Here is a 57671-nt window from a genome sequence, read left to right as displayed (position 1 = left end):
AATTGCTTTTCTCTGGGTATAAGCGTGAGGCAAGCTGCCACACATGAAGCAAACCATGCGCCTGCGTATCAACGACAACAGGCTTAAAGCCAGCCTTGGTTAATGCCTCTGCTCGGCTATCGACCACTTCTTTACGAGTAGCATAAACCTGATAACTGCTCGTCGAACCTTTACCAAATCGTTTGTCTTCCAGCTTCACAAAATCTAAACTCAGCTCCTCGATGGGAAAAGGAGATTGATGGGCGAAGGTTTGATAAATCGAAAACTCTTTCTCTCTGTCTTCGAGTTCACTCTCAATTTGCAGTACCTTACTGATCACCGTGTTATCAGGTACCGAAATGGCGACATTACGACAGCCGAAAGGCAGCCCTTTCCTAAGTTCTTTGAGTTTCTTAACAGTTTTCTGATACTCCAAAGTATGGTTAGCTGTAAAAATGTCGTCCGAAACCGGCAGCTCTTTGTATCCCACTAGGGCATACAATTCCCCCACGGGTTTTAGCACCACAGCTTTGATGCTGTGGTGATTTATATCTATACCTGTAATTAATGATGAACCCATGTGACCTAGCTCCTGAAGTGCCAAGCATTTCGTTGATTATCTAGGGGTTGTGATTATTAGTTAAATAAGCGTTAATAAACGAAAGCTAATTTTTTAGCCTAGAGTACAAGGGTTTGCTGCTTATCAGCCTTAACTAATCAGGGATTATCCGGTGAAGTTCATAAAGCGATTATTCATATTTACATTGATTTGCATTATTCTTGGAGTCAGTACAATTTTTGGGTTTTATTACTACGTAAAACCAGAGTTGCCTGATGTTGCCACTTTGCGCGACGTAGAACTCCAAACTCCAATGCAGATCTTCAGCCAAGACGGTAAGTTGATCTCCCAATTTGGTGAAAAACGTCGTATTCCAGTGACTTATGACGAGATCCCTCGCCACTTAGTTGAGGCTTTGATTGCTACCGAGGATAGCCGTTTCTACGAACACCCTGGTATTGACCCAATCGGCATTACTCGTGCAGCTATCGTAGTAGCGATGTCAGGTTCGGCAAAACAAGGTGCAAGTACCATTACTCAGCAGCTTGCGCGTAACTTCTTCTTATCTAATGAGAAAAAGATCATGCGTAAGATTAAAGAGATCTTCATTGCGATCCATATTGAGCAACTGCTTAGCAAAGAAGAGATCATGGAGCTTTACGTCAACAAGATCTTCCTTGGTCACCGTTCGTATGGTTTTGGCGCAGCAGCACGCGTTTACTTTGGTAAAGATCTTCCGGACCTTACATTGAGTGAAATCGCGACTCTGGCTGGTATGCCGAAAGCACCATCAACCATGAACCCTATCTACTCTATTGAACGTGCGACTAACCGTCGTAATGTTGTATTGCGTCGTATGCTCGACGAGAAATACATCACTCAAGCCGAGTTTGATGAAGCAAGCAATGAACAGCTTGTATCAAAGTACCACGGTGCAGAGATCGAACTGAGCGCACCATACGTAGCAGAAGTAGCTCGTGCTTGGATGGTTGAACGCTACGGTGAAGACGCATATACCTCTGGTATGAAGGTCTACACAACCGTTGATTCGAAGCTGCAAAAAGCGGCAAACCAAGCTGCGATTAAGAACCTACTTAGCTACGATGAGCGTCACGGTTACCGTGGTGCTGAAAAAGTACTATGGCAAACTGCTCAATCGGCTTGGGACCACGACAAGATCGTTAAACACCTTAAGTCTCAACCAACTTATGGTGACCTAGTTCCAGCAGTCGTGACTGCTGTTGATTCGAAAAGCGCTAAAGTATGGGTGAAGAACCAAGGCGAAGGCACTATTGAATGGCAAGGTATGAATTGGGCGCGTAAGTTCCTAACAGACGATCGCCAAGGTCCTGCACCTTCTCAAGCAAAAGAGATTCTTGCCGTTGGTGAACAAGTTTGGGTTCGCCATGAAGCGATCACAGGTGACGAAGTATCTGAAGAAGCGACAGAAGAGTCAGTAACAGCAGAATCTGACACTCCAGTAGTTTGGCGCCTAAGCCAAGTACCAAATGCTAACACTGCATTTGTGGCAATGAATCCGAACAACGGCGCTGTATTGTCGATGGTTGGTGGATTTAACTTCGTACACAACAAATTCAACCGTGCGACGCAATCTATTCGTCAAGTGGGTTCTGGTATCAAGCCTTTCATTTACTCAGCTGCAATTGAAAAAGGTTTAACGCTAGCTTCTCTTATCAACGATGCGCCAATCAACCAATGGGATAAGAGCCAAGGTACGGCATGGCGACCAAAGAACTCGCCACCAACTTACGTCGGCCCTACTCGTTTACGTATTGGCTTAGCTCAATCGAAAAACGTAATGGCGGTACGTGTACTGCGTGAAGTTGGCTTAGATGACACTCGTAACTACCTAACTCGCTTTGGTTTTGATATCGATGAAGTGCCTCGTTCTGAAACTATTGCACTAGGTGCTGGTAGCTTAACGCCAATGAAAGTAGCGCAAGGTTACTCAGTATTCGCTAACGGTGGTTACTACGTTGAACCTTTCTACATCAGCCGCGTTGAGACTCCATTTGGCGAGACTGAGTTTGAAGCAACACCAAAAGTTGTCTGTAAAGAAGATTGCAAACAGACCATCACGACCGATCCAATGGCGGATGAGTTTGCCGAGCAAGATGTGGATGCGAAAGTTCAATACGCTCCTCAAGTTATCTCTGAGCAGAACGCATTCCTAGTTCGTGAAATGATGTACAGCAACATCTGGGGCGGCGGTGATTGGAGTGCGGGTACCGGTTGGAACGGTACAGGTTGGCGTGCTCAACCACTGAAACGTCGTGATATTGGCGGAAAAACAGGTACAACTAACGACTCGAAAGATACTTGGTACAGCGGCTATGGCCCAGGCATGGTTGCAACGGTATGGGTCGGTTTTGATAACCACAACCGTAACTTAGGTCGTACTAAAGCGAACTCTAACCTTGGTAAAAACCAGATTACTGGTGCGGAAGCTGGTGCTAAGACAGCAGAGCCTGCATGGGTAGACTTCATGGGTACGGCATTGGCAGGCGTTCCAGCACAACGCAAAGAGATTCCAGAAAACATCGTTCGTGTTCGTATTGACCGTGATACCGGCTTACTGACCAACAAGTACGATAGCTCATCAATGTTTGAGTACTTCGAGAAAGGCACAGAGCCTACTGAGTACATCACTGAACGTTTCAATGATGACATCTACTCCACCTCTTCAGGTGAAACGGTAGAAGAACTGTTCTAAGCAGTTCTTTAAACCTAGCAACATAAGCAAATAAAAAGGGTTGATATGAATTCATATCAACCCTTTTTTAATATCTGCTATGCGAAGGTTAAGCTAAACGACCTTTTCCAACTGAGTGCGAATCGTCTCCGCCAGTTGCTCAAAGCGCCCTTTCAATGGAGAGCCCGGACGGTACGCAACCACAATACGACGTGAAGGCGTTGGGTTTACCGCAGGCACGTAGCACACACCATCTTTCTGCTTTTCTTTTGGTACTGATAATTGAGGTAGCAAGGTAATCCCCGCGCCTGCCGCAACCATGTTACGCAGCGTCTCTAAGCTGGTCGCTTTAAAACGCTCATCATCTTTTGCTCCCGCAGCAAAACAGAATCCTAGAGCTTGGTCTCTTAAACAGTGACCGTCACCAAGTGCTAAGACTGTCTGCCCATTGAGTTGAAGCATATCTACTGTGTCCTGCTGAGCCCACTCATGGTCACATGGAACCGCGACACTCAATGGCTCGTCATACACATCAATCTCTTTGAACACCGCCGTTTCATCAACCGCTGCCAGTACCAAGCAGTCCAGCTTGCCATCTTCCAATTGGCTCACTAATTGATGAGTTTGCGCTTCATGCAGGTACAGCTCTAACTCGGGAAAGCTCTCTTTCAGATGAGGAACAATTTTAGGCAGAATATAGGGCCCCACGGTTGGAATGAAACCAATGTGCATTGGTCCGGTCATCGCTTCACCGTGACCACTCGCCATATCCTTAAAAGTCTTCACTTCGTTGAGAATACGCTTGGCTTGTTCAACAAGTTGTAACCCTGATTCTGTAAATATGACCTTCCTTGGACTACGCTCGGTTAACTGAAGTCCGATTTCATCTTCTAGTTTGCGTATTTGACCGCTTAGTGTTGGCTGACTGACAAAGCACGCTTCTGCTGCTTTACGGAAGTGTTTGTGCTCTGCGAGCGCCACCAAGTATTCAAAGTCACGAATGTTCATGATCAGTCTCTTACCTCAGGTTTAATAAGAACAAGGGTTTTCATAGCAACATTTAAAAGAAAAATGCTCTTGATAGAATTTACCTATCAAAACCATAACATCAAACGATTAGAGCTATCAAAGAATTTATCTAATAATGGGCTCAACAAAACGAAACAGAGCAGCGAAAAGCGTTAAGCTCTAATAGAACAAAATTAAAATATCATTTAAGGAAATCAATATGTTTGCATCTAAAGAAGGTCAATCAATCCCTCAAGTAACATTCCCAACTCGCCAAGGTGATGCATGGGTTAACGTAACGACTGAAGAGCTATTCAAAGACAAAACAGTTATCGTATTCAGCCTACCAGGCGCGTTTACGCCAACTTGTTCGTCAAGCCACCTTCCTCGTTACAACGAACTACATTCAGTGTTCAAAGAGAACGGTGTTGATGACATCCTTTGTGTTTCTGTAAACGATACGTTCGTAATGAACGCATGGAAAGCAGACCAAGAAGCAGAAAACATCTCATTCATCCCAGATGGTAACGGTGATTTCACAGACGGCATGGGTATGCTAGTTGAGAAAAACGACATCGGCTTCGGCAAACGTTCATGGCGCTACAGCATGCTAGTTAAAAACGGCGTGGTAGAGAAAATGTTCATCGAAGAAGACGTACCAGGCGACCCGTTCAAGGTTTCTGATGCAGACACTATGCTGAACTACATTGCTCCAGAGCACAAAGAGCAAGAGTCAATCACAGTATTCACTAAGCCAGGCTGTCCTTTCTGTATGAAAGCGAAACAGAACCTAATCGACAAAGGCCTAAACTACGAAGAAGTAGTGCTAGGTAAAGACGCTACTACTGTAAGCCTACGTGCAATCTCTGGTCGCACAACGGTTCCTCAAGTATTCATCGGTGGTAAACACATTGGTGGTAGCGAAGAGTTAGAAGCTTTCCTAGGCTAATCACTGCCAAAAGGCTAACCCACTAACTTGTGGGTTAGCTAACCCTATCGGGTTGAATCAAGCTTGTGGCTCGCATTAACCACAGTCACAAGCTAAACCTAATAAAACAGAACCACAAAACTGACCCGCTATCCTGACTCACTAAAAACATCACATGAGTTGGAGGGGTTCGTTCAAACTAAATTTAGCCATTGCGAGAAAATTATTATGAAACAAGTCAATGTAGATGTAGCAGTTATCGGGGGCGGTACGGCAGGTCTAGGATCATACCGCGCTGCAAAAGCACACACTGACAGTGTCGTGATGATTGAAGGCGGCCCTTACGGTACAACCTGTGCTCGTGTTGGTTGTATGCCATCTAAACTGCTTATTGCAGCTGCGGAAAGCGTACACCAAATCGAGAAAGCTCCGGCTTTTGGCGTTCACCCACAAGGCGATATCGTAATTAACGGTCGTGAAGTCATGGACCGAGTGAAGTTTGAACGTGACCGTTTTGTTGGTTTTGTTTTAGAAGGCGTCGATGAAATCCCAGAGCAAGATAAAATCTCTGGCTACGCAAAATTCTTAGACGACAACACACTTCAAGTTGATGACCACACAATAATCAAAGCAAAGCGTATTGTTATCGCAACCGGCTCTCGCCCTGCATATCCTGCCGTTTGGAATGAACTTGGCGACCGCCTAATCATCAACGATGACGTGTTCAGCTGGGATGATTTACCAGAATCTGTTGCCGTATTTGGCCCAGGTGTAATTGGTTTAGAGCTTGGTCAGTCGCTACACCGCTTAGGTGTGAAGACAAAACTGTTCGGTTTGGGTGGTCAAGTTGGCCCAGTAACTGACCCAGAGATCATGGCTTACGCAAATAAAGCCTTCAACGAAGAGTTCTATCTCGATGCCGACGTAAAAATCGAAAGCATGAAGCGTATTACCACAGAAGCGGGTGAGCCACGTGTCGAAATTCAGTTCATCAATAAACAAGGTGAGCTAGAAACCAACATCGTTGAATACGTATTGGCAGCGACAGGCCGTCGCCCTAATACAGATAAACTTGGTCTAGAGAATACCTCTCTAGAGCTTGATGAGCGTGGTGTTCCAATCGCTGACCACTACACACTACAAACATCGCTTCCATCAGTATTCATTGCGGGTGATGCAAGCAACCAACTGCCTCTGTTACATGAAGCAGCAGACCAAGCTCGTATTGCGGGTGATAACGCAGGTCGCTTCCCTGAGATTCGTGCGGGCCTTCGCCGCTCTAAAATCTCAGCGGTTTTCTCTGACCCGCAAATCGCGATGGTTGGTGAAACGTACAAAGAGATCACTACCCGCTTAGGCACATGTGGTTGCTTCGCAACGGGTGAAGTGTCTTTCGAGAACCAAGGCCGCTCACGAGTGATGCTACGCAACAAAGGTATTCTGCATGTTTACGGCGAGCAAGGTACAGGTCGCTTCCTTGGAGCTGAAATGATGGGACCAAACGCAGAACACTTAGCGCACTTGTTAGCATGGGCACACCAAAACAAGATGACGGTTTCTGAAATGCTAGATATGCCGTTCTATCACCCAGTAATCGAAGAAGGTGTACGAACTGCACTACGTGACCTGAATGCGAAACTGCACCTAGGTCCAGAGATGGTGAAACACTGTCTAGACTGTGGTCCAGGTTGTTAATCTCGGTCGATTGAGACAGAACGCATAGATTAGATATTAAAAAGGAAAGCCATTGGCTTTCCTTTTTGTTTTTTGGCAACGAGCAAATAACAGATTCCCGATTACGCTCCTTCGTCACTATCGGGAATGACGTGATTTAGTTAAGCTACTAAGCCTAAACTTAATCCGTCATTCCAGAACTAAGGGACGAAGTATCTAGAGTCTCTGTCACACATAAACAGAGATTCCCGACTACGCTCCTTCGTCACTATCGGGAATGACGTTGATTTAATTAAGCAACTAAACCAACACTTAATCCGTCATTCCAGAACTGAGGGGCGAAGTATCTGGAATCTCTTAAACCCGTTACTTATCGCTAAATGCGAGAAAATTACTTCTCAGCTGCAATCACAGAGATCTCAACAAGTAGTGCTTCACGAGCCATGTCGCCAGTCACACATGCGCGAGCAGGAGCGTGACCTTCTGGAACCCATGCATCCCATACTGCGTTCATTTCTTGGAAGTCTTTCATGTCTTTCAAGTAAATCGTTGCTGACAGCATGTGCTCTTTGTCACTGCCAGCTTGCTCAAGTAACGCTTCTACTTTATCTAGCATCGTCTGTGTTTGCTCTGTAATGCCTTTTGTTGCATCCGCACAAACTTGGCCACATAGGTAGATAGTACCGTTGTGTTTAACAATACGGCTCATGCGTTGCTTGGTTTCTTGGCGCTCAATCATCGATCTTCTCTCTCTATGTCACCGTGATCCAATATCTTGTGACGTGTTATTATCAGGGCAATAAGCATAACGCGAATCAAGCCCAAGATGACATGTCTTCATTGCAATAAAAATGAAAAAATCTTCAACAAACTCGGTCGTTGCCAGCGTTGTATGAATCAACTCACGGTGTTGTCGATATTGAGTTGGGGAGTATGGTGGCTGTTTTTCAGGGAAGACCCAAAAACCATCAACGCCATCGCTTTGATGATGGCAGCGTTCGCATTCAGTGGTTTATTGTCGCTGCATTGGATAATGAAGTTCTTGGTACTGCCTTTGAGAAGCAAAAAGCGTTAGCTGAGGTATTTGTAGGACAGGCGATCATCTCAATTATCGAGCTCTCACCTTTCGCCAAAGGCAGATAGAAAAAAGCCCCAAAACCAATCGGTTTTGGGGCTTTCTTAGAAAATTCTAAGAAAAAGCAGTGGTACTTTAATAGACCGGGCTTTTCTTAGTTTGTTCCCAAAAAAGATCAGATTTTTGATCTTTTTTTTAGGGCCCATAAAATCAAGGTGTTATGCAACGTTAACCTTAGCAATTATCTGCTCGACTAAGTTCACTTCCAACGCGACTTCATCACATGCATGTTGGCGAGGACACTGGTCACAATCTTTCAGTACCTTCTCAGGCAGCAGAGATTTCGATGTTGGTAAGAAGTCATGCTTCATAAAGAACTCAGGCGTACGAGTCAGTACAAACACTTTCTTAATTGCCATTTGGCGTGCTTTCTCTACCAAGTGCTGAACAATCGCAGTGCCCTGCCCTTGACCTTGCCAGCCAGCTTCGACACCCAGTGAACGGATTTCCGCTAAACCAGAGTCATAGACATAGAGCGATGCACAACCGGTCACTTCGCCATGATGTTCTGCGACGGCGAATGAGCCAATATCACGCACCAGCTCATTACGAGAACGAGGTAGGTTTTCACCCATATTCGCCCAGTAAGCGACCATGCCTTCCAACGCTTCAATGTCAGTCAAACGAGCAGGACGAACCTTAACGATAGAGGTATCACGCTGCGCTAAACGCTTCTCAGCTTGGTCAACCGCGTAAGCCACTTGCTTCGGTGATACACCACCTAGCGCACTACGTTTTTCAAGACACGATTCAATGGTCAGGATGTCGTACACATCCTCTTCTATCACCTCAGAGAACTCTTTCATCTCTGCAATGGTTAACTCTTCTAGAGCGCAGCCTTTCGCAATCGCCGCAACGACGGTTACGCCTACGATATGGTGAGCTTCACGGAAAGGAATGCCTTTCGCTACTAGGTAATCAGCTAGCTCCGTAGAGTTTGCATAACCTTGCTTCGCTGCTTCAAGTGTACGCTCGCCGTTCACTTTGATGCCGTCAAAACACAGCGCCGCCATTTCCATACAGTCATTCCAAGTGTCTAAAGCGTCGAACAGACCTTCTTTATCTTCTTGCATGTCTTTGTTGTAAGCCAAAGGCAGTGCTTTTACTGTCATCATCATGCCAGCAAGTGAACCGTATACACGGCCTGTTTTACCACGGATAAGCTCTAATGCATCCGGGTTTTTCTTCTGTGGCATCAGAGATGAACCTGATGTCACGGTATCCGCTAACTCGATGAAGTTTGATTCACCTGAGTTGTAGAAAATCATATCTTCCGCAAGACGCGAAAGGTGAAGCATAGAGATAGAAGCGATAGACATCAGCTCCATCACATGGTCACGGTCAGATACTGAATCTAGAGAGTTGCGCGTTGCACGACGGAAACCTAAGTTGTGAGCTAACTCTTCACGGTCCATCGGATAAGCGGTTCCAGCAAGGGCACCAGAACCCAGCGGACATGTATCTAGACGCTTAATCGCATCATTCAAACGCGAGTAATCACGCTCAAACATTTCAACGTAAGCCAAACACCAGTGAGCAAACGTTACTGGCTGAGCACGTTGTAAGTGAGTGTAGCCAGGAAGCACAGTACCTTGATGCTGAGAAGCAACATTAACCATTTGGCTCTGCAGGCGATCAAGTGCTAGCAGCAGTTGGTTACCTTGTTGACGACACCATAATTTCAGGTCTGTCGCCACTTGGTCATTACGAGAACGGCCAGTGTGAAGCTTTTTACCCAAATCACCGACTTTGCCGATAAGTTGTTGTTCAACCCAGCTGTGAATGTCTTCTGCATCAGAACGTAGAATCTGTTCAGGGTCTTCCATTACCTCAAGTTTTAGCTCATTCAGCGCTAACTCAAGCTTCTGCTGCTCTTCTTCTGTTAATACGTTGACCGACAGTAGAGCTTTAGACCAGGCAATTGAGCCCACAATGTCTTGCTCAGCCAATCGGTAGTCAAAACGAAGAGAATCGTTAAAATCTTTAAACCGCGTGTCTGCTGCTTGGGTAAATCTACCGCCCCATAATGCCATTGTGTATCTCCTAATTGCACAGTGCTCACTGTTTTTGCAAATGATAATTCTGATTAAGATTCAGTATTTTTCTGATGGTTTAAACTTACGGCAATTCAAAATGAAAATAAAGTATTAATTCATTTTTTTAACATATTTATTCACCAAAAGATTCATCCATTGATTCTTTACAGCGTAGAGCGCGAATTATATGCCATCCGATAGTAAAAACCGAAGCTGATTTATTAAGCGATTAGAAAGTAAAAAGCCCACTCACTAATCAATAGTGAGTGGGCTTTGCATAATCATGTCTGTTTGCTGGCCTTCAATACTTCAGTGAAGGCTAGCTTACTAACTCATTGTTAGCATTACTTTTGGCTATTCAGAGCACGGATACGGCTTGATAGCGAGTAAAGACGGATGAAGCCTTCAGCATGGCTTTGGTCGTAAACTTCATCTTCACCAAAGGTTGCAAACTCTTCTGAGTATAAGCTGTTGTCAGAACGCTTCTGAGTTACCGTTGCATGGCCTTTGTAAAGCTTAACAACTACCTCACCGTTAACGTCTTGCGCTAGCTCTTCTGTCGCAGCAAGAATTGACTTACATAGTGGAGTGAACCAACGACCATCGTATACAAGGTGAGAAGCTTTAACGCCTAGCTCTTCACGGAATTCAAATGCTGCTTTATCAAGAACCAGTTGCTCTACTGCACGCAGCGCTTCCATCATGATGGTGCCACCCGGAGTTTCGTAACAACCACGCGACTTCATACCAACAAGACGGTTCTCTACGATATCGATACGACCAACACCGTGCTTAGCACCTTTCTCGTTCAGGTAAACCAGTGCGTTGTATGGCGTCATTGTTTCACCGTCAACGGCAACCACTTCGCCTTTTTCTACTTTAAGCGTTACTGTTTCAGATTCGTTTGGCGCTTGCTCAGGATCCACCGTCCATGCCCAGCAATCTCCGTTTGGCGCGTTCCATGTATCTTCTAGTACGCCACCTTCTGTAGAGATGTGCCATGCGTTTGCGTCACGAGAGTAGATCTTAGTCAGAGAAGCAGTACAAGGGATGTTACGCTCAGCTAGGTAGTCCAAACACTCTTCACGGCTCACTAGATCCCACTCACGCCATGGTGCAATTACGTGTAGGTCTGGTGCTAGTGCAGCAAATGCACCTTCAAAACGAACTTGGTCATTACCTTTACCCGTACAACCGTGACACAGTGCGTCTGCACCTACTTTACGCGCAACTTCAACCTGTGCCTTAGCAATGATTGGACGAGCCATTGAAGTACCTAGTAGGTATTTGCCTTCGTAGTAAGCACCGGTTTTTAGCGTTGGGAAGATGTAATCAGCAACCATCTCTTCTTTAAGGTCAGCGATGTAACACTCAGAAGCACCCGAAGCTTTTGCTTTCTCTTCAATGCCTTCTAGTTCTTCAGCGCCTTGACCAACATCCGCGACAAACGCCACAACTTCACAATCATAGTTCTCTTTCAACCATGGAATGATTACTGATGTATCAAGACCGCCAGAGTAGGCTACTACAACTTTCTTTACGTTAACTTTGCTCATTTTCTTTCTCCTAGTTTCCATACTGCACATGGCGGTCAGCGTTGGAAATGACTTCATAATTATATGTTTATTTAATTTGTCTAAATTCTTTAAGTAGTGACTCGCAGTGAGACCTACTGAGGTAAAAACTGTGTTCCTATGCTTTTACCTGAAAACAGTTGTGTTAGCTTTTCTGGGTATCGCCACGTAGCGACTTCGATTGGTCGTCCAAGGTCGTTAGCTGCTTCTAGTGCGGCTTGAACCTTAACGATCATGCCGTCAGTAATCACTTTCCCTTCGATAAGGTCATCAGCTTGCTGCTGGTTGAGGCTTGGAATTAGGTGACCTTTGCCATCTAGTACTCCACTGACATCAGAAAGCAGTACCAGCTCAGCATCAAGTGCACCAGCAACGGCTACCGCTGCTTGGTCTGCATTCACATTCATCAGTTGTCCTTGCTCAGTAAGACCAATTGAACTAATGATTGGCAGCGCGCCCGCATTCAGAATGGCTTGTAGAACAGTTGAATCACCTGGCTCAGCTTTGCCAACTGCGCCCAGTTCAGCGTTCAATTCGCTCACTTTGCATAAACCACCATCAGCTAGGCTCAAACCAACGGCATTAATACCGTCTTTAATCGCCTGACCTTGCAGTAATTTGTTCGCCGTGCCCGCTAGCGCGCCAGCAATAACAGGAATCTGATCATAAGGAGTAACGCGCAAACCTTCTTTCTTAACAGTCTCAAGGTTCAACTTATTCATCAAATCATCGACAAGGTAACCACCGCCGTGAACAATCACGATAGGTCGTTGTGCTTGTTGTTGGTAAGCAGAGATAGCTCCAAATAACTTGCTAAGTGTTTCACCACAAGATAGCGCAGCGCCACCTAACTTTATGATTAATGGTTGATTATTAAGGCTCATATCTAGATTCCTTTACACTAACGCAGTTAATGGCGCAAAACCATAACGTAAATTTAAACACTGCATCGCTTGGCTAGATGCACCCTTCAATAAGTTATCAATCGCTGAAACAACGATGATGTGTTGACCTTGTACCTTCCAACCTAAATCGCAGAAAGGTGTCTGTTCTACATCTTGAATTCTTGGCAATGTCTCTTCGAGCAACCTTACGGCTGGCTTGCCTTGGTAAGCTTGCTCAAAGGCATCTTGTGCCTGTTGTTCTGTCACGCCCTGAGCCAGCTTCATAGTAACGGTCGCTAAAATGCCGCGCTTAAAGTTTCCTAGGTGCGGAGTGAAAATCACATCACACCCTAAATGTGCAGCCATTTCAGGTTGATGACGGTGGTTGAATACACCATAAGCTTGCAGGCTCACTTCGCAGAAGCTGTTGACCATAGTCGCCTTGCGCCCTGCCCCGCTAACGCCACTGGTCGCGTTAATCACTGGCCACTGGTTCTCATCCAGTAACTTAGCTTCCACTAGAGGCTTAATCGCCAGTTGCGATGCCGTTGGGTAACAGCCTGCGACTGCAACAAGCTGAGCTTCTTTTATTTCTTGTTCGTTCCATTCAGCTAAGCCGTAAGCCGCTTTATCTAGCCACTGTTCGTGTTGGTGTTCAAAGCCGTAAAACTCTTGGTAGAAGTTTTCACCTTTAACTCTAAAAGCACCCGATAGGTCGAATACTTGGCAATCATTCTCTAGAAAGATTGGAGCTAGGTCATGACTCACTTCATGTGCTGTCGCTAGGAAAATTACATCAGACTGTTTTGCCACTTCTTCTGGATTAGTCAGCGGCTGAACTGGCATATCAATCAAGCCCGCTAGCTTACCGTGTAGCGATGCAATAGGTTTACCTGCGTCTACACTATTGGCTGAGACATACAAACCTGATAGCGTGAGCTCAGGGTGTCTGTCTATCATTAGAGCCAGTTCTGCTCCTGTGTAGCCGCTTGCGCCAATGACCGTGGTTTTCAACATCTCAACACATCCATTTCTGAGGTAAGTTACATTTCAAAATTTGACTATTCATACTTAATTTTTAGCTTTATTTGGTTTCTTATGCATTAAATGTGATTTAATATGTGTTTTACCGACTTATGATTTTCCTGTCAATAGTAGAAGTGAAGATATTATGCAATTACCGAGTTTCCTTGAGGTCTATAAAGGCCTAATTTCCACCGACTCTATTAGTTCTACTGATCCAAGCTGGGATCATGGCAACGAGAAAGTGATCGAAAAAATGGCTCAATGGTTTAAAGACCTTGGCTTTAGCGTAGAAGTCGTGGAAGTTGAGCCTGGCAAGCATAATATGATCGCAAAAATGGGCTCGGGTGAAGGCGGCTTATTATTGGCTGGACACAGCGATACCGTGCCATTTGATGAAGGACGTTGGAATTTCGACCCTCACGCACTGACAGAACACAACAATCGCTTCTACGGATTAGGTACTGCTGACATGAAAGGCTTTTTCGCCTTTATCTATGAAGCAGTAAGAAAGATGGATTGGAGTAAACAGGCGAAGCCACTTTATGTATTGGCAACCTGTGATGAAGAGACCACCATGCTAGGTGCACGTCATTTCACTGAAAACGCACCGTTTAAACCGGATTACTGCATCATTGGTGAACCGACCAGCCTAGTACCGATTCGCGGGCACAAAGGTCACGTGGCGAATGCAGTGCGAGTAACCGGTAAATCAGGTCACTCTTCAGATCCAGCATTAGGCGTTAATGCTATCGAAATCATGCATGAAGTGCTGTTTGCTTTGATGCAGCTGCGCGACAAATTAATTAAAGAGTACCACCACCCAGGGTTCGCTATTCCAAGCCCGACACTAAACCTAGGTCATATTCATGGTGGTGACAGCGCTAACCGTATCTGTGGCTGTTGTGAGCTGCACTACGACGTACGTCCTCTGCCAGGTATCAGCTTAGACGGTTTAGATAACATGCTGCGCAGTGCGCTAAAAGAAGTAGAAGCGAAATGGCCGGGCAGAATTGAAATTACCCCCCTACATGAACCTATCCCGGGGTACGAGTGTCAGCACGACCATCCGTTTATCGGCGGCATGGAGTCAGTGTGTGAAGTTGAATCGCAAACCGTCAACTACTGTACTGAAGCGCCTTTCCTACAAGAGCTATGTCCAACCTTGGTATTAGGTCCAGGTTCGATTGACCAAGCCCACCAGCCGGATGAATTCTTAAGCTTCGATTTCATCGACCCAACGATTGATATTTTAGGTAAATCAATCCGTAAATATTGTTTCTAGTTATTGCTACCTCTACGATACTTTTTTACAAAAGCCACCTCAAAAGGTGGCTTTTATTCTGTTATCCCTGCCAAAGCCTGATCTTGTAATTAAATTTCACTTTATTCCGAAGTATTAAAAAATTTACTTCTCCCGCATTTCGAAAACTAATAATTGCAAACTTAGAATGCTTTATTTGACTAGATACAGCAGTTTTCGCTAGATTGTGTACTTAACAAGGAACAATGGATGTAATTTTTTTACGAGGCAGGATGACAATGAACGAGAAATACGCCGCTCTCAAGAGTAACGTAAACATGCTGGGACGCTTGCTAGGTAACACAATCCAAGATGCACACGGTGACGTTATCTTAGAGAAAGTGGAAACTATCCGTAAACTTTCCAAATCCGCCCGCGCAGGCAACCAAGCTGACCGTGACAGCTTAGTTGAAGAAATCAAAAACCTGCCAAACGAACAACTGACCCCTGTTGCTCGTGCATTTAACCAATTTCTCAACCTCACTAACATGGCAGAGCAATACCACACTATCTCTCGCCACTGTGAAGAGCATGTTTGTGAACCAGACGTGCTGCAATCTCTATTTTCCAAATTAAGCCAAAACGACATCAGCAAGCTAGATGCGGCTCAAGCCGTTCGCGACCTGAACATTGAGCTCGTTTTGACTGCACACCCAACAGAAATCACTCGTCGCACCATGATCAACAAGTTGGTAAAAATCAACGAGTGTCTGTCTAAATTAGAATTAAGCGACCTATCACACAAAGAGCGCGCAAAGACCGAGCGTCGCCTAGAGCAACTTATCGCTCAAGGTTGGCATTCTGATGTGATTCGTCAGCAACGCCCTACGCCACTTGATGAAGCGAAATGGGGCTTTGCAGTAGTAGAAAACTCACTATGGGAAGCCGTTCCTGACTTCCTACGCGAAATGGATGGTCGACTAAAAGGCTACCTTGGCGAAGGCCTGCCAATTGATGCTCGCCCTGTACACTTCTCATCTTGGATGGGCGGTGACCGCGACGGTAACCCATTCGTAACGCACACTATTACCAAAGAAGTACTGCGTCTATCTCGCTGGAAAGCTGCAGACCTTTACCTGGGTGACATCAACGAGCTGATTACCGAACTATCGATGACTAAGTGCAATGATACCGTTCGTGAACTAGCTGGTGATGAGCACGAAGCTTACCGTGCCATTCTGAAGAACCTACGTACTCTGCTGAACAACACACTAGAAGTACTAGATGCAAAACTGCATGACACTGAAGTTCCGAAGAAAGAAACACTACAGAACATCGACCAACTTTGGACTCCGCTTTACGCGTGTTACCAATCGCTGCACAAGTGTGGCATGGGCGTAATCGCAGACGGTTCTCTGCTTGATACCTTGCGTCGCCTAAAAGCGTTCGGTGTACATCTAGTTCGTCTCGATGTTCGTCAAGAAAGTACCCGTCACTCAGATGTACTGTCTGAACTGACTCGCTACTTAGGCATTGGTGATTACGACCAATGGAGCGAGCAAGACAAGATTGCTTTCTTAACCAATGAATTAAGCTCTAAGCGCCCGCTGCTTCCTCGCGATTGGGAGCCATCTGAACAGGTTAAAGAGGTTTTAGACACCTGTAAGGTCATTGCTGCTCAACCTCGTGAAGCCTTCGGTGCTTACGTGATTTCTATGGCGCGTACAGCATCAGATGTACTGGCTGTTCACTTGCTACTGCAAGAATGTGGCTGCCCATACCGCATGGACGTGTGTCCACTGTTCGAAACACTGGACGACTTGAACAACTCAGAAGCGGTAATGAAGCAGCTGATGAGTATCGACTTGTACCGTGGCTTCATCCAAAACCACCAAATGGTAATGATCGGCTACTCAGACTCAGCGAAAGATGCGGGCGTAATGTCTGCAGGTTGGGCTCAATACGATGCAATGGATAAGCTAGTTAAGGTTTGTGATGAAGAAGGCATTGAACTGACTCTATTCCACGGTCGTGGCGGTACGGTTGGTCGTGGTGGTGCGCCAGCGCACGCAGCTCTGCTTTCTCAGCCACCTAAGAGCTTGAAAGGCGGTTTACGTGTAACTGAGCAAGGCGAAATGATCCGCTTTAAGCTTGGCTTGCCAGATGTTGCTGTAAACAGCTTCAACCTTTACGCAAGTGCGATTCTAGAAGCGAACCTTCTGCCACCACCAGAGCCAAAACAAGAGTGGCGCGACCTAATGGAAGTGCTGTCTCAAGTCTCTTGTGAGGCTTACCGTAACGTGGTTCGTGGTGAAGAGAAATTTGTTCCGTACTTCCGTCAAGCAACACCAGAACTAGAGCTAGGTAAACTGCCTCTAGGTTCTCGCCCTGCGAAACGTAACCCGAACGGTGGTGTAGAAAGCCTACGTGCAATTCCATGGATCTTCTCTTGGAGCCAAAACCGCTTGGTACTTCCTGCATGGTTAGGCGCTGGTGAAGCGATTCAATACTCAGTAGACCAAGGCCACCAAGCCCTACTGGAAGAAATGTGTCGCGAGTGGCCATTCTTCTCTACTCGCCTGGGTATGTTGGAAATGGTGTACTCGAAGTGCAACATGGAGATCGCTAAGTACTACGACCAACGTCTTGTTGACGAAGAGCTATTGCCTCTGGGTGAATTACTGCGTGAACAGCTGCAAAAAGACATCAAAACCGTGCTAAATGTAGAGAACAACGAGAACCTGATGCAGAGCGACCCTTGGGGGCTTGAGTCAATTCGCCTACGTAACATCTACGTAGAGCCATTGAACATGCTTCAAGCTGAGCTGCTGTACCGTACTCGTAAGAGCGAAACACCACCAGCAGAGTTAGAAGAAGCGCTAATGGTGACCATTGCAGGCATTGCTGCAGGCATGCGAAACACCGGTTAATTAGTGATTCATACTACAAAACAGACAAAAGGTCGCCTAGTGCGACCTTTTTATTTCAAGAAAATAAACATAATGAGTTTTTTGTCAGTTTTTTGGGTTATTTTATCCATGTATTCTACTTTATGCTTATTATTTAGATATACTACTGCTCCACTGCGGAAACACTCAATAATCATAATCTGCAGTACTTTGACCAATAAACTGGTCGACCTAGGTGATAAACGGCTTTGTAAGGTGACATAACCAACCCATGAGTTGGTACAACTTAAACATAACCAATATAACGTGCCACTAGAAGCACACTTGATGTTTAAGTATTTGTTTACTGTTTACCATTTGGATTTCAGACATGTCATTACCACACGTAATTTTAACCGTTCTAAGTACACGCGACGCTACTGGTTACGATATCACAAAAGAATTCTCTGCAAGCATCGGTTACTTCTGGAAAGCTAGCCATCAACAAGTTTACCGCGAGCTAAATAAAATGGCTCAGAACGAACAGGTAACTTGCGTGCTTGAACCCCAAGAAGGCAAACCTGATCGTAAAGTTTACTCTATCACCGATGCTGGCCGTAGTGCTCTGGGTGAATGGTTTGAACAGCCGACTGCACACCCAACTGTTCGTGACGAGTTCTCAGCTAAGCTAATGGCTTGTGCTGTACAACCTTCTGACGCGTACCGTGTACAACTTTCTGAACTTGTAGAAGAGTCTCGCAAACTGGTTTCTCACTACAAAGAAATCGAAGCAGCTTACTACGCAACGCCATCAACTCTAGACAAGCAAGCTCGCCTTGAGCGCCTAACACTTCGTCGTAACCTACTTATCCGTGAAGCATGGATTGTATGGGCTGAAGAAGTACTGCTTGAACTTGGTGCTATCGCTTAAGCAGAAGCTAGAAGCTAGAAGCTAGAAGCTAGAAAAGTAAAAGGCTTGAACTCTTAGAGTCCAAGCCTTTTTTGTATCTGTAGGATTTGAATTTACAGCGATCTTTCTACTAGGGCTCAGGCTTTACTTAAAGCGCAGCAACCTGTGGACGTACACCTAACGTATGGCACAGTGCATAAGTCATTTCTGCACGGTTTAGGGTGTAGAAGTGGAAGTCTTTTACCCCTTCACGGCTCAGAGTGCGAACCATATCAATAGCTTGGCTAGCACCAACTAACTGGCGAGTCGTTGGGTCATCATCCAAACCTTCAAATTGTTTCGCCATCCAACCCGGTACTTTCACGTTGTTCATAGCTGCAAAGCGAGACGCTTGCTTAAAGTTAGAAACAGGTAAGATGCCCGGTACAATCTCAACATCAACGCCAGCCGCTACACAACGGTCACGGAAACGCAGGTAGCTTTCTACATCAAAGAAGAACTGGGTGATAGCTCGGTTAGCACCCGCATCGACTTTACGTTTTAGGTTGATAAGATCAGACTGAGCGCTTTTTGCTTCAGGGTGAACTTCAGGGAATGCCGCGACTGAGATATCAAAGTCATGGCGAGATTTCAGTAGCTCAACTAAGTCAGATGCGTACATTTCTGGTGCACCACCGCCTGGGGGAATATCACCACGCAGCGCAACGATGCTCTCAATACCATTTGCCCAGTAATCGTCAGCAATTTGGATTAGCTCTTCACGGCTCGCATCAATACACGTTAGGTGCGGTGCTGCGACAAGGCCGGTTTGGTTTTTGATCTCTTTAATGATTGAGTGGGTACGGTCACGCTCACCCGAGTTTGCACCGTAGGTCACTGATACAAATTTTGGTTGAAGCGTTTTAAGACGGTGAACAGAATTCCACAGGGTCTCTTCCATCTTTTCACTGCTTGGTGGAAAAAACTCAAATGACACATTGATGTTGTCAGAAAGCTCAGCGATATTCTGATTTAAAGCGTCGATATGACTAGCGTGTGTGTATCCCATCTTACTCTCCCTGTGGCAAAAGCAACCACTAAAATCTCAAATCCTCAAACGACGTTTAGACGTCTATATGTCCACAGAATGTATTGAATACGATTTAATGTCAACAGATCCATTATGAATTTTTCTCAAGTAGATCGTGAGTAAAACTCAAGTCGTTAGGTGGGTCGCAAAGCAGAAATAAGGAAGAAAAAAGGCTGAGAAACACATCGTGCTTTCAGCCTTATCTATCTTAGTGAATAGTATGCTATTTAAGTGTCATAGCAAATGATCTGAGCATTAGAACAAGCTCGACATTCGGTTCAAATCAGACTGAATTGCACCAGCCGTTACTTCACGTCCAGCACCTGGGCCACGAATAACCAATGGGTTATCTTTGTACCATTTACTCTCAATCGCAAAGATGTTGTCGCAAGGCAGCAAATTCGCCAAAGCGTGCTCTTTCGATAACGCTTCAACACCTACCGTTGCTTTACCGTTCTTCTCTAAACGCGCGACGTAACGTAGCACCTTTTGTTGCGAATGTGCTTTCTCCAAACGCTCCGCTAGCTCTTCACTCAACACAGAGGCTTTGTCAAAGAAGTCATCCACCGATAGGTCTTGCAGCTCTTCAGGGACCAATGATTCCACTTTTACGTTTTCAGGTTCAATATCTAAACCCGACTCACGAGCCAGAATCACCAACTTACGCATCACGTCTGAACCATCGAGGTCAGCACGAGGATCTGGTTCTGTCAGGCCTTGTTGCCATGCTAAATCCACCAGCTCGCTGAACGGCACTATGCCATCAAACTGCTGGAACAACCAAGACAGTGTTCCTGAGAAGATACCCGACAACGCAATAATGTCATCGCCACTTTCACGCAGGTCACGTACCGTGTGGTTAATCGGTAAGCCCGCACCGACAGTCGCGTTATACAACCAATGACGGCTGATCTTAGCAAATGCATCTTGTACCTGATGGTAATACTCACTTGATGCTGAGCCAGCGACCTTGTTCGCCGAGATCAAATGAATACCTTGCTGAGCGATCTGCAGATACTTTTCTGCAAGTGCTTGGCTCGCAGTCACATCGAGTACAACTACTTCGTCGTATCCCTGAATAGAGCCTAAACGCTCTAGCCAGTCGTTACCATTGTTAGCAATCGCTTCATCATCAAAGCGCTCACCGACAGAGGTTGCATCAATCCCTTGGTCGTCGAACCAATAGGTTTGGCTATCCACCACGGCAACCAATTCAAAGTTCATCCCACGGCGCTTTTCAAGCTCAGCCTTTTGCTCTGCAAACAGACTCAGCCAGCTTGAACCAATGTTACCCTTACCACACAAGGCAATCGCAACACGCTTCTGCGCTTGGAATAGTTGAGAGTGAATGCCCTTCACTAAGCTTGATGTTTCGCTCTTACGAATCACCGCCACTAAGCTCAGGCCAGAGTTCGCTTCTGAGATGAACTCAACCGATGAACTCTTTAGTTGCTGATAGAATCCATAACAGTGGTTCGGGTTCTTCGTCACACCGGCACCAACGGCAGCAATCAGAGAGAAGCCCTCTTTCAGCTTAATCTCAGCTTCAATCGCGTGATCTTGCAGGTACTCTAGAGCGCCACCAGCGATCTCTTCTGTATACGCGAGACGCAAGCAGTGTTGATCCGGTTCTAACTCATAAGCCAGCGGCTCTAGTTGAGCACGCTTAAGCCCTTCAAGCACCTCACTTTCTAGACGGTCGAAATCGTGCCCGTGACCAAACGTCAGTTGCACAATCAGCACTTCATCCAGAGAGGTAATGATTTTTGCACCGCGACCCGATGCCAATACACGCTCTATCTGTGTAGAACCCGCCTCTGGCTGATAGCTGCAGCGTAAGCTTAAATCCATAGCACTTTGTGCGACAGGCTGTAGCGTTCGGCTATGAAGCACTGGAGCCGCTAGACGAGCGAGTTCACTCGCTTCATCAAGGCGTAGCAGAGGCAATAAACACGCATCCGAAACCAAACGAGGGTCAGCGCTGTATACACCAGCTACATCACTCCAAATCGTTACGCGATCCACTTCAGCTAAAGCGCCAATCACGGTTGCTGAATAGTCTGAGCCATTGCGACCAAGCAAGACCGTTTCACCATCGCTGTTTTGCGCCATAAAGCCGGTAATCACCACGCGGCAATGAGCATGTTGCGCTAACGCTTCTTTAATAAGAGGGTAAGAACGTCCACGATCCACCTCTGGTTGTGCACCCACTTCAGCACGCAAGAAAGCACGAGCATCTTGCGCGACGGCTTGTAAATCATGTTGGCACAACAAAGCAGCTAACAAACGTGAAGACCAAACCTCACCGTGAACTAGGACTTGTGCTTTTTGTGCTTCGCTTAGAGGCGCCGTTAGCTCACCCAAAGCGGTAAATTCTTGTTGGATAGTCGCCGTAAGTTGCTCTGCTGGTTCACCTTCAAGCAGTGCTTCAATCAGTTCAAGCTGGAACTGACGAAGGGTTTGTAGGCACTCATGAGCAATACGCCCATCTTTATCAAGCGCTTCAACAAACTCAATCAAACGGTTAGTGGTTTTGCCTGCTGCCGACACAACCACTAAGTCTGTTGCTGATGAATACTCTTTGAGAATGTTCACCACACGTCGGTAACACTCAGGGTCAGCTAAACTGCTACCACCAAATTTATGTAGCTGGCGAAAGGTTGCCATTATTAACCCTCCCCTTCAGCGATAAAGCGTTGTGTTTTTTCAAACGCCTGCTTGAGGTCATCAATCAGGTCTTCAGCATCTTCAAGGCCAACAGAAAGACGCAGCAACTGTTGAGAAATGCCCGCCTCTGCCAGTGCTTCTTCACCCATCGCACGGTGAGTCATCGACGCAGGGTGACAAATCAAGCTCTCTACACCGCCAAGTGATTCCGCTAAAGAGAACAGCTCTAACTCGCCAACAAAGTATTTGAGTGCCTCGAATGAAGCTGCAAACTCAAAGCTCAGCATTGAGCCAAAGCCTGACTGTTGCTTCTTGGCGATCTCGTGACCTGGATGCTCAGGAAGGCTTGGGTGATAAATAGTACCAACGAGATCTTGCTGCTGCAGAGACGCCAGAATTTCACGTGAACTCTCTTCGTGAACTCGCATACGAGCACCTAACGTACGAATGCCACGTAGCGTCATGTAGCTATCAAATGGTGTGCCGGTCGCACCAATACAGTTACCCCACCATGCTAGCTCTTCAGCGTGCTCTTCTGTTTTAGTGATCACCACACCACCAATCACATCTGAATGTCCGTTGATGTATTTAGTAGTTGAGTGGATAACAAAATCCGCCCCCAGCTCTAAAGGCTTTTGGAACACTGGTGTCAAAAACGTATTGTCGACAGCAACCAGCGCACCTACCTCTTTCGCTTTACGGCAGGTTTCTGCAATATCGACGACGCGAACCAACGGGTTTGATGGTGTCTCTAATAAGATCAACTTTGGCTTAAGTGCGATCGCCGCATCGAATGCCTCTTGATCCGATTGATCAACAAACAGAACTTTGAAGTCACCTTTAAGAGAGCGGGTGTTAAACAGACGGTAAGTACCACCGTAGCAGTCGTGTGGTGCAACGATCAGATCATCGCTACCTAAGAAAGCCGAAACCCATAAGTTCAGTGCCGAAGTACCACAGTTAGTGACTACCGCGCCTTTGCCCGATTCAAGCTCAAACAGTGCCGTTTCTAACAAACCACGGTTTGGGTTACCAGAACGGGTGTAATCATAGTTTGGCACTTCACCAAAAGCGGGAAACCCATAGTTAGTCGAAAGATAAATAGGTGGGACAACGGCATGGTGTTGCGTGTCTGACTCGATACCAGTACGTACTGCGATTGTTGCTGGCTTCCGGCTGCTCATAGGTGCTTCCTTACAAGTTTGCGTCTGAGAGTCACAGCTGCTTGTCGGCATTTTGCGGCTGTGTTAGATATATGTTATTCACTTTACTTTCATAAACGTGAGACGTCAACACTTCTAGACGTCCATATGTCTTTGCTTATGGCGGTAAATCCCGCTAAAATCACCACTATTAATTTAATCTAACAACTAAAGTGATGAAGGTACGCAATGGCCGACTGGAATGGTGAATACATAAGCCCATATGCTGAGCATGGAAAGAAAAGCGAACAAGTAAAGAAAATTACAGTTTCTATCCCTTTAAAAGTGCTAAAGGTTCTTACTGACGAGCGTACTCGCCGCCAGATCAACAACCTTCGCCATGCAACAAACAGTGAGCTACTGTGCGAAGCCTTTCTACATGCGTACACAGGCCAACCACTGCCAACGGATGAAGACCTTCGTAAAGACCGCCCAGATGATATTCCTGCAGAAGTGAAAAAGCTGATGACAGAGATGGGTATCGAATTCGAAGCGTTTGACGAAGAATAACAATAACTCAGTCACTGCCTTCAATATTGATTCGCTTTAGCTGAATGTTCACATAACTGATTCGTCTTTTCAGTGTTCTGTGAATAAGAGACATAAAAAAACCGACTCCAGATGAGTCGGTTTTTTATTATTTGTGCTCTATGGAGCAACCGTTATAACAAGCGACTATGCCATCCAGTCGCTATGCCTCTAAGCCATATAGTTAGCAGGCATCTCAATACGTGCAACGCCAGATTCAACCGCCGCTTCTGCTACCGCTTTCGCTACGCGAGGAAGTAGACGTGGGTCCATAGGCTTAGGAATGATGTAACCCTTACCGAACTCAAGTGACGTCTCACCCGCTGCTTTTAGTACTTCCGCTGGTACTTCTTCTTTCGCTAGGTCACGAATCGCTTTTACTGCCGCTAGCTTCATTTCATCATTGATTTCGCTTGCACGCACATCAAGTGCACCACGGAAAATGAATGGGAAACAAAGTACGTTGTTTACTTGGTTAGGGTAATCACTGCGGCCCGTACCCATAATAAGGTCAGAACGAACTTCGTGAGCAAGCTCTGGCTTGATCTCTGGATCAGGGTTTGAACATGCAAACACAACAGGCTTATCAGCCATTAATGTTAGTGCTTCTGCCGGTAGCAGGTTAGGACCAGATACGCCCAAGAATAGATCAGCACCTTCGATAACATCTTCAAGCGTACGCTTATCTGTGTTGTTTGCGAACAGCGCTTTGTATTCGTTTAGATCATCACGACGAGTGTGGATCACACCTTTACGGTCAAGCATGTAGATCTTCTCGCGCTGAGCGCCACACTTAATCAGTAACTCCATACAAGCAACCGCTGCTGCGCCAGCACCTAGACAAACGATCTTACACTCTTCTAGTTTCTTACCTTGAAGCTCGATCGCGTTCAGCATACCTGCTGCTGTTACGATCGCAGTACCGTGTTGGTCATCGTGGAATACTGGTACATCACAACGCTCAATTAGGCGACGTTCAATCTCAAAACAGTCAGGTGCTTTGATGTCTTCTAGGTTAATACCACCGAATGTATCTGCGATATTCGCAACCGTATCGACAAACTCATCGATTGTGCGGTGTTTTACTTCAATATCGATAGAATCTAAACCAGCGAAACGCTTAAACAGTAGCGCTTTACCTTCCATAACTGGTTTAGAAGCAATTGGACCAAGGTTACCTAGGCCAAGAATCGCTGTACCGTTAGAGATAACTGCAACCATGTTGCCTTTACCTGTGTACTTGTAAACGTTATCTACGTTCTGTGCGATCTCACGAACTGGCTCAGCCACGCCTGGGCTGTAAGCAAGTGCTAGGTCTTCTGCAGAGTTTGCAGGCTTCGTCAGCTCAATGGCAATTTTGCCTGGAATTGGGAACTCATGATAATCAAGAGCTTGCTGACGGAATTGTTCTTGAGGTGATAATTCTTGAGAGGATTGATCTTGGCGGCTGTCTTCAGACATAGGTGTAGGTTCCTAGGATATTATTATTAGGGGGATCTTGTTCATGTTAATGGATGTACTTCAAAGTTCCTAGGTGGTAAAGGCCTCTGTCTCATGAAAAAACGAGATTTCACTACTAATAAGACCAGTGAGCAGTTGAAATTACTATCGCTTGTTGAACTTTCGAGCGGATTTTCAGTGATGAGTAATAAGCGAAGAATTACCCTTCAATATAGAGGCAAGCTGCTTGGTGTAGGAGAGAATGAAAGCTTGAGGTGAAAGTCTGTATTTTCTCAAATTTCAGGCAACAAAAAAGGACACCGAAGTGTCCTTTTTATGTCTAAATAGCGAGAATTACTTCTTGCTAGAAAGAGCACCGAAACGCTTGTTGAAGCGATCAACACGGCCGCCTGTATCTACGATACGTTGCTTACCAGTGTAGAACGGGTGACATTTGTCACATACGTCTAGGTGGATTGATTCTTTTGCTAGCGTTGAGTTGAACTCAAAAGTGTTGCCGCAAGAACAAGTAGCAGTAACTGCTTTGTATTCTGGGTGGATTCCAGCTTTCATGGGATAACCTCAAGTAGGCCGTGTCGCTATACGATTCTAAGCCGCACACCACACGTAGTTTAAAAAGAAATAAAGACACCGCTTATCACTAAAACGCGATGAAGCCATACCTTTAAGGCGCAGTATAGTAATGAATCTGTGAGGTAGGATCAACTGATTTGATACATTTTTCGCCAATATTGATGTTATTTTCTTCATCTATTGAAATTCTTTGGCGGCAGCGACTTTCAGGCACTCACTTCCCCTTGTCAGCCAAACTGTTTCTCGAATTTAACCGCCTTATCCTTTAGACTGTTCGCACTCGTCAACTCAGATAAAGCCGTCCCTTTATGCGTCCAATGATTGCCCGTGTGGCGCTGCCTGTTCCACTCGACAAGCAGTTCGATTACAAGATTCCAAGCCACCTATTTCCGATTATTGGTGGTCGAGTCTCTGTGCCTTTTGGACGACAAACCTTAACTGGGATTGTCACGGCTCTGGTTAACGAATCAGAATTCGAACTAGACAAGCTCAAACCGATTAAAGCGTTGCTAGATAACCAGCCGGTTTGGCCGGATTCTGTCTACTCACTATTAACCTGGTGCAGTCAGTTCTATCAGTACCCACTTGGCGAAACCTTTGCCAATGCCCTGCCCAGCGCTTTACGTAAAGGCAAAGCGGCAGACTTCGCAACTTTGGTTGAGTGGCAGCTAACGCCGTCAGGTAGAGATCAGTTGATGCAAGGCTTTGGTCGCGCGGTCAAGCAAGCCAAAGTCATGCACATGTTGGAGCACGGTGCCGTTCCTCATCAAGAGTTCATCGACCAAGAGGTAGGAAGTACTGTTCTCAAAACACTGGAAGAAAAAGGTTGGATTGAATCGGTTGAGAAAAAGCCGAAACGCCAACCGTGGCCAGCCGACCTCGAAAACGACCAAGACAAACCTAAGCTCAACGGAGAGCAAGCCATCGCAATTGCAACGGTAAATAGTCAAAACAGCTTTGGTTGCTTCCTGTTAGAAGGAGTCACGGGTTCAGGCAAGACTGAGGTCTACCTGAATATGATTAAGCCGATTCTCGACCAAGGTAAACAAGCGTTAGTGCTGGTGCCTGAGATTGGCCTAACACCACAAACCATTAACCGCTTTAAGCGACGCTTTAATGTGCCTGTTGAGGTTATCCACTCAGGTCTAAACGATTCAGAGCGCCTAAATGCGTGGTTATCGGCTCGCGATAAAATTGCCGGCATTGTGATTGGTACTCGCTCAGCTCTGTTCACGCCGTTTGCGGATTTGGGCATTATTATTGTCGATGAAGAACACGACGCCTCATATAAGCAGCAAGATAGCCTACGCTACCATGCTCGTGATGTGGCGATCATGCGTGCGCACAAAGCGCAGATTCCAGTGGTATTAGGCTCTGCAACCCCTGCTTTCGAAACACTGCACAACGCGCAAATCGGTAAGTACAGCCACCTGACTCTGACCTCACGTGCCGGTGTCGCACTACCCACCACCAATAAAGTGTTGGATGTGAAAGGTGAATACCTAGAAAGTGGCTTGTCTGCATCATTGATCGCCGAGATGCAACGACACCTGAAATCTGGCAACCAAGTGATGCTGTTCCTCAACCGCCGAGGGTTTTCTCCGGCATTGATGTGTCACGATTGTGGTTGGACAGCCGAGTGTAAGCGCTGTGATGCCTACTACACCTATCACCAATACAGCAACGAAATGCGCTGCCACCATTGTGGCTCGCAGCAACATATTGTGCATAACTGCCAAGGCTGTGGTTCAGCAAACTTGGTCACGGTCGGAGTGGGTACCGAACAGTTGGAAGCGCAACTTGGTCAGCTATTCCCAGAATACAAAACCATTCGTATTGACCGTGACAGCACTCGCCGTAAAGGCAGCCTAGAGAGCGCACTCGAATCGATTCGCAAAGGTGAACACCAGATCCTTATCGGCACCCAGATGTTAGCTAAAGGCCACCACTTCCCTGACGTGACACTCGTGGCGTTATTGGATGTCGATGGCTCTTTATACAGCAGTGACTTCCGAGCCTCAGAACGCCTCGCTCAGTTGTTCATTCAAGTGGCAGGTCGCGCAGGTCGTGCGAGTAAGCCTGGTGAGGTGATCTTACAAACGCACCACCCAGAGCACGGATTACTGCAAGCATTGCTGCACAAAGACTATAACCACTTTGCTCAAACGGCCTTAGCAGAGCGTAAACAAGCGATGTTGCCACCTTACACCTTTATGACGCTATTTAGAGCAGAGGCGAACGACACACGCTTGGTGGAAGAGTTCCTACGTCAGGTTCGTCATACACTGGAATCACACCCACTGTTTGACCAATATTGCATGGTGTTAGGCCCAACCCCTGCGCCACTGGCGAAGCGAGCGGGTAAATCTCGCTGGCAGTTGATTTTGCAAACCCAAACTCGCTCACTTATGCAGAAGCTATTAATGAGTGCGAAGCCGGCAATTAATATGTTACCCGCCGCGAAAAAAGTTCGTTGGTCGCTCGATATAGAGCCGCAAGACTTGAGCTAAACCCCTTCGGGTTAAAACTAATGATAAGTTTGTTCACAAATATTTCATATTTCTCGTGAGCAAGTTCACACGAGTCATGTGATTTTTGTTAATCTAGCCGTAACTTTACGCAGATGAAACGAATAAAATATTGCAATAAAAAAAGTGTTAGCAACACTTTCATAATATCTATTCGATTACATTTATTATTCACGCCTTAGATACTTAGGCAGCAAAGGAACTTAAAAGAGGGTTTAATTTATGGCGACAATGAAGGATGTTGCCCAGCTAGCAGGCGTCTCAACGGCTACCGTATCACGAGCTTTGATGAATCCTGAGAAAGTCTCAGTTTCGACTCGCAAACGAGTGGAAACAGCCGTACTTGAAGCTGGATACTCACCCAATACATTAGCTAGAAATTTACGTCGCAACGAATCAAAAACCATCATTACTATCGTTCCTGATATCTGTGACCCGTATTTCGCAGAAATCATTCGTGGTATCGAAGATGCTGCTGTCGAAAATGATTACCTCGTTCTGCTGGGTGACAGCGGCCAACAGAAAAAACGCGAGTCCTCGTTTGTTAATCTCGTCTTCACCAAACAAGCTGACGGCATGCTACTACTAGGCACCGACCACCCGTTCGATGTCAGCAAGTCTGAACAAAAGAACCTGCCTCCTATGGTGATGGCATGTGAGTTCGCACCAGAGCTTGAACTGCCGACGGTACACATCGATAACCTGACCTCTGCATTCGAAGCTGTGAACTACCTTGCTCAATTGGGTCATAAGCGTATCGCTCAAATCTCTGGCCCAATGTCAGCAACCCTATGTAAGTTCCGTCAGCAAGGTTACCAACAAGCGCTGCGTCGTGCTGGCGTGTCAATGAACCCAGCCTACAGCACCATCGGAGATTTTACCTTCGAAGCGGGTGCTCAAGCGGTTCGTCAACTGTTAGCGCTACCAGAGCAGCCGACCGCTATTTTCTGTCACAACGATGCAATGGCAATTGGTGCGATTCAAGAAGCCAAGAAACTCGGTTTACGAGTGCCTCAAGATTTATCTGTTGTTGGCTTTGATGATATTCAATTCGCTCAGTACTGCGATCCACCGCTAACCACCATTTCTCAACCTCGTTATGAGATTGGACGCCAAGCGATGTTGATGATGCTAGACCTACTAAAAGGCAACGATGTGCAAGCAGGTTCGCGTCTGCTAGAAGCCAGCCTAGTGGTTCGAGGCAGTACAGCACCACCTCGAATGTAAGTCTTCGAAATACCCATATAAATCTGCGGCACATTTTGATGTGCCGCTTCCATTTCTACACTATTATCCTCACGCAATCTGGATTACCATGAGAGCAGATTTACCAACTACTGAATTGTCTTGTGGCTAATAGAGATTATGTGAAGCGTGGTCGTGGCACGAAAAAACCGACCAAAAAACAAGCCCCTCGCCGTAAACCATGGCGTAGTGGTCTTTTGGCGATCCTCCTTGTTGGCGGGTTTGGTTACGGACTTTACCTATTGAGTAATGACCCAGAGCCACCAGCACCGGCTCCAGTAGTGAGCAAACCAAAGCCTAAGCCAAAACCAGCTAAAGTAATTCCGCCACCTCCAGAAGAGAAGTGGGACTACGTTGAAACGCTGCCAAGTCGCGAAATTGAAGTGAAAGCCAAAGAGCAAGAGGTCTCGAAGATCCCTTACATCATGCAATGTGGCGCCTACAAAACTTCAGCTCAGGCAGAAGCACGTAAGTTGGATATCGCCTTCCAAGGTATCTCGAGTGAAATCCGTAAGAAAGATGGCAGCAGCTGGTACCGCGTAGTACTAGGACCATACAAACTTAAGCGTGATGCAGAGCGAGACCGCCACAAGCTGCAGCGTGCTAAAATCGAGCCTTGCGCTATCTGGAAAGATACCGAGTAATTCCAGTAAAGCAGTCGGAAAAAAGACAAATAACGAAAGCCTTCCTTTGTGGAGGCTTTCTTTTATTCATCGCTTTTTCTATCTTCTCTTAAACTTACACCGATAAGTTGCGCGACATCACTTGTGATTCCTTGAATTATCCGAGCACCATCCTCATATACTTTTTATACCCAAAGATAAAAACATTAAGAGGCCCTACTCGTGACTACCATTGTATCTGTACGTCGTAATAATAAAGTCGTCATCGCGGGTGATGGACAAGTATCTCTAGGCAACACTGTAATGAAGGGCAATGCCCGTAAAGTGCGTCGCCTATACAATGACAAAGTACTGGCTGGTTTTGCTGGCGGTACCGCTGATGCTTTCACGCTATTCGAAAAATTTGAAAGTAAGCTGCAAATGCACCAAGGCCACCTGACCAAAGCTGCCGTTGAGCTAGCGAAGGATTGGCGTAGTGACCGTGCTCTACGTAAATTAGAAGCACTACTAGCGGTAGCTGACGAAACCGCTTCACTGATCATCACAGGTAACGGTGATGTTGTTCAACCAGAGAACGACCTAATCGCTATCGGTTCAGGCGGTAACTTCGCTCAAGCAGCGGCTACGGCACTATTAGAAAATACTGATTTAGATGCACGTGAAATCGCAGAAAAGTCGCTGAATATTGCTGGCGATATCTGTGTGTTCACCAACCATCACCACACTGTTGAAGAGCTAGAAAGCACTGTTGAACTGCCAAAGCCAGAGTAACAAACGCTTCTACCCATAACTTGCATCAACAGTGATTAAAGAATTAAGGAAAAACCATGTCTGAGATGACTCCTCGCGAAATTGTTCACGAACTCAATCGCCACATTATCGGCCAAGACAACGCTAAGCGTTCAGTGGCTATCGCACTGCGTAACCGCTGGCGTCGTATGCAGCTTGAAGAGAGCTTACGTTTTGAAGTATCACCAAAGAACATCCTGATGATCGGCCCAACAGGTGTTGGTAAAACTGAGATTGCTCGCCGCCTAGCGAAGCTAGCAAACGCACCGTTCATCAAAGTAGAAGCAACCAAGTTCACTGAAGTTGGCTACGTTGGTAAAGAAGTTGAGACAATCATCCGCGACCTAACGGATGTTGCGATCAAGATGACGCACCAACAAGCGATGGAAAAAGTAAAATATCGCGCTGAAGAACAAGCTGAAGAGCGCATCCTTGATGCCCTACTACCACCTGCACGCGATGCTTGGGGCCAGAACGAGCAATCAAGCGAAGATTCTACTTCTTCAAACACTCGCCAAATTTTCCGCAAGAAGCTGCGTGAAGGTAAGCTAGACGACAAAGAGATCGAAGTCGATGTAGCAGCACCACAAATGGGCGTTGAAATCATGTCACCTCCAGGTATGGAAGAGATGACGAACCAGCTACAGGGCATGTTCCAAAACCTAGCTGGCGACACCAAGAAAAAGCGTAAAATGAAAATCAAAGACGCATTCAAAGCCCTAACGGAAGAAGAAGCCGCTAAGCTTGTGAACCAGGAAGAGCTGAAAGAAAACGCGATCTTCAACGCTGAAAACAACGGTATCGTATTCATCGATGAGATCGACAAAATCTGTAAGCGTGGCGACAGCTCAGGCCCAGACGTATCTCGTGAAGGTGTTCAACGTGATCTACTGCCTCTTATCGAGGGCAGCACAGTATCAACTAAGCACGGCATGGTGAAAACGGACCACATCCTATTCATCACATCAGGTGCATTCCAAGTGGCTAAGCCATCAGACCTGATCCCTGAACTGCAAGGTCGTCTACCAATTCGTGTTGAGCTTGAAGCGCTTTCAGCGAATGACTTCAAACGCATTCTAACTGAGCCAAAAGCGTCTCTGACAGAGCAATATATTGCCCTAATGAAGACGGAAGATGTGAACATTGAGTTTACTGAAGACGGCATCAACCAGATCGCTGATGCAGCATGGCGCGTAAACGAAACCACTGAGAACATCGGTGCACGTCGTCTACACACTGTGATGGAGCGTTTGATGGATGAGATTTCATTCGATGCAACAGACAAAGCTGGTAGCACACTAGTGATCGATGAAGCTTACGTGAACTCTAAGCTTGGTGAATTCGTTGAAGACGAAGACCTAAGCCGCTTCATCCTGTAGCACACGAAACTCCAACTTATTGCTCTATCTCAAAGAAATAGCAGCTAATAAGCGAATTCAAGGCCCACTTTCGAGTGGGCTTTTTATTACCTGAAAAATGGGCGTATACTCAAATCACCGCATAAAACCAATACTTACAATATAGGCGCCCTGCTAATCAAGGTGTCCTTACAACGAAATAGACTTACGATGAAACAATCTCTAATGATTTGGCTTGATGCCGCACGACCAAAAACTCTGCCTCTCGCACTCGTCTCTATTCTTACAGGAAGTAGTTTAGCGTTCGCCAACGGTCAGTTCTCTTTATCGATCGCTCTGTTGGCCTTTTTAACCGCCACCCTATTACAGATTTTGTCGAACCTGGCGAATGACTACGGTGATGCAGTAAAAGGTACAGACAACGAAAACCGCTTAGGTCCAATGCGCGCAATACAATCCGGTGCGGTGACGGCTCAAACCATGAAGCAAGCAATCATCCTCAACATCGTATTTACCATGATTGCTGGACTGATTTTGATTTTCCATGCCTTAACATCAATTGAGAGCATTCTATCTTTCATCGCGTTAGGTGTATTAGCTATTGTTGCCGCTATCGCTTACACCGTGGGTAATAAGCCTTATGGTTATATCGGTCTTGGTGACTTATCGGTATTTATCTTCTTTGGTTTATTAGGCGTTTCAGGTACTTACTTCCTGCATACTGGTCATGTTGAACCAAGCCTGTTCCTTCCTGCATTAGGTTGTGGATTAATGGCAGTTGCTGTGCTCAATATCAACAATATGCGTGATATCGAAAACGACAGTGAATGTGGTAAACGCACCATGGCGGTTCGCTTGGGGCAACGTAAAGCTAAGCAATACCATTTTGCTCTGCTCGGCTGTGCACTTGTCTCTTTTGCGATTTACCTACTGATTCAAGAAAAACCCGTTTGGATCAGCCTACCGTTTTTACTCAGTATTATTATTGTCTACAAACATGGTAAAGCGGTTTGGGAAACAGAAAAGCCCGCTCAAATTGCACCTATGATGCCTGTTATCGTGAAATGCTCGCTGGTCACTAACCTATTGTTTGCAGGGGTTGTCGTAGCTCAAACTCTATTGAGTTAATTGAGACTAATCATTGCAAAGGGATCAAGCACCGATATACTCAAAGTAAGCTCATTGTTCAAAAGGTATACTAATGGAATACAACACTTCAGCACTGTGCGACATATATTTGGATCAAGTTGATGTCGTGGAGCCAATGTTCAGCAACTTTGGTGGACGTGCCTCTTTCGCAGGACAGATCACGACATTAAAGTGCTTTGAAGACAACGCTTTGATTCGCTCGGTACTAGAGCAAGACGGTCTAGGGCGTGTGTTGTTAATCGATGGTGGCGGCTCACTGCGTAAAGCATTGATTGATGCCGAGATGGCCCTACTTGCCGAAGACAATGAGTGGGAAGGTATTGTGGTGTATGGCTGCGTTCGCGAAGTCGATGAGCTGGAAGACATGAACCTAGGTATTCAAGCTCTGGCTTCCATTCCCGTTGGAGCTAGCCAAGACGGTGTTGGTGAGCTAGATGTACCCGTTAACTTTGGCAGCGTAACCTTCTTACCGGAAGATTACCTCTACGCTGACAATACGGGCATTATTCTTTCAGCCGAACCTTTAGACGTTGAACTTGATCTCGATGCTGATGAAGAAGATGTCGAGTAATTCGTGCTCTTCATAAGTCACTCACAATAACCAAGAACACATACAGAAACGCCCGCTACTGAGTAGCGGGCGTTTTTTTAAATCTGAAGAGTGAATTACTCTACTTCATCCATTTTACCAAGAAGGTTACGGATGCGATCTTGCCATGCAGAGTGCTCTTCTTGCATCTGCTGAGTTTTTTGCTCTAGCTCTTGACGGCTTGCTTTCAGCTCACCAGCTTCTGTTGCTAGTGCTTGTTTCTCTTCTTTAAGCTCTTCCACTTCCATTTGAAGAAGTGCAATCGTATCTACTGCTGTTTGAATTTTTGCTTCTAGTTGCTCTAGTACTTCAAAAGACATTCTGGCCTACCTTTAAGTTATCCATTTGATGGTGAAGGTTCACTCCACTTATTTCCCCATTCTACTCAGCAGAGCAAGGATAAACACTCAATATATTCGATATTTTGCGCCATTCGATGAAAAAAACAGCGCTTTTTACCGAATATTGACGTTAATTCTTACAGTCACACTCGCAAACCAATTATTTTGATGAATATTAGTGGTTTTTCACTGCTCATTGATCAAAAGCAATCTGCAAAAAGCAAAAAGGCAAACGTTTCCTTTTGGATATGGTAAAATCCGCCGCGAAATTTCTATTCCCCCTTTGAAAATTTTGGAGTCCGCATGAAACGCGATTTAGCAATGTCATTCTCTCGTGTCACAGAAGGTGCAGCACTGGCTGGTTACAAGTGGCTTGGCCGTGGCGATAAAAACGCTGCAGATGGCGCTGCTGTAGAAGTCATGCGTAGCCTACTAAACAAAACCGAAATCAGCGGTGAAATTGTTATTGGTGAAGGCGAAATCGATGATGCGCCTATGCTATACATCGGTGAAAACGTAGGTGTGGGCGGCGACGCTGTCGACATCGCAGTTGACCCAATTGAAGGGACACGCATGACAGCAATGGGCCAATCAAATGCATTGGCTGTACTGGCTGCTGGCGAGAAAGGTAGCTTCCTAAAAGCGCCTGATATGTACATGGAAAAATTAGTAGTTGGCCCTGGTGCTAAAGGCGCTATCGACTTAGCTCTACCGTTAAAAGAAAACCTAGTAAACATTGCTAAGGCTCTGGGTAAAACACTCGACACATTGGTAGTAACCACACTGGCTAAACCACGTCACGATCAAGTGATTGCAGAGATGCAAGCGATGGGCGTTCGTGTATTCGCAGTACCAGACGGAGATGTAGCAGCATCTATCCTAACCTGTATGCCAGACAGCGAAGTCGACGTAATGTACTGCATCGGCGGCGCACCTGAAGGTGTAGTTTCTGCCGCAGTAATTCGCGCGCTAGACGGTGACATGCACGGTCGTCTTCTGCCTCGTCACGAAGTGAAAGGCGATACAGAAGAGAACCGTAAACACGGTGAACTTGAGCTAGAGCGTTGTGCTGAAATGGGCGTAACCGCTGGTATCGTGTTAAAGATGGAAGACATGGCGCGCAGCGACAACGTTGTATTCTCAGCAACGGGCATCACTAAGGGTGACCTGCTAGAAGGCATTTCTCGTCAAGGCAATATCGCGACCACCGAAACCCTGCTTATCCGTGGCCGCTGCCGCACGATTCGCCGCATCAAATCAATCCACTACCTAGAGCGTAAAGACCCAGAAGTGGTTGGTCATATCCTGTAATCTTCATATCGAGTGAAACAGAATAGTCAAAGGCTGATACCAAGTATCAGCCTTTTGTTTTATTGACCTGTCAGATTCTCACCCTTGCTATTGATAGGTCAGTAACTGTCAAAATAGTAAATGGTTTGCTTTATAAACACCTTGCCTCATAATAGTAAGATTCATGAGGTAGGGATAGTATGAAAACAAGCGACAAAATCTTACAGACCATTAAGCGTCAAGGCGCGGTAACGGCCAAGCAGCTGTCAGAAGAGTTTAGTATGACGACAATGGGTGCAAGGCAACATCTGCAAAGCCTGGAAGATGATGGCATTCTCGCGTTTCATGACGTCAAAGTGAAAGTCGGTCGTCCGACTCGTCATTGGTCTCTTACTCAGCACGGCCATAGTCAATTTTCAGACCGTCATGGTGAACTTACGATTCAAGTCATTGATGCGGTAGAAAATCTATTCGGAAAAGAAGGCCTAGCTAAAGTCGCTGCCGAGCGTGAACAACACACCTTAAAACAGTATCAATCTGCTCTGTCTGATTGTGAAAATCTAATCAGTAAGCTGGAAAAGCTCACCCAACTTCGTGAAGAAGAAGGTTACATGGCAGAACTGAAAGAACACGACGATCACTACATCTTGATTGAAAACCACTGCCCTATTTGTAAAGCTGCGACTCGTTGCCCAAGCTTGTGTCAATCTGAACTCAACGTGTTCACCGAACTACTAAAAGATGAGTGCCACGTCAGCCGAACTGAGCATATTATTGCTGGCGAACGACGCTGTACCTACACCTTAGTACCTGTCGCTACCGCTTAACGCTAAGCCATTGATCTTGTCTCAATATTGAGAAACCAAAAGGTCGAACAAAATTTATACAGAAATCTTTCTTAAGCTTAAAGCATATGAAACATGCTTAATGCTAAGGAAGGAATGATGGCACATCCACAACCAGAGCAGAAACTGCCCCCTTTTGATGAACTGGTTCAACTTGCTCAAAACGATCCTAAAGCATTCAACCAATTCAAACACGAGATGTGTGAGCAGATGATCTGCTCCGCTTCTGAAAGTATGCAGGGCAGGCTTCGTGCTCAGCAAAGCCATCTCGACTTAGTCGTCAGCCGTTGTAAAAACCCTCACCACGTCAATGTCGTGCTAATGCAAGAGCTGCGCTGTCAGGTTTGCAAGTTCCAAGACGCACTTCAAGGGCGCTGTACCTTAGAAGAGCCTCAGCCTGAAAATGTGGTTCCATTCAGACCTAACACTGAACCTAAAATGTACTAGTTCAGACAGTTCTAGAAAGCAAAAAGGGAGCCTGATGCTCCCTTTACGTTAACGGCTGAAAGCTCTTATACTGGATCTTCACCGTAATCGTTGCGGCCTTCTGTGCCTTTCAACAAACCACATTCAATCAAAATCCATAAACCACACACCAATGCAGCTACCGTTGCCAGCATGTGCATTGGTGATACAGAATCCACCGTGGTTGCAGCAGCAGGTGAAACCAAACGCCCTAATACCAACGGAACATTCAATAGTAGCCAGTAGTTAGACTTGTTACGGTCATGCCAACGCTTGGCCGTTACCGCTAAGTCTGGAATCACCAGGAGCAACAAGAAGATTGGTAGCAGGATATAAGAGTACGCTGGAAACAGTACCGAAATACCAGAGGCAAAACCGGTAATCGCGACATAGTAGAAAATGTTCCACATCCAGTAAGTCTTACGACCAATTCTCCCTTTGAAAGAGAGCAGTAAATCTTTCATCGACATCTAAAAATACTCAAAAAATTAATACGCTACCAAAAAGTTAGCAGCTAATAGCCCGTTTATCACTTTCTTAAGCGAATCAGTTAATCACTTTCTGAAAACAGCTTTTATCCATATCGCGAATATTAACCGTTAGGCTTCGAACATGGCTCGCCTGTTCTTGTAAGATTTGCATTAACGAGCGTGATAATTCCCGTTTCTGTTCTTCGGTACGCCCGGAAAGTAACTCAAAGCTGATATGAATAAAGTCCACACTGTCTTCTTCATCACCGACTAGCCAGTTATGACAACGTAGAGAACGTGATTTCACAGACGGAACATCAAACAAGCCACAGTTTAATGTAACTTGATGAAGATCTTCTAGTAAACCTTGGATATTCACTCGCTCATCCACTGAATTTGAGTACTCTAGAACTAGATTCGGCATTATTACTTCCTATTGTTAACGCAAACGTTTGTCCCTTAATACCAACTAACGATGAAAAAACCGAGAAGTTAGCTATTATTCTGTCTGTCGGATCACTGATATAAGGTCAGTATCTACTCTGACCAATCGATAAGATCCCATAAAGACATGACCACAATCATGATCTAACGCGTTTTATCTGTTATATTCTTACGAAGATTTTTTACATTAATTGATTAAATACGGAGATATTCCTATGCGTCGTCCTGTAGTGATGGGTAACTGGAAACTTAACGGTAGCAAAGCAATGGTAACTGAGCTGCTAACTGGTCTTAACGCTGAACTTGAAGGCGTTGAAGGTGTAGACGTAGCAGTAGCTCCACCAGCACTTTACATCGATCTAGCTGAGCGTCTAATCGCTGAAGGCGGTAACAAAATCATCCTAGGTGCTCAAAACACTGACCTAAACAACAGCGGTGCATTCACTGGCGACATGTCTCCAGAAATGCTGAAAGACTTCGGTGCGACTCACATCATCATCGGTCACTCTGAGCGTCGTGAATACCACAACGAATCAGACGAGTTCATCGCTAAGAAATTCAAATTCCTACAAGAAAACGGCCTGAAGCCTGTTTTCTGTATCGGTGAATCTGACGAGCAAAACGAAGCTGGCGAAACTGAAGCAGTATGTGCACGTCAAATCAACGCAGTTATCGACGCTTACGGTGTTGAAGCTCTAAACGGCGCAATCATCGCTTACGAACCAATCTGGGCTATCGGTACTGGTAAAGCAGCAACAGCTGAAGATGCGCAACGCATCCACGCTTCTATCCGTGCAATGATCGCTGAAAAAGACGCAGCAGTAGCTGAGCAAGTAATCATCCAATACGGTGGTTCTGTTAAGCCTGAAAACGCTGAAGCTTACTTCGCACAACCAGACATCGACGGTGCTCTAGTTGGCGGCGCAGCTCTAAACGCAGCTGGTTTCGCAGCTATCGCTAAAGCAGCAGCTAAAGCAAAAGCTTAATTTAGACATCACTGTTTAAATTGAATGAAAGGTCAACTTAGGTTGGCCTTTTTTGATCTATCTCGAACACCACCCTCTTCTACCTCTCTTTTGTCACCAGCTCTTTGTAACTTAATAACACTTCTATTCATTGGACTGCGTTATGAAGACCTATACACGACCTCAGCTCAATACATTTCGAAAAACACTCCGAAACAACATGCCTCAACCAGAACGCAAACTATGGTTTACATAAGAAGAAAGCAGCTTGGCGTAAAGTTTAGAAGACAACATAGCATTGAAAGATACATCATAGATTTCTTCTGCTGCGAACTAAAGTTAGCTATAGAATTAGACGGTAATAGTCATTTTTCAGAACAAGCACAAGCTTACGATCATCAACGCACACAAGACTTAGATAAACTCGGAATCAGGGTCCTTCGCTTTACCAATAATGAGGTTAATCATAACATTGAGGAGGTTTTGGCGAGGATCATGGATTCAATCCCCAAATACACTTCTATATAGATATCCCCCTCTAACTCCCCCTTGTTTCAACATTTTCGATTACCCTACCGACCGAAGATAAAGGGGGGGAACTTTCTTTGTTCACTCAAGCTTCTCAGTTCGAACCACCTCTTCTGTTTAAACTCATAATGAGCTAAGCATTAATGCAAGGCTATGTAGCCTTCGACAAGTGTTAAGTTTCTAAACTAGTAACAGAGAATCTTAGTACTCTTATAAACAATTAAGAGACAAACATTAAAAACAATTTCTTTCTATCTAAGTTAAATCATCTGTTTGGCACTATGGCAGTCATAGATATTCAGAGTGTTTAGTTCAAGTGTTCGATATCGCTACCGCACACACTCTACTGTTCCTCCCCTTTCCAAAAGAAGCTAAAGGGGTCAAAACACCTGACATAAGGGGAGGTTAGGAGGGGATTTTACAATGAATCAAAAGAACGGCAGATACAAAAAACCGCTGATAAATCAGCGGTTTTTAAATTCTATAAGCTCACGCTCGGCGTGGCTTAGAACAACTCTTCAGCTACGCGGAACAGCTCAGAACGGTCTGGGTTCTGCATGTTCTCGATACAGTCGATGATGTCGTGGTGAACAAGCTCTTCTTTCTCGATACCAACACAACGACCACCGTGGCCTTCTTGTAGAAGGTGAACAGCGTAGTTACCCATGCGAGAAGCAAGTACACGGTCAAACGCAGTAGGACGACCACCACGTTGGATGTGACCAAGAACCGTTGCACGAGTTTCACGACCCGTTGCTGCTTCGATCTCTTTAGCCAGCTCGTTAGCATCCATCATTAACTCAGTTAGAGCGATGATTGCGTGCTTCTTACCTTTAGCAATGCCATCTTGGATGTTGCCAATTAGCTGCTCTTTATCTAAACCAGTCTCAGGAGTGATGATGTACTCACAACCACCTGCGATTGCTGACATAAGTGTCAGGTCACCACAGTGACGGCCCATGATTTCAACAATAGAAATACGTTGGTGAGAAGAAGACGTATCACGTAGACGATCGATAGACTCAATAACAGTGTTAAGCGCTGTTAGGTAACCGATTGTGTAGTCAGTACCAGCGATGTCGTTATCGATTGTACCTGGAAGACCGATACATGGGTAACCCATCTCAGTCAGCTTCTTAGCACCCATGTAAGAACCGTCACCACCGATAACCACAAGTGCTTCGATACCGTGCTCTTTTAGGTTCTCGATACCTTTCTCACGAACAGCAACGTCTTTGAACTCAGGGAAACGTGCAGAGCCTAAGAAAGTACCACCACGGTTGATCACATCAGACACGCTTGAACGGTCAAGCTTCGCGATGCGGTTCTCAACAAGACCTTGGTAGCCATCGTAAATACCGTAAACTTCAATGCCAAGTGATAACGCGGTACGAACTACGCCACGAACTGCTGCGTTCATGCCCGGAGCGTCACCACCACTGGTCAAAACACCGATCTTCTTAATCATGCTCACCCTCGATTTTTGGGAATCTATTATTCAATTCTTGTTATTGCTGATTGTATATCAACAAGATTTTAAATCTATATTTGTGCGTTATGTTACATTTCCTCAACAGGAATAGCACTTAAATCGCGAAAAATTATGTAACATTTCTACTTCTGTAAGAGTATTACAGTTTTACTCAGTAACTTTGTTGATTCACATCAGAATCAACATTAATTGTTACTAAGGTGTTTTTTGAATCACCAAAGCGTTCGCAGTTTCTACTCACTCTAGTTCAAAAGCCACCCACTTACCATTTACTGCCTAGCTTTCGTGCTCATTACCACGAATGAAATTTTTGTTGTTTCTCTGGTCCAAACACAACCGAATACGGATCTTGGTGAATGAGTACATCAGCATCAGGGAACACTGAAATAAGCTTGGCCTCTACTTCATCAGAAATGCGATGCGCTTCAATAAGTGGCATCTCATCTTCCAACTCTAAGTGCAATTGAATGAAGCGAATCGGACCTGAACGACGAGTTCTGAGCTGATGCACACCGAGTACCCCTTCCACACTCAAGGATGTCTCTTTTATCTGCTTTAGCTCTTCATCAGGCAACTTGTGATCAAGCAGAGATTGAATCGCCTCCATCGCCATTTGGTAAGCGCTGTAAAGAATATAAATACCAATGCCTACCGCAAATACTGAGTCTGCCTGATCAATGCCAAACCAGCTTAACCCTAGGGCCAGCATGATGGCCGCGTTCATATACAGGTCAGATTGGTAATGCAGTGAATCCGCAGCAATAGCCTGACTGCCCGTTTTCTTGACCACGTGTTTCTGGAATCGAACCAGGCCAAACGTCATCACTATCGCAAACAAGCTGACGTAAATACCGATTTCTGGGGAGTTGAGATCCTGAGGTCTAAAGAAGCGCTCGACACCATTAAGAATGAGGAAGCAGGCCGAGCCCGAGATAAACATCGCCTGTGCCAATGCAGCGAGTGATTCCGCCTTACCGTGACCAAAGGTATGTTCTTTGTCGGCAGGCTGAAGAGAATATCGGACCACCAATAAGTTAACGACCGAAGCGGCAATATCTAACATGGAATCGACCACGGAAGCCAATAGGCTCACCGAACCTGTCACCCACCACGCCGCGACTTTCACGATCAACAAAATAGTGGCAATGGTGGTAGCAGCCCAAGCGGCCAGCGTAACTAAACGTGCGTATTCTTGTTTCATAAATTGGCTATAAAGTGACTGATAGCACAAAGTATAACCTGCAAACAATCAATTGAATATGACAGCTAGGATGTAAGACATTCATTTTTAGGGATCAAAAAAGCGGCTCTCGGCCGCTTCTTTTTAAACACTTTCATTCAAGCTTGCTTTATCCAGCTTTGAATTACTGGTCTCGGTTCATGTGCTTTCCCATCTTTTCAGCACATTTCGCCATGCGCTCTTGCTGGATTTCTTTCAGTTGCGTTTTTTGCTCTGGCGTTAGCACGCTCATCATTTCATGTTGCTTCTTAAGCATTGCTACACGAAGCTCAGTTTGCTTCTCAACCATTTGGCTTGCTAGATCATTTGCCGCTGCTTCATCGAAGTTGTCAGCTAGTACCAACGCTTGAACTTTCTCGTGGTGCGCTTTCATTTGCGCCATTTTGTCTGACTTGTTGCCCGCGTGTTTTGCTTTCATCTCAGCATGGTTCGCTTCACGTATCTCTTTTAACTGTTCTTTTTGTGCGTCAGTTAGGTCTAGTTGACGCATCACTTTTTTGTCGAAGCCACCACATTTACCGTGCATGCCTTTGTGGTCGCCCTTGTCACCGCCGCCAAATGCGTACGCGCTTGCTGTACCTAACATAAGTGGAAGTACCGCAGCTGCTAGTACAAGTTTCTTCGTCATTTTCATAATTGTTGCCTCAATTCGGTATAATAAGTCATGTATTGCGTCTGTATCTCAGCGCTTGAATATAGATTAGTCTTTCCCTCGTAAAGTGACGTTTAGAAAGCGTAAAGAATCGTAAAGAGTGAAAGCTGACGAATAATTAGCAGTATTATTAACCTGTAACTAACCGACTAAGGCTTTCCCATGGCGAACATTCTTCTTATTGATGACGACACTGAGCTAACGAGCTTACTTAAAGACATTCTTAGCTTTGAGGGCTTCACCGTTTCTGAAGCCAATGATGGCTATGCAGGGCTCGAAGCGATCAATGATGAGATTGATTTGATTCTTTTGGATGTAATGATGCCGCGTCTGAATGGCATGGAAACACTCAAAAAGCTAAGAGAACATTGGGAAACGCCTGTGCTGATGCTGACGGCGAAAGGGGAAGAGATCGACCGTGTGATCGGTCTTGAGCTTGGTGCGGATGATTACTTACCAAAGCCGTTTAGCGACCGCGAGCTACTCGCACGTATTCGCGCCATCTTGCGCCGCACACAAACCACGAGCACTCCAAAAGCCGCCAGCGATAGAATCCAATACCAAGACATTGAAGTATTCCCTGGCAAACAAGAAGCGTACTGCAATGGCGAGATCATCGACCTCACCACTACAGAGTTCGCTCTATTAAGCCACCTTATCCAAAACCCGGGGCAAGTGATCACCAAGGAAGCGTTAAGCTTAGATGTGCTTGGTAAAAGGCTTGCAGCATTTGACCGTGCGATAGACATGCACATCTCTAACCTACGTAAAAAGATTCCAGAACGTAGCGATGGCAAATCACGCATCAAGACTTTGCGTGGTCGTGGCTACCTATTGGTAGAGGAGGATTAATGCGCATCCCTAAAATCACTAGCTTATATGGACGTATCTTTGCCATCTTTTGGTTCACCATGTTACTGGTGCTTTTATCCGTACTCTCATTACCACATCTAGACCCGCGAGTAGCGCGTGATGTACCCGCTGACCATCTCAGCAAACTGGAACGCATCGCCAAGGCTGCCGAGAAACGCTACGCCAGAGAGCCGAACCTCGGCAAAATTGTCTTCCAACTTGAGGCGCCACGTAGCCGCAAAGATTCTCGTGCACGTATCTATCTGACCGATCTTGAGGGCGCAGTCCTAACCTCAAAAAGATATTCAGACTACAAGCTTAAGGCGATTCGCAACTTTGTAACCTCAATTGATAACCCAGAAGTACCAAAGCAGAAGCTTTACGGGCACTACATGGTTGCAGGTCCTGTACCAATCAAGCTGGCCGGTGAAGAGCTACTTATGTACGCCGGAGTAAAGTGGAACCAACCACCGCCGTTCTTACTGCGACTATTTGATAGACCACTGCAGCTGTTGCTTGCCGTGATGCTGGCCAGTACCCCGCTATTGCTTTGGTTGGCTTGGGCGCTCAGTCAGCCAGCTCGCCGACTTGAGCGTGCTGCACAACGAGTAGCGAAAGGCGAATTCGAGGTCGATCCAACCCTTGAAAAAGGCACATCAGAATTCAGACAAGCGGGTGAAAGCTTTAACCAAATGGTTGAGGCGGTAAACCAGATGATCTCAGGGCAACAGCGCTTGCTTTCTGATATCTCACACGAGCTGCGTTCTCCTTTGACGCGGCTTCGTATGGCCAATGCACTGGCGATTCGCAAACAAGGTGAGAGCCCAGAACTCGAGCGTATCGATACAGAAGCGCAACGCTTGGAACAGATGATCAGTGAACTACTGACCCTCTCACGGATGCAGGTTGATAGCCACATTACTCGTGAAGTTCAGCCGATATCGAGCTTGTGGGAAGAGATCTTAAAAGACGCGCAGTTCGAAGCTGAACAGATGGGTAAAGAGCTGACATTCTCAGAAATCCCTGAGCGTTCAATTTCAGGTAATCCTAAGCTACTGATGAGTGCTTTAGACAACATTACGCGTAACGCCATTTACTACGGTAAAGACCAAGTCGATGTGCAGTTCCACGTGTTGCAAGATCAGCTGACTATTTGCGTCAATGACAACGGTGATGGTGTGCCTGATGATGAACTCGATTCTATCTTCAGACCTTTCTACCGTGTTTCTACCGCTCGTGACCGTAATTCTGGTGGCACTGGACTTGGGCTGACTATTGCCGAGAGTGCGATTCGTCAACATAGCGGAACGATTACCGCGAGCCGCAGTAAACTCGGCGGATTACAGCTCGAAATTACTCTGCCTATCCTGCCACTGTAATACCCCCACAAAGATCACAGTTGATAATGATTGTTATTATCATTATGGTGAATCCTCTAATTAAGGAGGATTTACCATGTCTCACATTTTCCCTGAACTGCCCTACGCCTACGATGCTCTAGAACCGTACATCGATGCAAAAACGATGGAAGTGCACTACAGCAAGCACCACAGAACCTATTACGATAAGTTTGTCGCTGCGGTGTCTGGTAGCGAACTTGAACAGCAATCTCTCACTGAAATCTTCGCTAATATTTCTCAACACAGCCCCGCTGTGCGCAACAATGGTGGCGGCTACTACAACCATATCTTGTATTGGAACTGTATGTCGCAAGACGGCGGTGGCGAACCAACTGGCGAGCTTGGTGAGGCGATTAAAAGCACATTTGGAGATTTTTCAGCATTCCAAGATCAGTTCGCTCAAGCGGCAATCAATACCTTCGGCTCTGGCTTCGCTTGGTTGGTAGTAGAAGAAGGACAACTGAAGATTATCTCAACCTCAAACCAAGACAATCCTTGGATGGATACGGTGGCAAGCAATGGTGAACCGATACTTGCGTTAGATGTGTGGGAGCATGCCTACTACATCAGCTATCAAAACCGCCGACCTGACTACATCAACGCTTGGTGGAACGTGGTCAACTGGAGTGCAGTATCAGAAAACTACGCGCAGGCACTCAACAAGCAAGCCTAAGTCGATGGTGGCAAACTGTACTCACACAGCTTGCCACCGTATACTCTGGCTATCTTTGATTACTCTTGTGAACCCACATGTTTGATATCGCTCTATACGAACCAGAAATTGCACCCAATACGGGTAACATCATCCGCCTATGTGCTAACTGCGGCGCAAACCTGCACCTGATTGAGCCACTTGGCTTTGATTTTGAAGAGAAGAAAGTGCGTCGTGCTGGTTTGGATTATCACGACCTAGCGCGTGTGAAGCGTCACAAGAACCTAGAAGCTTTTATTCAGTATCTAGAGAACGAACGTGAAGGTGACTACCGTATTTTTGCGTGTACCACCAAGACCACAGGTCACCACGTCGATGCCAAGTTCCAACAAGGCGATGTGTTGATGTTTGGCCCTGAGACACGCGGCCTACCTGCAGAGTTCATCGAAAGCATGCCGATGGAACAACGTATTCGTATTCCAATGATGCCCGACGCACGCAGCCTAAACTTATCTAATGCTGTAGCAATCATCGCATTTGAAGCATGGCGACAAATGGGCTTCGAAGGCGCGGTATAATAGCCGAATACTCAAACACCTGTTATCTGTAATCGCTAATAGGCAATAAAAAAGGCTCTTACCTTTATCTTTCTTACGAAGGATAAAGGTAAGAGCCTTTTCAGTGGTTGTCTTTCTATCTAAACAGCAGGATTAGTTTAAGCGATTACGATCGTTGTCGTCGTCTTTCTTCTCAAACTCACCTTCAAAGGTGTTACCGCCTTTTGATTGGTCAAATGGGTCGCGGTTGAATGGATCATCTCCAAATGGACTCGGACCAAAGCCAGCTTGTCCACCAGCGTGGAAACCGCCAGACATGTTTTTAACCACCATTTTTTCCATCATTTTCTTAGCAATCATGGCTCTTGGTGCTGGCAACAATACCAACATACCCAGAGCGTCTGTCATAAAGCCTGGAGTCAGAAGCAATACGCCAGCCACAGCCAGCATCACGCCTTCAAGGATCTGCTGTGCCGGCATCTCGCCTTGCTGTAGTCGACCTTGAACAGACATCAGTGTTTGAATACCTTGGCTACGAACCAACGATGCACCGACAAATGCCGTGATCAAAACCAATGCAATAGTTGGCCACAATCCTAAGAAGCCACCAACTTGAATAAATAGCCCAATCTCAATGATGGGTACGAAGATAAATAGTAATAATAAGATAGGAAACACACGCCCTCCTTTGTTGCTTTCAGTTTACGCTGAAAGGTCTACCAATCTCAAATTTATCCTGTAAATAAGCGTGTTTATTGACCCACATTAACTTTGCAAAATATTGACTAAACAAAAGCGAAAAAGGTGATCAACTTACTATTTTTATGCGCTAGGTACAGTATCATGTGCGACATAAGTCAGGACGGATTTATCAGCCTAATATTCTAGCGAACGGAGTATTTGCATACAGAATAGGCTAATAACTAACTAAATAATCAGAATTATTCTCTAAGGATCCTGTTATGGCTACTCTATCAGAAGCACAAGTTGATGCTCCTCAAGCTACTCGTCTCGAAGAAGATCTTTTAGGTCAGCGTCATGTTCCGGCTGATGCTTACTACGGCATCCACACCCTACGCGCAGTTGAAAACTTCAACATCTCAAATGTAACAATCTCAGATGTACCTGAATTCGTTCGCGGTATGGTGATGACAAAAAAAGCAGCGGCTTTAGCAAACAAAGAGTTAGGTGTAATTCCTAGCGAAGTGGCTAAATACATCATCCAAGCTTGTGACCTAATTCTAGACACTGGCAAATGCATGGATCAGTTCCCATCAGATGTTTTCCAAGGTGGCGCTGGTACTTCTGTAAACATGAACGCGAACGAAGTTGTAGCAAACGTTGCACTTGAGCTTATGGGCAAAGAAAAGGGCCAGTACGAGTTCATCAACCCGAACGACCACGTAAACCGCAGCCAATCGACTAACTGTGCTTACCCAACTGGCTTCCGTATCTCTGTTTACAACAGCGTACTAAAACTGATCGATGCAATTGAATACCTTAAAGGTGCATTCGAGCTAAAGAGCAAAGAATTCAACACCGTTTTGAAAATGGGTCGTACTCAACTTCAAGATGCAGTTCCGATGACGGTTGGCCAAGAGTTCCACGCTTGGGCGGTAACCATCAATGAAGAAATCAAAAACCTAGAATACACATCTAAGCTACTGCTTGAAGTTAACCTAGGCGCAACAGCAATCGGTACAGGTCTAAACGCAGCACCAGGTTACCAAGGCCTTGCTGTTAAACACCTAGCTGAAGTAACTGGCCTAGAGTGTGTTCCAGCAGAAGACCTGATCGAAGCAACTTCAGACTGTGGCGCATACGTAATGACGCACGGCGCGCTTAAGCGTCTAGCAGTTAAACTGTCTAAGATTTGTAACGACCTACGTCTACTGTCTTCTGGTCCTCGCGCAGGCTTGAACGAGCTGAACCTACCTGAGCTTCAAGCAGGCTCTTCAATCATGCCAGCTAAAGTAAACCCAGTAGTACCTGAAGTAGTAAACCAAGTTTGCTTCAAAGTTCTAGGTAACGACAACACAGTTTCTTTCGCAGCTGAAGGTGGTCAACTTCAACTGAACGTTATGGAACCTGTTATTGCACAAAGCATGTTTGAGTCTCTAGACATCCTAACTAATGCTTGTGTGAACCTACGTGACAAGTGTGTAGACGGCATCACGGTAAACAAAGAAATCTGTGAAGCGCACGTATTTAACTCTATCGGTATCGTAACTTACCTAAACCCATACATTGGCCATCACGAAGGTGACATTGTTGGTAAGATCTGTGCAGAAACAGGTAAGAGTGTTCGTGATGTGGTTCTAGAGCGCGGTTTATTAACCGAAGAAGAACTTGATGACATTTTCTCTGTTGAAAATTTGATGCATCCTCAGTATAAAGCAAAACGCTACGAGTAACGCTAGCGAGAAAGGGCTCCAAACGGAGCCCTTTTTTAGGCTCCAATACGGTTAACCCCATTTATTCTATGGTTTCTGTCTGTTGCACTTTTGCTTAATTGAATCTAAACCATAGAACTATTATCTGAACATTCTCTCGACGAGTGGTCACATAATAAAATCTACATGAGGTGTTAATTATGATTGCAGTAGAACTGTTTATCGTCCTGCTCTTTATCTTCTTAGGGGCCAGAATTGGCGGCATCGGTATCGGCTTTGCCGGTGGTGCTGGTGTTATTGCTCTTTCACTTATTCTTGGCGTACCAACAAGCCAATCTTTTATCCCAATTGATGTAATCCTGATCATCATGTCGGTTATCACCGCAATTGCTGCAATGCAGGTTGCTGGCGGTATGGACTGGTTGGTGCAAATTGCAGAAAACTTTTTGCGTAAGCACCCAGAACGCATCACCTTTTACGCGCCGATTGTGACCTTTTTAATGACGCTAATGGCGGGTACTGGCCACACAGCATTCTCAACTCTACCAGTTATTGCGGAAGTAGCGAAAGGCCAAGGTGTACGTCCTTCTCGTCCACTGTCTATTGCTGTTGTTGCGTCTCAAATTGCTATCACAGCTTCGCCAATCTCAGCTGCGGTTGTAGCTTTCGCAGCCATGCTTGCACCATTCGGTGTTGATTACCTAACCCTGCTGATGGTTTGTATACCAACAACCTTCATCGCTTGTATGGTTGGTGCTGTTGTTGCCAACTACATGGGTAGCGAACTTAAAGACGATCCTGTTTACCAAGAGCGTCTAGAGAAAGGTCTCATCAAACTAGCGTCAGATGAGAAGCGTGAGGTCCTTCCAACAGCGAAGAAAGCAACTTACATCTTCCTAGCAGCAATTGGTTTTGTTGTTTGTTACGCAGCGGCTATCTCAAGCTCTGTTGGCCTAATCGAGAACCCTGCACTAGGTCGTAACGAAGCGATCATGTCGGTAATGTTGGCAGCAGCAGCGGCAATCGTAATGTTCACTAAGATCGATGCTGCGAAAATTTCTTCAGCACCGACATTCCGCTCTGGTATGACTGCGTGTGTATGTGTACTTGGTGTGGCTTGGTTAGGTTCTACGTTTGTAAATGCACACGTTGCTGAAATCAAAGATGTTGCAGGTGCGCTACTGGCTGACTACCCATGGATGCTGGCTCTTGTTCTGTTCTTCGCTTCTATGCTGCTTTACTCTCAAGGCGCAACAACGGTTGCATTAATGCCTGCAGCACTAGCAATTGGCGTAGCACCACTAACAGCCGTTGCTTCTTTCGCAGCGGTAAGTGCGCTGTTCGTTCTTCCAACTTACCCTACGCTACTGGCTGCGGTTGAGATGGATGACACAGGTTCAACGCGTATCGGTAACCTAGTATTCAACCACCCGTTCTTCATTCCAGGTGTGGTAACAATCAGTACTGCGGTAGCACTAGGCTTCGCATTCGGTGGGCTGTTTATCTAAAAACCACTGATCATATGACTCTAAAAGGAAGCTTCGGCTTCCTTTTTTGTTTATGGCTTAATGTGATTTTTGATGCCCGTCAAATAACAATGACAAACTTTAAAACGCGTTCAAAAATAAAGTTTGAATAAAATTCCAAGACTGTACAACCCATTCTCTATCGATACCTATCAAATCAACCTTCCCCTATTTACCAACTAACCAAACCGAATATTAATCCAAGCTAATTAACCAAAAAACCTTACGATTTTTCTCACATTTTTTAGCCCTTTTACTAGCCACTATTTTTGTGAACAGCACCAAACTTAAATGATTAAGTAAGGAATAAAATAACCGCAGCTAAATTAAATACAACTTCATCTGGATTAGTAAATATCAAATAACTTTAATTTAAAGCCCGCAAATTTATATCGTTGGGTAATTTATAAGTGTCAGTGTATTTACAGTCTATAAATCATTAGTCGCTAATTCACATCACTTCTATTTAAGATGATGTAAGGAGATAGCCATGACAACTCAAACGATGCCAAGCGAGAAAAAAAAGGGCGGCTTCTTTGCCAACTTTAAATTCCCTTCTGCTTATACCATTCTATTTATTTTAATTGCATTCGTTGCTCTACTGACCTGGATTGTTCCAGCGGGCCAATATGACCGAGCAATGAATGAAGAATTAGGCCGAGAAGTACCAGTAACCGGAACCTATCAAGCGGTTGAAGGTAACCCTCAAGGCGTGATTGACGTGCTGCTAGCGCCGATTGATGGCTTCTACGACCACAATAGCTATGAAGCTGCTGCAATCGACGTTTCACTGTTCATTCTCATCATTGGTGGCTTCTTAGGACTCGTCACCAAGACTGGTGCAATTGATGCTGGTATCGAACGCGTCACCGCACGCCTCGAAGGGCGAGAAGAGTTGATGATACCAATACTAATGGCACTGTTTGCCGCTGGCGGCACTGTCTATGGCATGGCGGAAGAGTCACTTCCATTCTATACGCTTCTTGTGCCTGTCATGATGGCGGCTCGCTTTGACCCTCTAGTGGCAGCAGCAACTGTACTTCTAGGCGCAGGCATAGGAGTGCTAGGTTCCACCATTAACCCATTCGCAACGGTTATCGCAGCTAACGCCTCTGGCATCCCATTTACTGACGGTATCGTGCTGCGTGTGGCAATGCTGATTATTGGTTGGGGCATCTGTGTCGCTTACGTCATGCGTTACGCAAGAATGGTGCAAGCAGACCCAAGCAAGTCGATTGTGTATGACAAGTACGAAGAAAACAAAGCGCACTTCCTTGGTAACTCAAGCGGAGAAAAACTGGAATTCACTGCAACTCGTAAACTAATTCTGACTATTTTTGGTGGCTCATTCGCAGTAATGATTTACGGTGTATCCGTTGCAGGATGGTGGATGGCAGAGATCTCTGCAATGTTCCTAGCAGCGACCATCATTGTCGGTATTGTGGCTCGCATGAGCGAAGAAGAGTTTACCTCAAGCTTCATTGACGGCGCACGTGACCTGCTCGGTGTAGCGCTGATCATAGGTATTGCACGTGGTATTGTGGTGGTGATGGACCGCGGTATGATCACTGATACGATTCTATTCTCTGCAGAGCAGATGGTCACCGGGCTCTCATCCGTTATCTTTATTAACGTGATGTTCTTCCTAGAGATTCTATTGTCATTCTTAGTGCCATCAACATCTGGCCTAGCGGTACTGACCATGCCTATCATGGCGCCATTGGCTGACTTTGCTGGTGTTGGTAGAGACCTTGTGATCACCGCTTACCAATCGGCTTCAGGCTTAGTAAACCTTATTACCCCAACCTCTGCGGTGGTAATGGGTGGCTTGGCGATAGCTCGTGTGCCTTACGTACGCTGGGTGAAATGGGTCATGCCATTGATCGGTATCTTAACGGTGTTCTGCATCGTTGTACTGAGTATTGGTGCGCTTATCTAGCATCCCTTAAGCAAACACATTTCCATTCAAAGCCGCTTCGATAGCGGCTTTTTTTAGCTCTATTGTTAGCTCAGCTAGTTTACCGTTAATGCAGCCCATAGCGAACTCAGCAGCTCCCGAGAAGCCCCATCTCAACACTCCTACTCATCTGCAAACATCACAGACAAAGTTAACAATACCACTCATTATTTACCAAGGTGATATATGGCTAAATATTTAGTCATTTATTAGTGTTAATTATATTTACAGGTTTGTTAAAAGTAACAGCAAAAGATAAATAAACGACTAAACCTTATTAAAAAAACCCTCATAAGTCCTATTTTAAAATGTGACCCAAATAACTTTATACGAATTTAATTTGTTAACAGATAATTAATTCCACATTCAAAATTAAATATCTAAATAAAAACACTGCATACTTCCACCTTAAGCTCACTTTTATCAGTTAAAGTACATTGCATATAAACCCTCGCTATTTAGATTTTACTAATCTGGATTAGAAAAACATGAATAATGTTCCCCCTGGATTAACTATTTAGAAGCAATCGATGATAGGTCAAAGTGCATAAAATTTGTTAAAACCCTTGTTTTTAAAGGGCTGAGAGATAAAAAATGATTTGTGATAGATCTCTAAGAATACCTGAGCAGCAGGCGTAATATTAATTCCAGACAAGAGACATGAATAAATAATTCATTCTTCTCACCTGAAAATAAATAATTACTCTTAGCAATAAAAGTAATTCAAATATATAAGAGAGAGACGATCATGAGTAAGTTCTATGTAGGTTCTGAAATAGGTCAATTGCGTCGTGTTTTAGTTCATCGCCCAAGACGCGCACTGACTCACTTAACACCATCCAACTGTCACGATTTGCTGTTTGATGACGTACTGGCTGTTGAGCGTGCAGGTAAAGAGCATGACGTATTCACTCAAACGCTACGTGATCAGGGTGTTGAGGTTCTTCTTCTTACTGACCTACTAGCAGATACGCTAGCCGTGCCGGAAGCGAAAGATTGGCTACTGAACTGCCAAGTGTCTGATTACCGTTTGGGTAAAACTTTTGCTAACGACGTACGCTGCTACTTAGGTGACTTACCAAACCTAGAGCTTGCAAAAATCTTAACCGGCGGTCTGTCTTACGCTGAAATGCCGATGAAATCTTCTTCAATGATGCAAGGCATGTTCACACCAACCGACTTCATTATTGAGCCGTTACCAAACCACCTATTTACTCGCGACACCTCTTGCTGGGTTTATGGTGGTGTATCGATCAACCCAATGGCGAAACCAGCACGTCAACGCGAAACCAACCACGTGCGTGCAATTTACCGTTGGCACCCAACCTTCGCAGGCCAAGACTTCATTAAATACTTCGGCGATGAAGAGAACATCAACTACGACAACTCAACGATTGAAGGTGGTGACGTTCTGGTTATTGGCCGCGGCACAGTGCTTATCGGTATGTCAGAACGTACCACGCCACAAGGTGTTGAACACTTGGCTTCTAACCTATTCAAACACGGCCAAGCGAAGCAAGTTATCGCTATGCAGCTGCCAAAACACCGCTCTTGCATGCACCTAGATACGGTAATGACACACATGAACGAAGATACGTTCTCTGTTTACCCTGAAGTGGTGAGTAAAGATGTGAAGTGCTGGAACCTGACCGGTGATGAGTCTGGTGCTGTGAAAGTGAAAGAAGAAGGCTACTTCGTTACCGCTATCGAAAAAGCATTGGGCGTAGACAAGCTAAACCTCATCACTACTGGTGGTGACAACTTCCATGCAGAACGTGAGCAGTGGAATGATGCGAACAACGTTCTTACGGTGAAACCTGGTGTCGTTGTTGGCTACGAAGGTAACACCTACACCAACGAGAAATACGACAAAGCTGGCATCACAGTACTGCCAATTCCTGGAGACGAGCTTGGTCGTGGCCGCGGTGGCGCACGCTGCATGAGCTGCCCTATCGAGCGTGATGGTATCTAATCACTAAGACGAAACGGCCAAGTTGACGAATTCAAATAACCTCAACTTGGCCACAATGAGAGAACACAATTATGACTAAACAAACTGTTGTTGTTGCACTCGGTGGTAACGCCCTACTTCGTCGCGGTGAGCCGTTAGAAGCTGACGTTCAGCGCCGCAATATTGAAACGGCGGTGAAAACCATCTCTGAAATCGCCAAAGAGTACAACGTGGTATTAGTGCACGGTAATGGGCCACAAGTTGGCTTACTTGCTCTGCAAGGTTTGGAGTACAAAAAAGTAAATCCATACCCACTTGATGTATTGGGCAGCGAAACGCAAGGCATGATCGGCTACATGCTGATGCAAGAGTTCAAAAACTATCTGCCGAACCGCAACATCTCATGCATGTTGACCCAAATGACGGTTGATCCAAATGACCCTGCATTTGCCGATCCAACCAAGCCAATCGGCCCAATCTACGAAGAAGCAGAAGCGCGTGAATTGGCAGAGAAGTTCCACTGGATCGTAAAACCAGACGGCCAACACTTCCGTCGTGTTGTGCCAAGCCCAAGACCAACCGGCATCGTTGAACATGAAGCGATCACCCAGCTTATCGAGGCGGGTCATCTAGTGATCTGTACTGGCGGTGGCGGCATTCCAGTGAAAAAAGAGCATGGCAAATTGGTTGGTGTCGAAGCGGTTATCGACAAAGACATGTCAGCTGCTTTCTTAGCAAAACAATTGAATGCCGATGCACTACTGATTCTGACTGACGCAGACGCGGTTTACCTAGATTGGGGCAAGCCGACTCAACACGCACTGCGTAGCACTACACCGGGTGAACTAGCGAAGTTTGAATTTGATGCTGGCTCGATGGGACCAAAAATTGAAGCGTCATGCGAATTCATCCAACAAGGCGGCAAAGTCGTCGGTATTGGTGCGCTCGAAGATGGTTTGCAAATTCTGCAAGGCCAAGCGGGTACCAACATCACCAAAGATTAATCCACTCGTGAGCTTTTCAAACCTTGCGAGAAAACTGAGTCACCGTTTGAACTGAAATTAATACACAAAAATTGAATCGCGCTTTCTTGAATTTTCTTTCCCTGTAACAGGAAAGCGCCTAAATCTAAGAAGGAATACATCATGGCTTTTAACCTACGCAATCGTAACTTCCTAAAACTACTAGATTTCACTCCACGCGAAATTCAACACTTGTTAGATCTTTCAATGGAGCTTAAAAAAGCGAAGTACAACGGTTACGAACAGCCAAAACTGACTGGCAAAAACATCGCACTTATCTTTGAGAAAACCTCAACTCGTACTCGCTGTGCATTCGAAGTAGCAGCATTCGACCAAGGTGCTCGCGTCTCTTACTTAGGCCCATCGGGTTCTCAAATTGGCCACAAAGAATCGATGAAAGATACCGCTCGCGTTCTTGGTCGTATGTACGATGGCATTGAATACCGCGGCTTCGGTCAAGAGATTGTTGAAGAGTTAGGCGCTTACGCTGGTGTACCTGTTTGGAATGGTCTGACTGACGAGTTCCACCCAACTCAAATCTTGGCAGACTTCCTGACCATGACCGAATACGGCCGTGGCAAACAGCTGCATGAAATCAAGTTTGCTTATCTAGGCGATGCTCGCAACAACATGGGTAACTCTCTAATGGTTGGCGCAGCGAAAATGGGCATGGACATTCGCCTTGTTGCTCCTAAGCAATTCTGGCCAGAAGAAGGACTATTGGCTCAATGCCGTGAAATCGCAGAGCACACTGGCGGCAAAATCACCCTAACTGAAGATGTTCAAGAAGGCGTGCAAGGTTGTGACTTCCTATACACCGACGTTTGGGTATCGATGGGTGAAGCGAAAGAAGCATGGGCTGAGCGTATCAACCTAATGATGCCTTACCAAGTGAACATGGAAATGCTAAAAGCAACCGGTAACCCACATGTGAAATTCATGCACTGTCTACCAGCTTTCCATGGCGAAGACACCACGGTAGGCAAACAGCTTGCGGCTGAATACCCACAGCTAAAAGACGGTGTGGAAGTGACTGATGAAGTGGTCGAATCTGAATACTCTATCGTGTTCGATGAAGCTGAAAACCGCATGCACACCATCAAAGCAGTGATGGTTGCAACACTAGGTAGCTAATAAGCCAAACAGTTAAAAAACTTAGAAGCAAAGCACTCTCTTATTTACCAACCAGTCGATAATTTGAGTGCAATAACAGGGAAATGCGGGTGGCGTGCATGGGAATTTTCTCTTGGATAAAACCCGCATTTTTTTTCATTCGTTTGAAAAGATTATTGCCTAAAAAAGTCGAAGTTTTTCTGCTTCAACAAAGGCTTAAAAAGAAGTAAAAGCATGGACTAATTTGGCATAAATATCCATAAAATGAATACTTTACATAAACTATTGCGCGCTGTTTTTATCTGAGTATAATCCTCCGCAATTTGTCTAAAGAGAGCAAAAAATGAACCGCAGTTTTGTCGCACATGATTGTCAAACTACACGCCAGAGAGTGGTGTTGGTGTCATTTTTATTTTGTTCTATTGATCGTTTCGAAGCCTCCTATTTTTAGGGGGCTTTTTTTTTGTCCGCAATTTGACTGTATGCATAGAAGGAAGACCCGTTATGGCGCATTCGTTATTTAACAAGCACATCATCTCCATTCCTGAGCTCTCTCGTGATGAACTGGAGCTTATCGTCGATACCGCAGCAAGGCTCAAGGCTGAACCAAATCCAGAGTTGCTGAGAAATAAAGTCATTGCGAGCTGTTTCTTTGAGCCTTCAACTCGAACTCGCCTCTCATTCGAAACCGCAGTTCAACGCCTTGGTGGCACAGTCATCGGTTTTGATAATGGCGGTAACACATCACTGGCTAAGAAAGGTGAAACACTTGCCGATTCAGTGCAGGTGATTTCATCTTACGTTGATGCCTTTGTGATGCGTCACCCACAAGAAGGGGCTGCACGCTTGGCGTCTGAGTTCTCTAACGGTGTGCCAGTAGTGAATGGCGGTGATGGCGCGAACCAACACCCAACTCAAACCCTACTAGACCTATTCTCGATTTACGAAACACAAGGCACACTCGACAACCTCAATGTGGCGTTCGTCGGCGACCTTAAATATGGCCGCACCGTGCACTCACTGACGCAAGCACTATCAAAATTCAATAACGTACGTTTCTTCTTTATCGCACCTGAAGTATTAGCGATGCCAGATTACATCTGTGAAGAACTGGAAGAGATGGGCATTCAATACAGCACCCACAGCAGCATTGAAGAAGTAGTACCGGAATTGGATGTGCT

At 45.6% G+C, this 57671-nt stretch carries 50 protein-coding genes and 1 pseudogene (2 of these 51 cut by a window edge); 31 read left to right on the top strand and 20 right to left on the bottom strand.

Translation table 11 applies throughout. The features are described from left to right. Positions 1 to 559, bottom strand: the 5' portion of a protein-coding gene (pilM, locus tag BTO10_RS21995; RefSeq protein ID WP_105025831.1) for a type IV pilus assembly protein PilM. The gene continues 467 nt to the left of window position 1, outside the view; the window shows 559 of its 1026 coding nt (coding positions 1-559); the start codon lies at positions 557 to 559; the stop codon falls past the left edge of the window. A gap of 151 nt (positions 560 to 710) precedes the next feature. On the opposite strand from pilM, the gene BTO10_RS21990 reads away from it, so the two are divergent. Further along, a complete protein-coding gene (locus BTO10_RS21990; protein WP_004737159.1) occupies positions 711 to 3272 on the top strand; it encodes a penicillin-binding protein 1A in 2562 nt (853 codons plus the stop codon). 93 nt (positions 3273 to 3365) lie between these two features. Here the strand turns inward: BTO10_RS21990 and oxyR are convergent, their stop codons facing one another. After that, positions 3366 to 4259 (bottom strand): DNA-binding transcriptional regulator OxyR, encoded by an 894-nt coding sequence (gene oxyR, locus BTO10_RS21985; RefSeq protein ID WP_004737158.1) that lies wholly within the window; start codon positions 4257 to 4259, stop codon positions 3366 to 3368. A gap of 220 nt (positions 4260 to 4479) precedes the next feature. Between oxyR and BTO10_RS21980 the strand changes: the two genes are divergently transcribed. Both BTO10_RS21980 and BTO10_RS21975 read left to right on the top strand, forming a co-directional pair. Continuing rightward, the gene (locus tag BTO10_RS21980; protein WP_105025830.1) at positions 4480 to 5208 is read left to right on the top strand and encodes a glutathione peroxidase; all 729 of its coding nucleotides are present in this window, start codon (positions 4480 to 4482) and stop codon (positions 5206 to 5208) included. A 207-nt stretch (positions 5209 to 5415) separates the two neighbouring features. Continuing rightward, positions 5416 to 6882, top strand: coding sequence for a dihydrolipoyl dehydrogenase (locus BTO10_RS21975; protein ID WP_105025829.1), 1467 nt, complete (start codon positions 5416 to 5418; stop codon positions 6880 to 6882). 370 nt (positions 6883 to 7252) lie between these two features. On the opposite strand, the gene BTO10_RS21970 is transcribed toward BTO10_RS21975, so the two are convergent. Then, entirely contained in the window at positions 7253 to 7600 is a 348-nt protein-coding gene (locus tag BTO10_RS21970) for a RidA family protein (RefSeq protein WP_004737155.1), read from the bottom strand. Positions 7601 to 7687: 87 nt separating this feature from the next. Between BTO10_RS21970 and BTO10_RS21965 the strand changes: the two genes are divergently transcribed. After that, positions 7688 to 7936, top strand: a complete 249-nt coding sequence (locus BTO10_RS21965; protein ID WP_105025828.1) for a DUF3624 domain-containing protein — start codon at positions 7688 to 7690, stop codon at positions 7934 to 7936. 218 nt (positions 7937 to 8154) lie between these two features. Here the strand turns inward: BTO10_RS21965 and argH are convergent, their stop codons facing one another. The 4 genes from argH to argC all read right to left on the bottom strand — a co-directional run bounded on the left by argH (position 8155) and on the right by argC (position 13507). Then, on the bottom strand, positions 8155 to 10029 hold the full coding sequence (gene argH, locus BTO10_RS21960) for an argininosuccinate lyase (RefSeq protein ID WP_004737153.1): 1875 nt from the start codon (positions 10027 to 10029) through the stop codon (positions 8155 to 8157). Between the two features lie 347 nt (positions 10030 to 10376). Further along, entirely contained in the window at positions 10377 to 11588 is a 1212-nt protein-coding gene (locus tag BTO10_RS21955) for an argininosuccinate synthase (RefSeq protein ID WP_105025827.1), read from the bottom strand. 113 nt (positions 11589 to 11701) lie between these two features. Further along, complete coding sequence (gene argB / locus BTO10_RS21950) at positions 11702 to 12490, bottom strand: acetylglutamate kinase (protein ID WP_102425980.1); 789 nt, start codon at positions 12488 to 12490, stop codon at positions 11702 to 11704. Positions 12491 to 12502: 12 nt separating this feature from the next. After that, the gene (argC, locus tag BTO10_RS21945; protein WP_105025826.1) at positions 12503 to 13507 is read right to left on the bottom strand and encodes an N-acetyl-gamma-glutamyl-phosphate reductase; all 1005 of its coding nucleotides are present in this window, start codon (positions 13505 to 13507) and stop codon (positions 12503 to 12505) included. A gap of 154 nt (positions 13508 to 13661) precedes the next feature. On the opposite strand from argC, the gene argE reads away from it, so the two are divergent. From argE to BTO10_RS21930, 3 genes are all read left to right on the top strand, one after another. Continuing rightward, the gene (gene argE, locus BTO10_RS21940; RefSeq protein WP_105025825.1) at positions 13662 to 14798 is read left to right on the top strand and encodes an acetylornithine deacetylase; all 1137 of its coding nucleotides are present in this window, start codon (positions 13662 to 13664) and stop codon (positions 14796 to 14798) included. A 251-nt stretch (positions 14799 to 15049) separates the two neighbouring features. Further along, a complete protein-coding gene (gene ppc / locus BTO10_RS21935) occupies positions 15050 to 17686 on the top strand; it encodes a phosphoenolpyruvate carboxylase (RefSeq protein WP_181144013.1) in 2637 nt (878 codons plus the stop codon). Between the two features lie 349 nt (positions 17687 to 18035). Next, entirely contained in the window at positions 18036 to 18575 is a 540-nt protein-coding gene (locus BTO10_RS21930; protein ID WP_102423077.1) for a PadR family transcriptional regulator, read from the top strand. A 127-nt stretch (positions 18576 to 18702) separates the two neighbouring features. Here the strand turns inward: BTO10_RS21930 and metF are convergent, their stop codons facing one another. The 3 genes from metF to BTO10_RS21915 form a co-directional block, all read right to left on the bottom strand. Next, the gene (metF, locus tag BTO10_RS21925; protein WP_004737146.1) at positions 18703 to 19602 is read right to left on the bottom strand and encodes a methylenetetrahydrofolate reductase; all 900 of its coding nucleotides are present in this window, start codon (positions 19600 to 19602) and stop codon (positions 18703 to 18705) included. A gap of 276 nt (positions 19603 to 19878) precedes the next feature. Further along, on the bottom strand, positions 19879 to 22290 hold the full coding sequence (locus BTO10_RS21920; RefSeq protein WP_105025824.1) for a bifunctional aspartate kinase/homoserine dehydrogenase II: 2412 nt from the start codon (positions 22288 to 22290) through the stop codon (positions 19879 to 19881). A 2-nt stretch (positions 22291 to 22292) separates the two neighbouring features. Continuing rightward, positions 22293 to 23474, bottom strand: a complete 1182-nt coding sequence (locus BTO10_RS21915; RefSeq protein WP_105025823.1) for an O-succinylhomoserine (thiol)-lyase — start codon at positions 23472 to 23474, stop codon at positions 22293 to 22295. 207 nt (positions 23475 to 23681) lie between these two features. Between BTO10_RS21915 and metJ the strand changes: the two genes are divergently transcribed. Further along, positions 23682 to 24002 carry a met regulon transcriptional regulator MetJ gene (metJ, locus tag BTO10_RS21910; protein ID WP_004415993.1) on the top strand — a complete coding sequence of 107 codons (321 nt, stop codon included), beginning with the start codon at positions 23682 to 23684 and terminating at the stop codon, positions 24000 to 24002. A gap of 189 nt (positions 24003 to 24191) precedes the next feature. Here the strand turns inward: metJ and BTO10_RS21905 are convergent, their stop codons facing one another. Together BTO10_RS21905 and rpmE are read right to left on the bottom strand one after the other, a co-directional pair. Then, entirely contained in the window at positions 24192 to 25481 is a 1290-nt protein-coding gene (locus BTO10_RS21905) for a malic enzyme-like NAD(P)-binding protein (RefSeq protein WP_004737143.1), read from the bottom strand. A gap of 333 nt (positions 25482 to 25814) precedes the next feature. Continuing rightward, on the bottom strand, positions 25815 to 26033 hold the full coding sequence (gene rpmE, locus BTO10_RS21900; RefSeq protein ID WP_004737142.1) for a 50S ribosomal protein L31: 219 nt from the start codon (positions 26031 to 26033) through the stop codon (positions 25815 to 25817). Between the two features lie 329 nt (positions 26034 to 26362). Between rpmE and priA the strand changes: the two genes are divergently transcribed. The 7 genes from priA to rraA all read left to right on the top strand — a co-directional run bounded on the left by priA (position 26363) and on the right by rraA (position 34317). After that, a complete protein-coding gene (gene priA / locus BTO10_RS21895) occupies positions 26363 to 28564 on the top strand; it encodes a primosomal protein N' (RefSeq protein ID WP_004737141.1) in 2202 nt (733 codons plus the stop codon). 240 nt (positions 28565 to 28804) lie between these two features. After that, positions 28805 to 29809, top strand: a complete 1005-nt coding sequence (gene cytR, locus BTO10_RS21890; protein WP_004737140.1) for a DNA-binding transcriptional regulator CytR — start codon at positions 28805 to 28807, stop codon at positions 29807 to 29809. Between the two features lie 122 nt (positions 29810 to 29931). Beyond that, a complete protein-coding gene (ftsN, locus tag BTO10_RS21885; RefSeq protein ID WP_032553972.1) occupies positions 29932 to 30471 on the top strand; it encodes a cell division protein FtsN in 540 nt (179 codons plus the stop codon). A 201-nt stretch (positions 30472 to 30672) separates the two neighbouring features. After that, complete coding sequence (gene hslV, locus BTO10_RS21880) at positions 30673 to 31221, top strand: ATP-dependent protease subunit HslV (RefSeq protein WP_004737138.1); 549 nt, start codon at positions 30673 to 30675, stop codon at positions 31219 to 31221. A gap of 56 nt (positions 31222 to 31277) precedes the next feature. Next, positions 31278 to 32618 (top strand): HslU--HslV peptidase ATPase subunit, encoded by a 1341-nt coding sequence (gene hslU, locus BTO10_RS21875; protein ID WP_105025822.1) that lies wholly within the window; start codon positions 31278 to 31280, stop codon positions 32616 to 32618. A gap of 189 nt (positions 32619 to 32807) precedes the next feature. Further along, complete coding sequence (locus tag BTO10_RS21870) at positions 32808 to 33725, top strand: 1,4-dihydroxy-2-naphthoate polyprenyltransferase (protein ID WP_105025821.1); 918 nt, start codon at positions 32808 to 32810, stop codon at positions 33723 to 33725. A gap of 73 nt (positions 33726 to 33798) precedes the next feature. Continuing rightward, positions 33799 to 34317, top strand: coding sequence for a ribonuclease E activity regulator RraA (gene rraA, locus BTO10_RS21865; protein ID WP_105025820.1), 519 nt, complete (start codon positions 33799 to 33801; stop codon positions 34315 to 34317). Positions 34318 to 34412: 95 nt separating this feature from the next. On the opposite strand, the gene zapB is transcribed toward rraA, so the two are convergent. Beyond that, positions 34413 to 34655 carry a cell division protein ZapB gene (zapB, locus tag BTO10_RS21860; RefSeq protein ID WP_004737134.1) on the bottom strand — a complete coding sequence of 81 codons (243 nt, stop codon included), beginning with the start codon at positions 34653 to 34655 and terminating at the stop codon, positions 34413 to 34415. Between the two features lie 324 nt (positions 34656 to 34979). Here zapB and glpX point away from each other — a divergent pair, with 324 nt between their 5' ends. From glpX to BTO10_RS21845, 3 genes are all read left to right on the top strand, one after another. Continuing rightward, the gene (gene glpX, locus BTO10_RS21855) at positions 34980 to 35987 is read left to right on the top strand and encodes a class II fructose-bisphosphatase (RefSeq protein WP_102424375.1); all 1008 of its coding nucleotides are present in this window, start codon (positions 34980 to 34982) and stop codon (positions 35985 to 35987) included. Between the two features lie 179 nt (positions 35988 to 36166). Then, positions 36167 to 36793 carry a helix-turn-helix transcriptional regulator gene (locus BTO10_RS21850; RefSeq protein ID WP_105025819.1) on the top strand — a complete coding sequence of 209 codons (627 nt, stop codon included), beginning with the start codon at positions 36167 to 36169 and terminating at the stop codon, positions 36791 to 36793. Positions 36794 to 36910: 117 nt separating this feature from the next. Beyond that, entirely contained in the window at positions 36911 to 37258 is a 348-nt protein-coding gene (locus BTO10_RS21845; RefSeq protein WP_004737131.1) for a DUF3135 domain-containing protein, read from the top strand. A gap of 65 nt (positions 37259 to 37323) precedes the next feature. On the opposite strand, the gene BTO10_RS21840 is transcribed toward BTO10_RS21845, so the two are convergent. Both BTO10_RS21840 and BTO10_RS21835 read right to left on the bottom strand, forming a co-directional pair. After that, entirely contained in the window at positions 37324 to 37746 is a 423-nt protein-coding gene (locus BTO10_RS21840; RefSeq protein WP_004737130.1) for a DUF805 domain-containing protein, read from the bottom strand. 76 nt (positions 37747 to 37822) lie between these two features. Continuing rightward, on the bottom strand, positions 37823 to 38170 hold the full coding sequence (locus tag BTO10_RS21835) for a 5-carboxymethyl-2-hydroxymuconate Delta-isomerase (protein ID WP_004737129.1): 348 nt from the start codon (positions 38168 to 38170) through the stop codon (positions 37823 to 37825). A 235-nt stretch (positions 38171 to 38405) separates the two neighbouring features. Here BTO10_RS21835 and tpiA point away from each other — a divergent pair, with 235 nt between their 5' ends. Then, entirely contained in the window at positions 38406 to 39176 is a 771-nt protein-coding gene (gene tpiA / locus BTO10_RS21830) for a triose-phosphate isomerase (RefSeq protein ID WP_061033606.1), read from the top strand. Positions 39177 to 39318: 142 nt separating this feature from the next. Beyond that, positions 39319 to 39683, top strand: a pseudogene (locus tag BTO10_RS21825) (endonuclease domain-containing protein). Positions 39684 to 40188: 505 nt separating this feature from the next. On the opposite strand, the gene pfkA reads toward BTO10_RS21825, so the two are convergent. The 3 genes from pfkA to BTO10_RS21810 form a co-directional block, all read right to left on the bottom strand. Continuing rightward, complete coding sequence (gene pfkA / locus BTO10_RS21820) at positions 40189 to 41151, bottom strand: 6-phosphofructokinase (RefSeq protein WP_004737127.1); 963 nt, start codon at positions 41149 to 41151, stop codon at positions 40189 to 40191. Positions 41152 to 41467: 316 nt separating this feature from the next. Continuing rightward, on the bottom strand, positions 41468 to 42376 hold the full coding sequence (gene fieF, locus BTO10_RS21815) for a CDF family cation-efflux transporter FieF (protein ID WP_105025818.1): 909 nt from the start codon (positions 42374 to 42376) through the stop codon (positions 41468 to 41470). 163 nt (positions 42377 to 42539) lie between these two features. After that, the gene (locus BTO10_RS21810) at positions 42540 to 43049 is read right to left on the bottom strand and encodes a CpxP family protein (protein ID WP_105025817.1); all 510 of its coding nucleotides are present in this window, start codon (positions 43047 to 43049) and stop codon (positions 42540 to 42542) included. A gap of 180 nt (positions 43050 to 43229) precedes the next feature. Between BTO10_RS21810 and BTO10_RS21805 the strand changes: the two genes are divergently transcribed. The 4 genes from BTO10_RS21805 to trmL all read left to right on the top strand — a co-directional run bounded on the left by BTO10_RS21805 (position 43230) and on the right by trmL (position 46549). Then, positions 43230 to 43919: a response regulator gene (locus BTO10_RS21805; protein ID WP_105025816.1), complete on the top strand. Its 690-nt coding sequence runs from the start codon at positions 43230 to 43232 to the stop codon at positions 43917 to 43919. After that, a complete protein-coding gene (gene cpxA, locus BTO10_RS21800; protein ID WP_105025815.1) occupies positions 43919 to 45298 on the top strand; it encodes an envelope stress sensor histidine kinase CpxA in 1380 nt (459 codons plus the stop codon). The genes BTO10_RS21805 and cpxA overlap by 1 nt, the downstream gene beginning before the upstream one ends. Before the next feature lie 76 nt (positions 45299 to 45374). Then, on the top strand, positions 45375 to 45992 hold the full coding sequence (locus tag BTO10_RS21795; protein ID WP_063525227.1) for a superoxide dismutase: 618 nt from the start codon (positions 45375 to 45377) through the stop codon (positions 45990 to 45992). Positions 45993 to 46069: 77 nt separating this feature from the next. Further along, positions 46070 to 46549 (top strand): tRNA (uridine(34)/cytosine(34)/5-carboxymethylaminomethyluridine(34)-2'-O)-methyltransferase TrmL, encoded by a 480-nt coding sequence (gene trmL, locus BTO10_RS21790; protein ID WP_063525226.1) that lies wholly within the window; start codon positions 46070 to 46072, stop codon positions 46547 to 46549. A gap of 132 nt (positions 46550 to 46681) precedes the next feature. Here the strand turns inward: trmL and BTO10_RS21785 are convergent, their stop codons facing one another. Continuing rightward, positions 46682 to 47206 (bottom strand): FxsA family protein, encoded by a 525-nt coding sequence (locus BTO10_RS21785; protein ID WP_105025814.1) that lies wholly within the window; start codon positions 47204 to 47206, stop codon positions 46682 to 46684. A gap of 284 nt (positions 47207 to 47490) precedes the next feature. On the opposite strand from BTO10_RS21785, the gene aspA reads away from it, so the two are divergent. The 3 genes from aspA to BTO10_RS21770 all read left to right on the top strand — a co-directional run bounded on the left by aspA (position 47491) and on the right by BTO10_RS21770 (position 52386). Next, a complete protein-coding gene (aspA, locus tag BTO10_RS21780) occupies positions 47491 to 48942 on the top strand; it encodes an aspartate ammonia-lyase (RefSeq protein WP_105025813.1) in 1452 nt (483 codons plus the stop codon). 179 nt (positions 48943 to 49121) lie between these two features. Continuing rightward, positions 49122 to 50429 carry an anaerobic C4-dicarboxylate transporter gene (locus BTO10_RS21775; RefSeq protein WP_105025812.1) on the top strand — a complete coding sequence of 436 codons (1308 nt, stop codon included), beginning with the start codon at positions 49122 to 49124 and terminating at the stop codon, positions 50427 to 50429. Between the two features lie 508 nt (positions 50430 to 50937). Continuing rightward, positions 50938 to 52386 carry a YfcC family protein gene (locus tag BTO10_RS21770; RefSeq protein ID WP_008219590.1) on the top strand — a complete coding sequence of 483 codons (1449 nt, stop codon included), beginning with the start codon at positions 50938 to 50940 and terminating at the stop codon, positions 52384 to 52386. A gap of 6 nt (positions 52387 to 52392) precedes the next feature. Here the strand turns inward: BTO10_RS21770 and BTO10_RS23835 are convergent, their stop codons facing one another. Further along, a complete protein-coding gene (locus BTO10_RS23835) occupies positions 52393 to 52524 on the bottom strand; it encodes a hypothetical protein (protein ID WP_258100659.1) in 132 nt (43 codons plus the stop codon). 628 nt (positions 52525 to 53152) lie between these two features. Between BTO10_RS23835 and arcA the strand changes: the two genes are divergently transcribed. The 4 genes from arcA to pyrB all read left to right on the top strand — a co-directional run. Beyond that, positions 53153 to 54376 (top strand): arginine deiminase, encoded by a 1224-nt coding sequence (arcA, locus tag BTO10_RS21765; RefSeq protein WP_105025811.1) that lies wholly within the window; start codon positions 53153 to 53155, stop codon positions 54374 to 54376. A gap of 71 nt (positions 54377 to 54447) precedes the next feature. Continuing rightward, positions 54448 to 55359, top strand: a complete 912-nt coding sequence (gene arcC, locus BTO10_RS21760; RefSeq protein ID WP_008219582.1) for a carbamate kinase — start codon at positions 54448 to 54450, stop codon at positions 55357 to 55359. Positions 55360 to 55500: 141 nt separating this feature from the next. Next, the gene (locus BTO10_RS21755; RefSeq protein ID WP_004737112.1) at positions 55501 to 56511 is read left to right on the top strand and encodes an ornithine carbamoyltransferase; all 1011 of its coding nucleotides are present in this window, start codon (positions 55501 to 55503) and stop codon (positions 56509 to 56511) included. A gap of 483 nt (positions 56512 to 56994) precedes the next feature. Continuing rightward, on the top strand, positions 56995 to 57671 hold the 5' portion of the coding sequence (pyrB, locus tag BTO10_RS21750; RefSeq protein WP_105025810.1) for an aspartate carbamoyltransferase. It continues 253 nt past the right edge of the window; the window shows 677 of its 930 coding nt (coding positions 1-677); the start codon lies at positions 56995 to 56997; its stop codon lies off the right edge, out of view.

This window comes from Vibrio chagasii (genome assembly GCF_002954585.1).
In the GTDB taxonomy this organism is placed as follows: Bacteria; Pseudomonadota; Gammaproteobacteria; order Enterobacterales; family Vibrionaceae; genus Vibrio; species Vibrio chagasii_A.
The sequence above is the reverse complement of the archived record's forward strand: the minus strand, read 5'-3'. Positions and strand labels throughout refer to the sequence as shown.

Bases quoted from the DNA above. Each gene is read 5' to 3' on its own strand.
- oxyR (WP_004737158.1), bottom strand. From the start codon at position 4,259: ATGAACATTCGTGACTTTGAATACTTGGTGGCGCTCGCAGAGCACAAA.
- BTO10_RS21980 (WP_105025830.1), top strand. From the start codon at position 4,480: ATGTTTGCATCTAAAGAAGGTCAATCAATCCCTCAAGTAACATTCCCA.
- BTO10_RS21975 (WP_105025829.1), top strand. From the start codon at position 5,416: ATGAAACAAGTCAATGTAGATGTAGCAGTTATCGGGGGCGGTACGGCA.
- BTO10_RS21970 (WP_004737155.1), bottom strand. From the start codon at position 7,600: ATGATTGAGCGCCAAGAAACCAAGCAACGCATGAGCCGTATTGTTAAA.
- BTO10_RS21965 (WP_105025828.1), top strand. From the start codon at position 7,688: ATGACATGTCTTCATTGCAATAAAAATGAAAAAATCTTCAACAAACTC.
- argH (WP_004737153.1), bottom strand. From the start codon at position 10,029: ATGGCATTATGGGGCGGTAGATTTACCCAAGCAGCAGACACGCGGTTT.
- BTO10_RS21955 (WP_105025827.1), bottom strand. From the start codon at position 11,588: ATGAGCAAAGTTAACGTAAAGAAAGTTGTAGTAGCCTACTCTGGCGGT.
- argB (WP_102425980.1), bottom strand. From the start codon at position 12,490: ATGAGCCTTAATAATCAACCATTAATCATAAAGTTAGGTGGCGCTGCG.
- argC (WP_105025826.1), bottom strand. From the start codon at position 13,507: ATGTTGAAAACCACGGTCATTGGCGCAAGCGGCTACACAGGAGCAGAA.
- argE (WP_105025825.1), top strand. From the start codon at position 13,662: ATGCAATTACCGAGTTTCCTTGAGGTCTATAAAGGCCTAATTTCCACC.
- ppc (WP_181144013.1), top strand. From the start codon at position 15,050: ATGACAATGAACGAGAAATACGCCGCTCTCAAGAGTAACGTAAACATG.
- BTO10_RS21930 (WP_102423077.1), top strand. From the start codon at position 18,036: ATGTCATTACCACACGTAATTTTAACCGTTCTAAGTACACGCGACGCT.
- metF (WP_004737146.1), bottom strand. From the start codon at position 19,602: ATGGGATACACACACGCTAGTCATATCGACGCTTTAAATCAGAATATC.
- BTO10_RS21920 (WP_105025824.1), bottom strand. From the start codon at position 22,290: ATGGCAACCTTTCGCCAGCTACATAAATTTGGTGGTAGCAGTTTAGCT.
- BTO10_RS21915 (WP_105025823.1), bottom strand. From the start codon at position 23,474: ATGAGCAGCCGGAAGCCAGCAACAATCGCAGTACGTACTGGTATCGAG.
- metJ (WP_004415993.1), top strand. From the start codon at position 23,682: ATGGCCGACTGGAATGGTGAATACATAAGCCCATATGCTGAGCATGGA.
- BTO10_RS21905 (WP_004737143.1), bottom strand. From the start codon at position 25,481: ATGTCTGAAGACAGCCGCCAAGATCAATCCTCTCAAGAATTATCACCT.
- rpmE (WP_004737142.1), bottom strand. From the start codon at position 26,033: ATGAAAGCTGGAATCCACCCAGAATACAAAGCAGTTACTGCTACTTGT.
- priA (WP_004737141.1), top strand. From the start codon at position 26,363: ATGCGTCCAATGATTGCCCGTGTGGCGCTGCCTGTTCCACTCGACAAG.
- cytR (WP_004737140.1), top strand. From the start codon at position 28,805: ATGGCGACAATGAAGGATGTTGCCCAGCTAGCAGGCGTCTCAACGGCT.
- hslU (WP_105025822.1), top strand. From the start codon at position 31,278: ATGTCTGAGATGACTCCTCGCGAAATTGTTCACGAACTCAATCGCCAC.
- BTO10_RS21870 (WP_105025821.1), top strand. From the start codon at position 32,808: ATGAAACAATCTCTAATGATTTGGCTTGATGCCGCACGACCAAAAACT.
- rraA (WP_105025820.1), top strand. From the start codon at position 33,799: ATGGAATACAACACTTCAGCACTGTGCGACATATATTTGGATCAAGTT.
- zapB (WP_004737134.1), bottom strand. From the start codon at position 34,655: ATGTCTTTTGAAGTACTAGAGCAACTAGAAGCAAAAATTCAAACAGCA.
- glpX (WP_102424375.1), top strand. From the start codon at position 34,980: ATGAAACGCGATTTAGCAATGTCATTCTCTCGTGTCACAGAAGGTGCA.
- BTO10_RS21850 (WP_105025819.1), top strand. From the start codon at position 36,167: ATGAAAACAAGCGACAAAATCTTACAGACCATTAAGCGTCAAGGCGCG.
- BTO10_RS21845 (WP_004737131.1), top strand. From the start codon at position 36,911: ATGGCACATCCACAACCAGAGCAGAAACTGCCCCCTTTTGATGAACTG.
- BTO10_RS21840 (WP_004737130.1), bottom strand. From the start codon at position 37,746: ATGTCGATGAAAGATTTACTGCTCTCTTTCAAAGGGAGAATTGGTCGT.
- BTO10_RS21835 (WP_004737129.1), bottom strand. From the start codon at position 38,170: ATGCCGAATCTAGTTCTAGAGTACTCAAATTCAGTGGATGAGCGAGTG.
- tpiA (WP_061033606.1), top strand. From the start codon at position 38,406: ATGCGTCGTCCTGTAGTGATGGGTAACTGGAAACTTAACGGTAGCAAA.
- pfkA (WP_004737127.1), bottom strand. From the start codon at position 41,151: ATGATTAAGAAGATCGGTGTTTTGACCAGTGGTGGTGACGCTCCGGGC.
- fieF (WP_105025818.1), bottom strand. From the start codon at position 42,376: ATGAAACAAGAATACGCACGTTTAGTTACGCTGGCCGCTTGGGCTGCT.
- BTO10_RS21810 (WP_105025817.1), bottom strand. From the start codon at position 43,049: ATGAAAATGACGAAGAAACTTGTACTAGCAGCTGCGGTACTTCCACTT.
- BTO10_RS21805 (WP_105025816.1), top strand. From the start codon at position 43,230: ATGGCGAACATTCTTCTTATTGATGACGACACTGAGCTAACGAGCTTA.
- cpxA (WP_105025815.1), top strand. From the start codon at position 43,919: ATGCGCATCCCTAAAATCACTAGCTTATATGGACGTATCTTTGCCATC.
- BTO10_RS21795 (WP_063525227.1), top strand. From the start codon at position 45,375: ATGTCTCACATTTTCCCTGAACTGCCCTACGCCTACGATGCTCTAGAA.
- trmL (WP_063525226.1), top strand. From the start codon at position 46,070: ATGTTTGATATCGCTCTATACGAACCAGAAATTGCACCCAATACGGGT.
- aspA (WP_105025813.1), top strand. From the start codon at position 47,491: ATGGCTACTCTATCAGAAGCACAAGTTGATGCTCCTCAAGCTACTCGT.
- BTO10_RS21775 (WP_105025812.1), top strand. From the start codon at position 49,122: ATGATTGCAGTAGAACTGTTTATCGTCCTGCTCTTTATCTTCTTAGGG.
- BTO10_RS21770 (WP_008219590.1), top strand. From the start codon at position 50,938: ATGACAACTCAAACGATGCCAAGCGAGAAAAAAAAGGGCGGCTTCTTT.
- arcA (WP_105025811.1), top strand. From the start codon at position 53,153: ATGAGTAAGTTCTATGTAGGTTCTGAAATAGGTCAATTGCGTCGTGTT.
- arcC (WP_008219582.1), top strand. From the start codon at position 54,448: ATGACTAAACAAACTGTTGTTGTTGCACTCGGTGGTAACGCCCTACTT.
- BTO10_RS21755 (WP_004737112.1), top strand. From the start codon at position 55,501: ATGGCTTTTAACCTACGCAATCGTAACTTCCTAAAACTACTAGATTTC.